42 protein-coding genes and 1 pseudogene (1 of these 43 running past the window's edge) are annotated in these 57,671 nt (G+C 69.5%); 10 read left to right on the top strand and 33 right to left on the bottom strand.

All coding sequences use genetic code 11. The features are described 5' to 3' along the window. The 5 genes from pheA to HV824_RS06560 all read right to left on the bottom strand — a co-directional run. On the bottom strand, positions 1-339 hold the 5' end (the start) of the coding sequence (gene pheA, locus HV824_RS06580; RefSeq protein ID WP_176422904.1) for a prephenate dehydratase. It extends 483 nt beyond the left edge of the window; the window shows 339 of its 822 coding nt (coding positions 1-339); its start codon is at positions 337-339; its stop codon lies off the left edge, out of view. After that, on the bottom strand, positions 332-1,471 hold the full coding sequence (locus tag HV824_RS06575) for a bifunctional chorismate mutase/prephenate dehydratase (RefSeq protein WP_176422903.1): 1,140 nt from the start codon (positions 1,469-1,471) through the stop codon (positions 332-334). The genes pheA and HV824_RS06575 overlap by 8 nt, the downstream gene beginning before the upstream one ends. Next, positions 1,471-1,926 (bottom strand): GNAT family N-acetyltransferase, encoded by a 456-nt coding sequence (locus tag HV824_RS06570; RefSeq protein ID WP_176418098.1) that lies wholly within the window; start codon positions 1,924-1,926, stop codon positions 1,471-1,473. Before HV824_RS06570 ends, HV824_RS06575 begins: the two co-directional genes overlap by 1 nt. 49 nt (positions 1,927-1,975) lie before the next feature. Then, on the bottom strand, positions 1,976-2,404 hold the full coding sequence (locus tag HV824_RS06565; RefSeq protein WP_176418097.1) for an EVE domain-containing protein: 429 nt from the start codon (positions 2,402-2,404) through the stop codon (positions 1,976-1,978). 75 nt (positions 2,405-2,479) lie between these two features. Continuing rightward, on the bottom strand, positions 2,480-2,677 hold the full coding sequence (locus tag HV824_RS06560) for a hypothetical protein (RefSeq protein WP_176418096.1): 198 nt from the start codon (positions 2,675-2,677) through the stop codon (positions 2,480-2,482). A 374-nt stretch (positions 2,678-3,051) separates the two neighbouring features. On the opposite strand from HV824_RS06560, the gene HV824_RS06555 reads away from it, so the two are divergent. The 9 genes from HV824_RS06555 (at position 3,052) to HV824_RS06515 (ending at position 13,263) form a co-directional block, all read left to right on the top strand. Next, complete coding sequence (locus tag HV824_RS06555; protein WP_163786869.1) at positions 3,052-3,624, top strand: polysaccharide biosynthesis/export family protein; 573 nt, start codon at positions 3,052-3,054, stop codon at positions 3,622-3,624. A 65-nt stretch (positions 3,625-3,689) separates the two neighbouring features. Beyond that, on the top strand, positions 3,690-4,835 hold the full coding sequence (locus HV824_RS06550; RefSeq protein ID WP_176418095.1) for a hypothetical protein: 1,146 nt from the start codon (positions 3,690-3,692) through the stop codon (positions 4,833-4,835). Positions 4,836-4,849: 14 nt separating this feature from the next. Beyond that, positions 4,850-6,277, top strand: coding sequence for a Wzz/FepE/Etk N-terminal domain-containing protein (locus HV824_RS06545; protein WP_176418116.1), 1,428 nt, complete (start codon positions 4,850-4,852; stop codon positions 6,275-6,277). 29 nt (positions 6,278-6,306) lie between these two features. Next, the gene (locus HV824_RS06540) at positions 6,307-7,044 is read left to right on the top strand and encodes a CpsD/CapB family tyrosine-protein kinase (RefSeq protein WP_013939805.1); all 738 of its coding nucleotides are present in this window, start codon (positions 6,307-6,309) and stop codon (positions 7,042-7,044) included. A gap of 93 nt (positions 7,045-7,137) precedes the next feature. After that, the gene (gene exoE / locus HV824_RS06535; RefSeq protein ID WP_176418094.1) at positions 7,138-8,505 is read left to right on the top strand and encodes a polyisoprenyl-phosphate hexose-1-phosphate transferase ExoE; all 1,368 of its coding nucleotides are present in this window, start codon (positions 7,138-7,140) and stop codon (positions 8,503-8,505) included. Positions 8,506-8,598: 93 nt separating this feature from the next. After that, positions 8,599-9,684 carry a gluconeogenesis factor YvcK family protein gene (gene yvcK, locus HV824_RS06530; RefSeq protein ID WP_176418093.1) on the top strand — a complete coding sequence of 362 codons (1,086 nt, stop codon included), beginning with the start codon at positions 8,599-8,601 and terminating at the stop codon, positions 9,682-9,684. A 39-nt stretch (positions 9,685-9,723) separates the two neighbouring features. Continuing rightward, positions 9,724-10,842, top strand: a complete 1,119-nt coding sequence (locus HV824_RS06525; protein ID WP_176422902.1) for a GNAT family N-acetyltransferase — start codon at positions 9,724-9,726, stop codon at positions 10,840-10,842. Further along, entirely contained in the window at positions 10,839-12,008 is a 1,170-nt protein-coding gene (locus HV824_RS06520; protein ID WP_176418091.1) for a DegT/DnrJ/EryC1/StrS family aminotransferase, read from the top strand. Before HV824_RS06525 ends, HV824_RS06520 begins: the two co-directional genes overlap by 4 nt. A 52-nt stretch (positions 12,009-12,060) precedes the next feature. Beyond that, on the top strand, positions 12,061-13,263 hold the full coding sequence (locus HV824_RS06515) for a GNAT family N-acetyltransferase (protein ID WP_176418090.1): 1,203 nt from the start codon (positions 12,061-12,063) through the stop codon (positions 13,261-13,263). 50 nt (positions 13,264-13,313) lie between these two features. Here the strand turns inward: HV824_RS06515 and HV824_RS06510 are convergent, their stop codons facing one another. From HV824_RS06510 to HV824_RS06475, 8 genes are all read right to left on the bottom strand, one after another. Then, complete coding sequence (locus HV824_RS06510) at positions 13,314-14,282, bottom strand: tetratricopeptide repeat protein (protein WP_176418089.1); 969 nt, start codon at positions 14,280-14,282, stop codon at positions 13,314-13,316. Between the two features lie 12 nt (positions 14,283-14,294). Further along, on the bottom strand, positions 14,295-14,819 hold the full coding sequence (locus HV824_RS06505) for a cytochrome c-type biogenesis protein (RefSeq protein WP_163785852.1): 525 nt from the start codon (positions 14,817-14,819) through the stop codon (positions 14,295-14,297). A gap of 99 nt (positions 14,820-14,918) precedes the next feature. Next, the gene (locus HV824_RS06500) at positions 14,919-15,830 is read right to left on the bottom strand and encodes a macrolide 2'-phosphotransferase (protein ID WP_176418088.1); all 912 of its coding nucleotides are present in this window, start codon (positions 15,828-15,830) and stop codon (positions 14,919-14,921) included. 264 nt (positions 15,831-16,094) lie between these two features. Next, positions 16,095-17,615, bottom strand: a complete 1,521-nt coding sequence (locus tag HV824_RS06495) for a hypothetical protein (protein WP_176418087.1) — start codon at positions 17,613-17,615, stop codon at positions 16,095-16,097. 9 nt (positions 17,616-17,624) lie between these two features. After that, a complete protein-coding gene (locus tag HV824_RS06490) occupies positions 17,625-18,014 on the bottom strand; it encodes a hypothetical protein (protein ID WP_176418086.1) in 390 nt (129 codons plus the stop codon). Beyond that, the gene (locus HV824_RS06485; RefSeq protein WP_176418085.1) at positions 17,998-18,552 is read right to left on the bottom strand and encodes a GNAT family N-acetyltransferase; all 555 of its coding nucleotides are present in this window, start codon (positions 18,550-18,552) and stop codon (positions 17,998-18,000) included. The genes HV824_RS06490 and HV824_RS06485 overlap by 17 nt, the downstream gene beginning before the upstream one ends. Positions 18,553-18,571: 19 nt before the next feature. Continuing rightward, entirely contained in the window at positions 18,572-19,327 is a 756-nt protein-coding gene (locus tag HV824_RS06480) for a 2OG-Fe(II) oxygenase (protein ID WP_176422901.1), read from the bottom strand. 61 nt (positions 19,328-19,388) lie between these two features. Beyond that, positions 19,389-19,829: a MarR family winged helix-turn-helix transcriptional regulator gene (locus tag HV824_RS06475; RefSeq protein WP_176418083.1), complete on the bottom strand. Its 441-nt coding sequence runs from the start codon at positions 19,827-19,829 to the stop codon at positions 19,389-19,391. A 68-nt stretch (positions 19,830-19,897) separates the two neighbouring features. Here HV824_RS06475 and HV824_RS06470 point away from each other — a divergent pair, with 68 nt between their 5' ends. Then, the gene (locus tag HV824_RS06470) at positions 19,898-20,635 is read left to right on the top strand and encodes a DUF1428 domain-containing protein (RefSeq protein WP_176422900.1); all 738 of its coding nucleotides are present in this window, start codon (positions 19,898-19,900) and stop codon (positions 20,633-20,635) included. 388 nt (positions 20,636-21,023) lie between these two features. Here HV824_RS06470 and HV824_RS06465 read toward each other — a convergent pair whose 3' ends face one another. The 20 genes and pseudogenes from HV824_RS06465 to HV824_RS06375 all read right to left on the bottom strand — a co-directional run bounded on the left by HV824_RS06465 (position 21,024) and on the right by HV824_RS06375 (position 57,470). Beyond that, entirely contained in the window at positions 21,024-23,552 is a 2,529-nt protein-coding gene (locus HV824_RS06465) for a DNA/RNA non-specific endonuclease (RefSeq protein ID WP_217917156.1), read from the bottom strand. Between the two features lie 515 nt (positions 23,553-24,067). Next, positions 24,068-25,465 carry a S8 family serine peptidase gene (locus tag HV824_RS38155; protein WP_176422898.1) on the bottom strand — a complete coding sequence of 466 codons (1,398 nt, stop codon included), beginning with the start codon at positions 25,463-25,465 and terminating at the stop codon, positions 24,068-24,070. 84 nt (positions 25,466-25,549) lie between these two features. Further along, positions 25,550-27,808, bottom strand: coding sequence for an Ig-like domain-containing protein (locus HV824_RS06455; protein ID WP_255207814.1), 2,259 nt, complete (start codon positions 27,806-27,808; stop codon positions 25,550-25,552). 478 nt (positions 27,809-28,286) lie between these two features. After that, positions 28,287-28,439: pseudogene (locus HV824_RS37230) on the bottom strand (IS256 family transposase); the annotation flags it as partial. A 103-nt stretch (positions 28,440-28,542) separates the two neighbouring features. Next, complete coding sequence (locus HV824_RS06450) at positions 28,543-29,211, bottom strand: hypothetical protein (RefSeq protein ID WP_176422896.1); 669 nt, start codon at positions 29,209-29,211, stop codon at positions 28,543-28,545. Further along, positions 29,202-30,251 carry a hypothetical protein gene (locus tag HV824_RS06445; protein WP_176418076.1) on the bottom strand — a complete coding sequence of 350 codons (1,050 nt, stop codon included), beginning with the start codon at positions 30,249-30,251 and terminating at the stop codon, positions 29,202-29,204. Before HV824_RS06445 ends, HV824_RS06450 begins: the two co-directional genes overlap by 10 nt. After that, positions 30,245-31,849, bottom strand: a complete 1,605-nt coding sequence (locus tag HV824_RS06440; RefSeq protein ID WP_368670942.1) for a pilus assembly protein TadG-related protein — start codon at positions 31,847-31,849, stop codon at positions 30,245-30,247. Before HV824_RS06440 ends, HV824_RS06445 begins: the two co-directional genes overlap by 7 nt. A 38-nt stretch (positions 31,850-31,887) precedes the next feature. Further along, complete coding sequence (locus HV824_RS06435) at positions 31,888-32,661, bottom strand: TadE/TadG family type IV pilus assembly protein (RefSeq protein WP_176418074.1); 774 nt, start codon at positions 32,659-32,661, stop codon at positions 31,888-31,890. A 46-nt stretch (positions 32,662-32,707) separates the two neighbouring features. After that, entirely contained in the window at positions 32,708-33,403 is a 696-nt protein-coding gene (locus tag HV824_RS06430; RefSeq protein WP_176422895.1) for a hypothetical protein, read from the bottom strand. Between the two features lie 542 nt (positions 33,404-33,945). Continuing rightward, on the bottom strand, positions 33,946-35,178 hold the full coding sequence (locus HV824_RS06425) for an acyltransferase (protein WP_176422894.1): 1,233 nt from the start codon (positions 35,176-35,178) through the stop codon (positions 33,946-33,948). Positions 35,179-35,216: 38 nt separating this feature from the next. Continuing rightward, positions 35,217-40,475, bottom strand: a complete 5,259-nt coding sequence (locus HV824_RS06420; RefSeq protein ID WP_176422893.1) for a type I polyketide synthase — start codon at positions 40,473-40,475, stop codon at positions 35,217-35,219. Between the two features lie 26 nt (positions 40,476-40,501). Next, positions 40,502-42,589, bottom strand: coding sequence for an AMP-binding protein (locus tag HV824_RS06415; RefSeq protein ID WP_176422892.1), 2,088 nt, complete (start codon positions 42,587-42,589; stop codon positions 40,502-40,504). Between the two features lie 18 nt (positions 42,590-42,607). After that, positions 42,608-44,278, bottom strand: a complete 1,671-nt coding sequence (locus tag HV824_RS06410) for an NAD(P)/FAD-dependent oxidoreductase (protein ID WP_176422891.1) — start codon at positions 44,276-44,278, stop codon at positions 42,608-42,610. A gap of 77 nt (positions 44,279-44,355) precedes the next feature. Further along, positions 44,356-45,759, bottom strand: a complete 1,404-nt coding sequence (locus tag HV824_RS06405; protein ID WP_176418068.1) for a cytochrome P450 — start codon at positions 45,757-45,759, stop codon at positions 44,356-44,358. Between the two features lie 58 nt (positions 45,760-45,817). Beyond that, complete coding sequence (locus HV824_RS06400) at positions 45,818-46,510, bottom strand: DUF4386 family protein (protein WP_176422890.1); 693 nt, start codon at positions 46,508-46,510, stop codon at positions 45,818-45,820. 14 nt (positions 46,511-46,524) lie between these two features. After that, the gene (locus HV824_RS06395; protein WP_176418066.1) at positions 46,525-47,055 is read right to left on the bottom strand and encodes an SRPBCC family protein; all 531 of its coding nucleotides are present in this window, start codon (positions 47,053-47,055) and stop codon (positions 46,525-46,527) included. Next, positions 47,052-47,654, bottom strand: a complete 603-nt coding sequence (locus tag HV824_RS06390) for an isoprenylcysteine carboxyl methyltransferase family protein (RefSeq protein ID WP_176418065.1) — start codon at positions 47,652-47,654, stop codon at positions 47,052-47,054. Before HV824_RS06390 ends, HV824_RS06395 begins: the two co-directional genes overlap by 4 nt. After that, the gene (locus HV824_RS06385) at positions 47,648-48,772 is read right to left on the bottom strand and encodes a type III polyketide synthase (RefSeq protein WP_176422889.1); all 1,125 of its coding nucleotides are present in this window, start codon (positions 48,770-48,772) and stop codon (positions 47,648-47,650) included. The genes HV824_RS06390 and HV824_RS06385 overlap by 7 nt, the downstream gene beginning before the upstream one ends. A gap of 8 nt (positions 48,773-48,780) precedes the next feature. Continuing rightward, positions 48,781-52,809, bottom strand: coding sequence for a type I polyketide synthase (locus HV824_RS06380; RefSeq protein ID WP_176422888.1), 4,029 nt, complete (start codon positions 52,807-52,809; stop codon positions 48,781-48,783). Between the two features lie 23 nt (positions 52,810-52,832). Then, a complete protein-coding gene (locus tag HV824_RS06375) occupies positions 52,833-57,470 on the bottom strand; it encodes a type I polyketide synthase (protein ID WP_176422887.1) in 4,638 nt (1,545 codons plus the stop codon). Positions 57,471-57,671 lie beyond the last annotated feature (201 nt).

Here is a 57,671-nt window from a genome sequence, read left to right as displayed (position 1 = left end):
CGCCAGGGCCTGCGGGTGGGAGAGCGCCTGCTGGACGTCATCCAGGGCCAGGCCCGGCGGGGCCAGCAGGCAGTGGCGGATGCGCAGCGACAGCTCGCCCGTCACCGGCACGTCATGCTCCAGCAGCAGGTCCACCGTCTCCGCCACGGGCCCGCCCAGCGAGCTCTCCACCGGCACCACGCCGCCGTGCACGCGGCCTTCGGCCACGGCTTCGAAGACGGCGCGGAAGGTGAGGCAGGGGACGGCCTCCACGCCTGCGCCATGCAGCGCGCGCAGGGCCTCTTCTCCGTAGGCGCCAGGCTCGCCCTGGAAGGCGATGCGCCGCGACGACTCAGGCATGAGGCGCCTCCGCGCGCGCATACGTCCCCAGCACGCGCAGCGACGAGGTGAGCGGCCGGATGTCGTCCAGCGCCGCAGTCACCGCCGCGGAGGCGGCGTGGCCCTCCACGTCCAGGTAGAAGCGGTACTGCCACGGCTGCCCCGGAATGGGGCGCGACTCCAGCTTGCTCAGGTTCACCCCGCGCAGGGTGAGCCGCTGGAGCATCTCTCCCAGCGTGCCGGGCTTGTGCTCCAGCACCACCAGCAGGGACGTCTTGCACGGCACCCCGGGCGCCAGGGGCGTGGCCTCGCGGCCCACCTCCACGAAGCGCGTGTAGTCGAAGGCCGGCTGCAGCTCGCCCGCGAGCACCTCCAGGCCGAAGCGCTGCGCCGCCGTCTCGCTGGCGATGGCCGCCACCGACGCGTCGTTGCGCTCGCGGACCTTCTGCGCCGCGCCGCCGGTGTCCACGTCCGGCACCGCGCGGGCCCAGGGCACCTTCTCCCGGAGGAACGCCTCGCACTGCGCCAGCGCCTGCGGATGGGACAGCACCTCCCGCAGCCCTTCCAGCTTCGCGCCCGGCAGGCCCAGCAGGCGGTGGTCCACCTGGCTGACCAGCTCCGCGGTGATGACCACGCCGCCCTCGGCGAGCAAGTCGTACGTCTCGTTCATGCTGCCCGCGGTGGTGTTTTCAATGGGCAGCAGCACCAGGTCCTGCTCGCCGCGGCGGAGCGCCTCCACGGCCTCCCGCGCGTGGTCGAAGCCGGACAGCAGCACGCCGCCCGTGCGGTGGCCGTAGCGGCGGCGCGCGGCCAGGTGGCTGTAGGAGCCCTCCACGCCGGGGTAGGCCACGCGCAGGGGCGTGGTGTCCAGGCGGGTGACGAGCTCGTGCTGCCGGGCCACGGACATGTCGATGAAGAGCCGCCAGATGCGCTCCACCTCGTGCGGGTCCAGGCCGTGCTCCGCGGCGCGGGTGCGGATGCGGCGCAGCAGCAAATCCTCGCGGCGCTGGTCCCGGAAGGGCGCGGCGGCGGCCAGCTTCGCCCGGGCCACGTCGTCCGCCAGCGCCATGCGGCGGCGGAGGGCATCGAGGATTTCCTCGTCGATGCGCTCGATGGAGGTCCGGATGAGGTCGAGGTCGGGGAGGGTGGTCATCACGAGGCTCCGAGGTTGCGCCACATGAGGTGGTGCGGGCCGATGCCGGGCAGGTCGAAGGGCTCGCCTCGCTGCGCGAAGCCCTGCGCGCGGTAGAACCCGGAGGCCGTCAGCCGCGCGTTGCACCACACCTGGGAGCCGCCCTGCTGTGCCGCATGCTCCACGCAGGCCTTCAGGAGGGCGGCGCCATGGCCGTGCCCACGCAGGGTGGCGTCCACCGCCATGCCTCGCAGGCGCCAGGCCGTGGTGGCACGCAGCGCGTCCGGCGGCGGCTCCCGATACAAGGATGCCACGCCCACCAGGCGCCCCGCCGTATAGACGCCCAGGTGGAGCGTGTCCGCGTCATCATCCCCGGGATAGACGGCCATGTCCGGAGGCTGGTTGGGGCGGAGGATGGCGTGGCGGAGGCCGCGCGTCTCCCGAGCCGGAATCTTGCGGATGTCAGTGGCGCTCACGGCGCCGGAGTATGCCCTCGGCGGGTGGCGCCCCACCAGTGTCACCGTACTACTTCGGTAGGACTGTCTTCCCCATCTTCAACACCTGCTTGAAGTGCGTGGCGGTGACGGACGCCACGCTCAGCCGGCCGCGGGTGACGAGCGGAAAATCCTTCAGTGCGGCGGTGGCCTTGATGGTGCCCAGGTCCACCGGCTGGGTGAAGGCAATGACGGGCCCCATGAAGGTGGCGGCCCAGTCCTCATCGGGCACGGTGGAGTCCGGCCCCGGCGGCGTGAGGACCTGGGCCACGCCCACCACGGCCTTGTCCTCGTTGGAGTGGTAGTAGAGGCAGAGGTCCCCGGGCTTCATCGCCCGGATGTTGTTGCGCGCCTCGAAGTTGCGCACGCCGGTCCACTCCGTCTTCCCGTCCTTCTCCAACTGGGCGTAGGCGTAGACGGAGGGCTCGCTCTTGATGAGCCAGTACTGTGGCTTGGCCATGGCGGCGCACCATAATGAAAGAGGCCCGGCGCCGCCACGCGGGGGCACCCGGCCTCTTTTGTTGCCTCCGGACGACTACGCCTGCTTCGCGACGCTGGTGGCCGCCGCCGCCGGCGCCTTGTTCGTGAGCAGCGCGCTGCTCGCGTACAACGCCAGGCCCACCACCGCGACCACCGCGGCCTCCATCTGCGTCGCGAAGGCCACACCCATCACCGTCATGGCTCCCGTGCCCATCGCGAACGACGCCGCCACCGCCCCAGCCGCCTTCCTCATCCGACCCTCCCCCGTTCTCGCGCACGCATCATGCGCCGTGGACTTCACTGCCTCGCGCGAACCTCAATCCAAGACGCGTGCCAGCCTCCAGCCCCGGGGAAATGGGAAGCGCGAGGGGGCGCGGAGGGAAAAGTCGTTCCCCGTTCAGCGCAATGCCTGAAGAAAGCACCGGGTGCGACGCGGGTACGATGCCGGAAAAATTTCCTGAACCCCATGGGGTCGCCCAGGAGGGCACTTCGTAACCCACTGCTATCCAAGGGCTTTCCCTCCCTCCAGTACGTGGCACACGCGCTGCTAAGGCAACGCAGCCGGAAGCAGCGCTCGGCCGCGGTGGGGCCGGGAGCGCGACACACGCTTTTGAGGGAGAGCTGACGATGGGCAAGACGAGCGCGGGGTTCTGGACGGTGTTGGGCGTGATGCTCCTGGGGGGCTGCGCGCACCAGCCGCAGGTGAAGGTGGACAACACGGAGCAGCCCTACCGGATTGGCCGTGAGGACGTGCTGGACATCGCGGTGTGGCGTGACGCGGAGCTGTCCCGGACGCTGCCGGTCCGTCCGGATGGCTACATCTCCATGCCCATGGTGGGCGAGGTCCACGCCGCGGGCAAGACGCCCACGGAGCTGGCTGACTCGCTGAAGGCGGCCTATCAGCCGTACGTGCAGGAGCCGCGCGTGACGGTGATTGTCCGCGAGGTGAACAGCAGCCGCGTGTTCGTCACCGGCGAGGTGGCTCACCCGGGCGCCTATCCGCTGCGCGGCCGCGTGTCGCTGCTGCAGGCCATCGCGCTGGCGGGTGGCTTCACGGACTTCGCCAACTCGGACGGCATCGTGGTCATCCGCACCGACAGCAAGGGCGGCCAGATTCCGGTGCGCTACAGCGACCTCATCTCTCCGGATGGCGGACACGAGGTCATGCTCCGTCCGGGTGACACCGTCGTCGTTCCGTGAATTGTGATGCCGCGGTGGGTGTCGTGGACGTGGGCGGTGGTTGGCGTACGGGACGGAGGGCGACGGTGAAGGGCAACTGGAAGAAGTGGCTACTGGCGGGCCTCATGTTCGGTGCGCCCGCCACGCAGGCCGCGACGGTGTGGGAACCCCGGCTTCGGCTGACGGCCGAGGAGCGGTTCGACGACGACCTGCGCCTGGGCGGTGACGGCACCGGCCAGCTGATGACGAAGGTGACGCCGCGGCTGGGGCTGGAGGCGAAGGACGCGCGGCTCACGCTGGACAGCTTCTACGCGGCCGACCTGCTGATGCGGCATGGGTCGGGCAGGACGACGCTGGACCACCGGGGCGGCCTGGAGGCCCGGCACCAGATGACGCGCCGGCTGCGGCTGGACACGGCGATCCGGGTGTTTCGTGTCACGGACCCCAGCTCGCTGCCGCGTGACGGCCTGGCGCGCTCCACGCTGCCCACGTTCTTCACGCAGGCGACGCTGGGCGTGACGAACCGCGTGGCGGAGCGGCTGGACATGCGCGCGGGCTACCGCTTCGAGGCGGTGCGCATCATCGACGTGGGGCAGCGCGCCGGGTACGCGCACACGCCCTCCATCGAAGGCTGGTACCGCGCCACGCGCCGGCTCAGCCTGGGCCTGGAGTACCGGTACCAGGGCTTCCTCTATGAGGGGACGCTGAGCCAGTCGCACGGCGCGGCGCTGGGGTTGCGGTATCGGCTGACGCGGCCTACCACCTTCACCGTCCGGGCGGGCCCCGTGCGGTACCTGGCGCCGGTGGCCCAGCAGGGGGGGTGGGTTCCGCGAGTGAACGTGGAGCTGCAGCGCGCGGGGGAGCTGTTCGACGTGGGCGTGTCGATGGGACACGACCTGGTGGGCGCGAACGGCTTCACCAACGCGCTGTGGGCGGACTACGCGTCGGTGATGCTGGCGCGCCGGTTCACCCAGAAGTTCTCGCTTTTTGGCGCGGCCAGCTTCTTCCGCAACGGGCAGGCCCCGTCGCTGGACTGGGCCGTGTTCAGGGGAGCGCCGCGGGTGTCGCAGGGCTACGCGGTGAGTGGTGGTGTGGAGTACCGCATTGACCGGCGCCTGTCGGCGCAGGGTGCGGTGGATCGAATCGCTCAGGTCGGGCTGGCGGATTCGGCGAGCGCGGTGGACCTGACGCGCAATGTGTTCGCCGTCCGTTTGGTGGTGACGCCTTGGTAGCTACAGCGCGTGGGATGGAGGAGGAGCGGAACATGGAGCGAGGGATGACGGCAGACCAGCTTCTGGGAGCCCTGTGGCGACGCAAGGCCCTGGTCGGTGCCATCGCAGCAGTGGTCTTCTTGGTGGGCGCAGCCATCGTGATGACCCGGCCGAGCATGTACGAGGCTTCAGTGGTGGTCCGCGTGGAGCCGCAGCGGCCAGGTGAGGAGATGGTGCAGCGCACGGTGAGCGAAATCATCGAGCAGCGGCTGCTCACCGTTCGACAGGAGCTGCTGGCGCGTCCGGTGCTCCAGAAGGCCATCGAGGAGATGAACCTCTATCCGGACATCGTTTCGGAGAAGGGCATGGAGTCCGCCGTCGCGCAGATGCGCAAGGACCTCACGGTGCGGGTGGAGGGTGAGACGGCCTTCGAGCTCACCTACGCCAACCGCGACCCGCAGGTGGCGGCGCAGGTGGCCAACCGCCTGCCGACCATCTTCTCCGATGAGACGCTGAAGATTCGTCAGGCGCAGGCGGCGCGCGCCACCGACCTCTTCAACGAGGAGATGGTGGCGCTGGGCAAGGCGGTCAGCGCCTGGGAGGGAAAAATCTCCCAGTTCAAGGTGGACCACCTGGGCGAGCTGCCCGAGCAGATGGAGATGAACATGCGCGGCCTGGAGCGCGTGTCGCACCAGCTCCAGACGAAGTCGGAGGAGCTGCGGGTCGCCGAGGCGCGTCGCTCCGACCTGGCCCGCGCTCGCAACGCGGTGGACAGCGAGGCCGGCCGGCTCGAGGCCGCGGAGAACGGGCTCACCCGTTCGCTGGTCAACGCCCGCACCACCTGGACGGAGGACCACCCGGAGGTGAAGCGCCTGAAGACGGAGCTGGACAGCATGTCCGCGCGCCGCAAGGACGCTGAAGGCCGCCTGTGGGCCGAGCGCGCCGAGCGCACCCGCGTGGCCTCGCTGATTGGCAACATCCAGCAGGAGATTCAGGACCTCCAGAAGCAGGCCGAGGCGTACCAGGGCCGGCTGAACAACACCCCGCGCTGGGCGCACGAGCTGGCGGTGATGAACCGCGACTACGAAATCGCGCGCACCAAGTACCAGAGCGTGGTGAGCCGCAAGGTGGAGGCGGAGATCGCGCAGGAGCTGGAGGCCAAGAGCGCCAAGAGCCTGTTCAACGTCATCTCCCCGGCGGGCGTGCCGGCGACCCCGGCCCGGCCGGACCGCATGGCGGGCATGCTCATCGTCTTCCTCCTGGCCCTGGGCCTGGGTGTGCTGACGGGTTCAGTCCTGGAGATGCGCGACGACAGCCTGCGCGATGGCACCGAGGTCCGCCAGCGCCTGACGCTGCCTGTGCTCGCGGTGGTCCCGGAAATGCAAGGCAAGACGGAGCGGCGGATTCTGATGCCGGCTTCGGGGGCTCGAAACAGCGTGTCCAACCCCACGACGTTGAACTGAGTCTCGCCGGAAAAGGACGGAGGACGGACATGGATCAGACGATGGAACGGGCGGGCAACTTCCTCCCCCGAGTGGATGACAACCCGACGGGCGGCAACGCGGTGGACCGCCGGGTGGTGACGTTGACGGCGCCGGCGTCGGCCGCGGCGGAGCAGTACCGCAGCCTTTATTACAGGCTGGAGCGGATGCGGGACCTGCGGCCGATGAAGGTCGTCGCGCTCACCTCGGCGATGCCGGGGGAGGGCAAGACGGTGACGAGCGTCAACCTGGCGCTCGCCGCGGCCCGGGCGAACCCGGAGCGCCGCATCCTGCTGGTGGACGCGGACCTGCGCCGGGGCGGCGTGGCGGCCACGCTGGGCATGCGCAACAAGACGGGCCTGGCGGAGCTGCTGGCGGGGGACTGCGAGGTGCGGGACGTGGTGCGGCGGTTCAACTCCACGCGCCTGGCCCTCATCCCCGCGGGCGTCACCCCCGAGGACACCGCGCAGGTGCTGGCGAGCGGCCGGATGAAGCAGTTCCTCAAGGCGGTGCGCGAGGGCTTCGACGAGGTCTACATCGACCTGCCGCCCACGCTGCCCTTCGCGGACGCGGCGATCCTGGGCCACCAGGCGGACGGCGTGCTGATGGTCATCCGCGCCAACGTGACGTCGGGCAAGGCGGTGCACCAGGCGGTGGAGAGCCTGGGGGGCGCGCCCATCGTCGGGTGCGTGCTGAACGGCGCGGAGGTCCACTCGGCGCCGTACCTGAAGAACTACGAGAAGAAGTAGCGGCGGGTGGCTTCGGCTCCGGCGCCCGCCCCCTGGTGACAGGGGGCGGGGCCGGAGGTGGGAGAGGGTCGGGCGGGTAGGTTGGAGGGGCACGTGCTCCGCGTTTTTCACCACTATTTCTCTGCAAAGAAGCTGACGTTCTTCCTCGCCGAAAGTTCGGCAATCGCGTTGGCCTGCGTGATGGGCGCGGCGGCCTGCGCGGCACTCTTCGCGCCTGACGGGATGCACACGCCGCTGTCGCAGCTGTGGCCCACGCTGCTGTGGGTGGGCGCGGCGTTCGTCATCACCTTCCAGTTCACGCTGTACCTGTTGGACTTGTATGACCTCCGTGTGGCCGCGGAGGACCGGGTGAGGGGATACCGGTTCCTCAAGGCCGCGGGTGTCACGGCGATGGTGGCGGGCGGCGTCATGCTCGTCACCCCGCTGGTCGTGCCGATGCAGCTCCCGCCGGGCACGCTGCTGGGTGGGGCGATGGGCGCCCTGGCCGGGACGTTGATGGTGCGGGTGTCCATCCGCGCCCTGGTGGGAGCCCCGCACGCGGTGCTCATCGTCGGCGAGGGGCCCAAGGCGCGCGCGGTGGCCAGCGCGATTGAAGCGGGCGGGGAGGGCACCTACCGCATCGTGGGCCTGACGGACCCTCGCACCTCCGGTGAGACGCTGGAGCAGACGGCGGCCCGGCTGAACGCGGCGTATGTCGTGCAGGCCGCGGACGACATGCGCGGGGCCAACTGGGTGGACGGCCTGCTGCGCTGCCGGCTCCAGGGCCGGCGGGTGTATGAGGCCACGGGGTTCTGCGAGCGGGTGCTGCGCCGGATTCCCGTGCAGTTCCTGCGGGCGAGCGACTTCGCCTTCGCGGACGAGCTCACCGTGTCCCCGCTGCGCCGTACGCTGAAGCGGGGCTTCGACATCGCGGTGGCATCCCTCCTGCTAATGCTGTCCGCGCCCTTCCTGTTGCTGGTCGCGGTGGCCATCAAGCTGGATTCGAAGGGACCCATCTTCTACCGGCAGGAAAGGACCGGGCTGTTCGGGAGCACGTATCACCTGTGGAAGTTCCGCAGCATGCGCACGGACGCGGAGAAGCATGGCGCGGTGTGGGCGAAGGCGAACGATGACCGTGTCACCCGGGTGGGCCGCTTCATCCGCCGCGCGCGCATCGACGAGATTCCCCAGGTCTTCAACATCCTGACGGGAGACATGAGCTTCGTGGGGCCCCGCCCCGAGAGGCCAGTGTTCGTCGAGCAGTTGAAGCAGCAGATTCCATTCTACGGCCTGCGGGAGGCCGTGAAGCCAGGCCTGACGGGGTGGGCTCAGATTCGCTACCCCTACGGCGCGTCGGTGGAGGATGCGCGGAACAAGCTGGAGTTCGACCTGTACTACGTGAAGAACGGTTCGTTGTTCCTGGATGTGGGCATCATCTTCCACACCGTGAGGCATGTGCTTCTCGGTCGTGGGGCGCGGTAGGGCATTTCGCTTTCCCGGCCTCCGCTGAGGGAGGCCGGGAGGTGGGCCCGCCTGGGGAGGCGGGCTGGGGCGTCGTGGATGGGGGTAAGCGTCATGGTGGGAATGGACATGGAAGCGCCGCTGCCCGCGGAGTGGGCGGAGGCCCGCCGCAGGCTGGAGCTGGAGCTGGAGGGCCAGGGCAACGAGGTTCTTCAGGGGCAGGTGGACCGGCCGACGCGCATCGTCGCCATCGGCGGAGGCACGGGGTTGCCCATGGTGCTGCGCGGCCTGGCCCGGCGCGCGACGCCGAAGGCCCGGGAGCCCGGCATCGACATCACCGCGGTGGTGGCCATGAGCGACGACGGCGGCAGCTCTGGCCGTCTGCGGCGCCAACACGGCGCGCTGCCTCCGGGCGACATCCGCAACTGCCTGGTGGCGCTGGCGGGTGGAAAGAACGCGCTCAAGGACGTCTTCCAGTTCCGCTTCGGCGGGGCGCGCGGCCTGGCGGGCCACGCGGTGGGCAACCTGCTCATCGCCGCGCTCGCGGAGCTGAAGGGGGACTTCATGGAGGCGGTGCGCATGTCCGGGGAGCTGCTGGGCGCCCGGGGCCACGTGCTGCCGTCCACGCTGGCGTCCGTGCAGCTGGTGGCGCAGATGCATGACGACACGGAGGTGGTGGGGGAGCGCAACATCTGCCGCGCGCATGGACGGGTGCGCCGCGTCACGCTGAGCCCTCGCTCGCCGCCGCCCACCGAGGGCCTGCTGGAGACCATCTACACGGCGGACCTCATCGCCATCGGCCCGGGCTCGCTGTACTCGAGCGTGCTGCCCAACCTGCTGGTGGACGGCGTGGCCCAGGCGCTCAAGGAGACGCGCGCGCTGAAGGTCATGGTGGCCAACCTGATGACGCAGCCAGGGGAGACGGACGGCATGTCCTGCCTGGACCACGTGCAGGCCGTCACGGACCACGTGGGGCCGGTGCTGGACGCGGTGCTCGTCAACGGCACGCTGCCCACGGAAGAGGCGTCCCGGCGCTATGCGCGTCGCGGCTCGTTCGTCGTGTCGGCCAACCCGCGCGACTTGATTGGCGCGGGCGTGGTGCCGGTGCAGGCGGACCTCCTCAAGGCAGGGTCCAGGATTCGACACGACAGCCGCAAGGTCGCCGCCTGCCTGCTGAAGATGGCCCGCAGCGGGTTGTAGCCGCGAACCTCCATCCCCACCTTGGGCGCCCGACACCTCATGGAAGCAAGAGACCTTTCTGCCTCGCCGCGCGTCACCGAAGTGACGGGACGCGCGGCCTTCATGGCCCTGGAGTCCGAGTGGAACGCGCTCGTGGAGGCCACCTCCAACGAGCTGTTCTACCGGCATGAGTTCATCCGCGTCTGGATGGACAACTTCGTTCCCGGTGTGAACCCGCGCGTGCTGACGCTGCGGGACGCGGACGGGAGCCTCGGCGCGGTGCTCCCGCTGTGGGAGGAGCGCACGACGCTGCTGGGCATCCCGGTGCGGCAGCTGTCCGCGGCGGCCAACGCCCACTCCTGCCGGTTCGACCTGGTGGCGAAGGAACCGGAGGTCGCCGCGGCGGCCTTCGTGTCCCACCTGCGCTCGGCTGGTGGCTGGGATGTGCTGCGGCTCACGGATGTCCCCGACGGTGCGGCTGCCTGGCGGCTGCACGCGGTGGCGCGCGAGTCTGGGATGGCCGTGGGAGCGTGGGAGTCCCTGCGCTCGCCCTACGTGCCGCTGCCCAAGACGCGCGACGCCTTCCAGCAGCGCCTGCAGTCCAAGTTCAAGGCCAACTGCCGCCGTCGCCGCCGCAAGCTGGAGGAGAAGGGCCGCCTCACCTTCGAGCGGGTAGACAGCGGGCTCGGCCTGGAGGGCGCGCTGGAGGAAGGCTTCCTGCTGGAGCAGAGCGGCTGGAAGGGCGCGCGCGGCACGGCCATGGCGCAGGACGCGCGCACGCGCGGCTTCTACACGGAGCTGGCGCGAGACGCGGCCTACCGCCAGCGGCTGGCGCTGTACTTCCTGCGGCTGGACGGCCGGCCGGTGGCCTTCCACTACGGCCTGGAATACGGCGGGCGCTACTTCCTGCTGAAGCCCGGCTACGACGAGCGCCTGCGTGAGTGCAGCCCGGGCCAGCTCCTGGTGGACGAGGTCATCGGGGCCTGCATCGACCGGGGCCTGCACGAGTTCGACTTCCTGGGGCCGGACATGGTGTGGAAGCGCGACTGGACGAACGAGGTCCGGCGCCACACCTGGCTCTACGTGTTCAATGACTCCCCCTTCGGCCGGGCGCTGTGTGCGGCCAAGTTCCGGTGGGGGCCCGCGGTGAAAGAGGTGGTGTCGCGATGGAGACGATGAAGCACTCTGGCCGGCTGTTCGTGCCGTCACTGCCCACGCTGTGGCCGCACATGCTGCTGTCGCGGCCGAAGCCCGGCGCGCTGCCGCCGTTCTCCTCGCCCAACGTCCGCTACTTCTACTTCGCCCGCAACGCCATCTGGCTGACGGTGAAGATGCTGGGGCTGGACTCGGGCGAGGTGCTGATGCCGTCCTACCACCACGGCGTGGAGGTGGAGGCCCTGGTGGACGCCGGCGCCACGCCGCGCTTCTACCGCGTGGGCAGCCGCTGGGACGTGGACCTGGACGACGTGGCCCGGCGCATCGGCCCGAAGACGCGGGCCCTGTACCTGACGCACTACGCGGGCTTCCCGGGCCCCGTCGCGCAGATGCGCGAGCTGGCGGACCAGCACGGCCTCATCCTCATCGAGGACTGCGCGCTGTCGCTGCTGTCCTCCGACGGCGCGGTGCCGCTGGGCACGACGGGAGACGTGGGCATCTTCTGCCTCTACAAGACGCTGCCGGTCCCCAATGGGGGCGCGCTGGTCGTCAACGGCCCGCGCCAGTACAGCCTGCCGGAGCCGCCCGCGCCGCCGTCCGCGTCCACCTTCAGCCACACGGTGTCCGCGCTGCTGCAGAACCTGGAGCTGCGCGGTGGCCTGGCCGGCCGGGCCCTGCGCAGCGCCGTGCGCACGCTGGGCCATGGCACGGTGAAGGCGGCCAGCATCAAGCGCGTGGCCACGGGCACGCAGCACTTCGACCGCAAGCACGTGGACCTGGGCATGAGCCCGCTGACGAAGCGGATTGCCCAGGCCCAGGACCTGGAAGCCATCGTCGAGCAGCGGCGCCGTAACTACTTCTTCCTGCTGGGCCGGCTGCGCGACATCTCTCCGCCGCTGTTCAACCAGCTGCCGCCGGGCGCCTGCCCGCTGTTCTACCCGCTGGTGGTGCAGGACAAGGCGGAGGTGCTGGCGCGGCTGCGCGCGCAGGGCATCGACGCCATCGACTTCTGGAAGCGCTTCCACCCGGCCTGTGACGCCGCGGCCTTCCCGGAGGTGGCGCAGCTGCGGCGCTCCATCGTGGAGATTCCGTGCCACCAGGACCTGACGCCGGAGGTGATGGCGGACGTGGCGCACGCGGCGCGCGAGGCCGTGAAGTCGGACCACCGGACGAAGAAGCGCGCGGGTTGAGGTTCATTCAGGGGACAGGGGAGGGGCGTCTGCCCCTCCGGGAGGACGGGCGTTGATTCGGGAGGATGAGCTGTCACAGGGACCGTGGGCCGCGCACCGGCTGGAGGTAGGCGCCGTGGGCAGCCTCTCCACGCTGGCGGGGATGCGGGAGGAGTGGGCCGCGCTGATGGACGCGAGCGACGCGGGGCCCTTCAATGCCTGGGAGTGGGTGTACCCGTGGTGCCGGCGCATCGCCACGGGCCGGCGCCCGCTGGTGCTGACCGCGCGCGACGCGGCGGGCACGCTGGTGGGCCTGATGCCGCTGGGCGTCGAGTACCTGGGCGTCACCGGCGTGCCGGTGCGGCGGCTGAGCTTCCTGGGCGAGACGCACGTCGGCAGTGACTACCTGGATGTCGTGGCGCGGCGGGGCCGTGAGCGCGAGGTGGCGGGCGCCTTCGCGCGGATGCTGCACGCGCTGCGTGACGAGTGGGACGTGTTGGACTTGTCGGACCTGCGCGAGGACTCGCCCACCGTGGACGTGCTCCGGGACACCTTCTTCGGGCAGGACGTCCGCGTGGCGCCGCGCTACGTGTGTCCGTACGACACGCTGACGCCGGGTGAGCCCTTCGACGCGTTCCTCAAGCGCACGGGACGCCGCGACAACTTCCTGCGGCGGCGCAAGTGGCTGGAGAAGCAGGAGGGCTACCGCATCGAGCGCACGGACGCCCCGGGCGAGCTGGCGGCGCCGCTGACGGACTTCTTCCGCCTGCACTCGGCGCGGTGGGCGGCGGATGGGGGCTCGCAGGGCATCAAGGGCTCGGGCGTGGAGGCGTTCCACCGCGACGCCACCCAGTTCCTGGCGGAGCGGGGCCGGCTGCGCCTCTACACGATGAAGGTGGGTGGCCAGGCCGTGGCGTCGGTGTACGGCATCCTCCACCGCGACAGCTTCGTGTACTTCCAGTCCGGTTATGACCCGGCGTGGCGCAACCGCAGCGTGGGCCTGGTGCTGGTGGGAGAGACGTTCCGCGACGCGATGGAGGCCGGCCTCACGGAGTACGACTTCCTCCGGGGCACCGAGACGTACAAGTCCGACTGGGTGTCCAAGCAGCGGCGCACGCTGTCCGTGCGCGTCCATGCCGGGACGTGGGAGGGGCGCTGGTTCTCCCAGTCCGAGTCCCTGGCGCGCCTGCTGCGCAACGGCGCCAAGGCGGCGATGCCGGACACGTTGGTGGAGAAGGTGCGGCGCCTGCGCCGCCGGCGGGCCGCGGTGCACTGAGTGTTGAAAAACGCCAGCGGCGCCGCGGGTGCTGTCCAGGAGGCCGCGCGTCAGGGCATGCCGCCCGCGACCTCCGCGCGAAGCTGGGCAATCGCGGGGCCGAGCTGCGGCGGCTGCATGTTTCGCGGGACTTCCACGGAGAAGCGCTCGAAGTAGGCCAGCGCGGTGGCCTTGTCGCCGCGGCGCAGGGCGAGGCTGCCCAGGAAGATGAGCGCCTCCTGCGCGTCCGGCCAGGTGTCCACCAGCTCCGTCAGCTCCGCCTCGGCGCCGGCCATGTCGCCCTGGGTGGCGCGCAGCACGCCGCGGTGCACCTTCAGCTCGACGTTGAAGGGGTCCGCGGCCAGGCCCTTGGCGGTGACCTTCACGGCCTCGTCGAACTGCTGACGGCGGATGAGCTCGTGGCTTAGCAGCGCCGCCGCATCCACGTCTCCGGCGTTGGCGTTCAGTCGCGCGCGAGCCTCCTGCATCTCCGGGCCTTCCTGCATCTGCTCGCCCATGCCCGCGCCCTGCGGCTGCGCGGCGGCGCCGCCCGGGGGCATGCGGCCGGTGGCCTCCATTCCGTCGGTGCGCGTCTGCTGCTCGGAGACGAGCAGGTAGCCCAGCCCGCCGAAGAACACTACGATGCCCGCGCCCCACAGCGCGCCCACCAGCTGCGGATTGCGAGACGCCCACCCGGTGGGGGCAGGCGCCTGGGGACGGGCGCGGACGCCCTCGCCGGAGGCCTTGCGCTTGAGGTGCTCGTCCTTCGCGCGCAGCGCCGCGGCGGCCTCGCGCTCCAGGCGGGACTTCTCGGCGGCGTACTGTTCGGCGCCCTGGTTGTGCTTCTCCGCGTCCAGCGCGCGGAGCTGGTCGATGAGGGACTGCGCGCGCTGGGTCAGGTCATCGAGCACGCCGTCGCGGGGCTCGGCCGACGCCAGGGCGCCCTTGCGGCGCTGCAAGAGGAGCCAGCCGGCCGCCAACACGAAGGTGGCGGCGAGCACGATGATTCCGGGCAACCAATTCGTCGTCTGCGGCTGCATGGCCTGGCGCTCCTAGCGCTCGAGCTCCCGGCGCACGGCCTGGAGGTACGGGTCTTCTTCATCCACCGGAGGCGCTCCGGCGGGCGCGGCCGGGGCCGCCGTTTCTTCCGAAGTCGGGGTCGCGGGCGCGGTCTGCTCCGGGGCACCCGCGCCGCGCTGGAGCTGCCGCCAGATGACGAAGGCGCCCACGGCGACGAGCGCCACCGGGCCCAGCCACACGAACCAGTTGAAGCCCTCCGCGCGGGGGGAGAGCAGCACCCACTCACCGTAGCGGGCGACGAAGTACTCGACGATTTCGGCGTCGCTCTTCCCCTCGGAGACGAGCTCGCGAATCATGTCGAGCTGGGCGCGCGCCATGGAGGACGGGCTGTCCGCCACGGACAAGCCCTGGCACACGGCGCACCGGAGCTGCTTGCCCAGCGTCTGGGCACGCGCCTCCAGCTCCGGCGCGAGCGGGTCGCTTCCCGCCTGCTGGGGCGCGAACTGGCCGGTGACGAGCGTGAAGGCGAGGGACAGGGACAGGAGGGCAGCGGTCATCAAAGCTCCATCGAGCCGTCCCTACCTAGCGCCCCAGGCCGTGATTGGACAGTGAAACCTGAGCGGCGGGAGCTTGTCCCGCCGCCCGGCTCGCTGTGCCTACATGGAGGCGTCCGGGGTGAGCTGCGCCTGGGCGGTCGCCCGGTGCTCCGGCTGGCCGGTGATCAGCGCGTAGAGGGCGTAGGTCACGGGCGACGCGGCGAGCAGCTCCACGCAGTGGTCGCCCAGGCGGTCCCAGACCTGCCCGCCTGCTTTGACATAGGCGTCCACGGTGGCCTCGAACACGGCGTCCACGCCGAGCATCTTCTGGAAGACGAAGTCGCGCGCCGGGTCTCCGACCTTGGCGGTCGTCCAATCGAGGACGCCGGTGGGGGTGTCGTCCGGGTCCAGCAGGACGTGGGCGGGGTACAGCTCCCCGTGCGTCAGCGCGACGAAGCGGGGCCAGTAGGTATCGTCGCCCAGCCACCGCTCCCAGCGCTGGGTGAGGGACGGCGCCACGTCGAAGGCCTGGGTGACGCGGGCGATGTCGGAGGCCCAGTTGGCGCGGACCTGCTCGGGCGTTTCGACGACGAGGCCGGCCTGGCGGGCAGCGCCAATGTCGATGGCGTGCAGCCGCTGCAGGAGCTGACCGAAGTGGCGGGCATAGACGCGGGACTCGCGGTCGAAGTGCCACACCGGCTGGCCCGACGCGGGGTCCAGCGTCAGCCCCGGTTTGCCCGGCAGCGCGGGGTAGGCGATGAGCTCCCGGTCGGCGACCTGCCACCGCGGCACCGCCACGCCGAGCCGGGGACCGACGAAGTCGAGAATCTTCTTCTCGTCCGCGAGCTTCGCGGAGACGTCTTCACGCCGAGGGACGCGGAGGACCCACAGGGTGTCTTCGAGGTCGCGCGCCATCACGACGCGATAGTCGAGTCCGGCCTCGTTGACCGACAGCGTGTCGGGTTCGAGCTTCAGTCCGTGGCGGGCGGCGAGCTCGACAAGCTGGGGGGCATCGGAGGGGATGGGGGGCATCCGGGACGTCCTTTCAGGCTCGCACGGTGATGACGGGCGTGCGGGCATCGGCTTCAGGGGAGGACCACGGTCCGTCGGGGCGGAATGCGCGCTGGCCGGGCGTGGGTGTGGCGCCACGACTTGCTGGCGACACGCTTCCTGACACGCACGGGCGGGCCGCCGCGTTGACGCGCCTGCGGGAGGTGCCACGATGTCCGCAAGGCCAGGTTCTGATATTGACCTCGTGGGGATGCGTGCAAGGGATTGAAGGCCGCGGCGTTCCGCTCAACCGGTGGCGTTTGTCCACAGGACCTTGGAGAGCAGATAGGGCCGCTGCGGCTGGGTGTCGTCGTTGCGGGAGGGAATCTGGGTGAGGTCGTCGCCCCGGGTCGGCTCGAAGTACGTGCACATGTAGCCCACCACGGTTTGTTGCTCGTAGGCAGCTGGCGCGATGAACTCGTGGTTCACCTTCGGCTCGAAGCGCTGGGGATGCGGCGCGTGGTTCTGCGTATTCGGAGCAGGCTCGGTGAAGTGGGGGGCCTGCTTGAGCGGGAAGGGGCCCAGGCCGAAGGATGTCTCGTAGAGCAACCACCCCTGGCTCTCCCGCACGCAGACCACCCAGTGATGAGGAGAGTCGGTTCGTTCCAGTGCCTGGTTTCCCTGGGCGGGAGCACGCGGGGGCACGAGGAACTTGTTGGTCGGCACATAGTCGACGCCGTCGTAATTGAAGCGAGCCTTCATTGACGTGGCCGTGGAGACGGCGGGGGCGACCTTGACCTCCGCGCTCTCGATGCCATGCACGGCCAGACAGTTGATGAAGAGCTGCGCGAAGGCGGTGCAGCTCGCGTTGACCTTGCGGCCCGCATGCTCCGTGCCCAGGTCCAGCCGGCGCAGGCGCGCGGCGCGGAAGAAGTCGTCCTCGGGGAGGGGCTCCACCGTGAGCCAGTATCCCAGTCCGGCGGGGTGGGGATCCGGCGTGCCCACGAAGTTCTTCCAGATGGCCTGGATGACCTCCGCGGGGCCCTGCGCACCTTCCGCCCAGGTGCAGCCGAAGTACAACGCGTCCAGAAACGCGCCGCCCTTGTAGGCGAGGATGTTGAACCGACCGGCCTTGGGCGTGGCATCCACGATGAAGAGCGTGTGCTTCGTCTTCTTCGCCAGGGGGGTGTACTCGCGGCCGCTCTCCGCCACCTCCCATGTGAGCTCGAGCCCGGAGCGCAGGGTCACCGTGCTGGGGAGGCCGTGAAGCGGGAGGTCCACCTGGCCCATTCCCGACTCGTCGAATTCAACCTGGGCGTGATGCGTGTAGAGGCCTTGCCCCGTGCCGGGCTTCTCCGCCGCGCGCACCCAGCGGCTGCCCGGCCGCGACATCTTCCCCGATGACGTGCCGGGGGTGGCCTTCAGGACGACGCGCACCATGGGCGGAGCAGGGGGCGTGGAGGCGCCCGACCGCACATACGCGACCGGCCAACTCGTCTCGACGAGCCGCTGCATCTTGCCAAGAATGGACGTGTCCTCCGGGCGCCAGTGCGGGTCTCCATTCGCGGGAAAGGCCTGGGGGGGCAGCAGGTTGTTGGGCGGGGAGGCGTTTCCAGGAAGGCAGTAGACGGGGTCGTCCGGCCGCGGAAAGACATAGTGTTCCACGGGGATGTGATTCAGGAACCAGAGGCGCTCCACCGCGAAGACGAGGTCCGACGGGGGCTGTTCGCACGCGTGAATCTGAGTCGATGCGTTTCCGGGCGCCGTGCGTGCGTGCAGGTCCTGGAGGGACTTCGCGTCCTGGATGACTGAGGTCTGGTAGTCCATCGGGCTGCGTCACCGGGTTTCGCGCGACGGGTGAGGGGTAACGAGGGCCGCGGCGGCCCGCCAGTCCGCGTCCGTGGCGCCCTGGAACAGGCGCGTCATCTTCTCCTCGGGAGGCACGGCGGGGTCCGCCAGCAGCCGTTGGAAGGGCGGATGTGCGTCGAACGCCTCAGAGATGACGATGCAGAGGAGGCCGAAGGCGTGCAGGTCCCGGTCGTCGCGCAGCCCGAAGCCCCGGGCCCTGCGCAGCGCCGATGCGACCCGGCGCCGCACCTGTTCGCGCGCCTGTCCCACGACGTGGCCGGGATGCTCAACGTAGAGCCGGTCGACTATCGCCGCGACGCGGTTGTCGTCACTGGCCGCCGCCAGAGCGCGCAGTTGCGCTTCACGGATTCGGAGCATCTGGCCTCCTGTCGCTTTCGGGCGCGCGCTCGAAGAACACGAGGACATCGTCGAGCGAGAACTTCGGGTTCCTGTTCGGCGCGCGCAGGACCTGCTCGAAGCCGAGCTTCTCCAGCACGCGAAGGGACGCGGTGTTGCTCTCCAGGACGCATGTGCGGACCCGGTCGAGCTTCAGCGTTTCGAAGGCGAAGTCGAGCATCCACCGCGCGGCGCGCGTCGCGTGGCCACGTCCCCAGTAGGGCCGGCCGACCCAATAGGAGAGCTGGGCGGTCCGCGCTCTCGGGGACAGGGCCACCAGCGAGCAGCAGCCGACGAATCCGTCCTGGGGATGAAGCATGGCGAAGTGGAAGGCTTCGCCCTTCGCTCGCGCACCCATCGCGGTATCAATCCACGCCTCCGCATGGCCGGGCGGGAAGGGGGATGGAAGGTGGGTGGTCGCGCTGACCGCCGGGTCCGACGCAAGCGCATGGAACGCCGCCGCGTGCTGGCGCATCACGGGCTCCATCAGGATGTCGTCGCTCGGGGGCGCGGCGGGCATCGGGAGAACTATTGCAGAGTCAGGGCTGTGGCGCCCAGATGGCGCTGTGGGGCTCCGGCGCGTTGGGGGCTTCCTCCGCGGTGTAGAAGTAGGCCGCGACCGCGGCGCGACCCCGTCCCTCGGGGCACTCCAGCGCGGTGGGGTGTCCGTGCCAGTGATTGTCGCCATGGGCCATCACGACCAGGCGATCCAGGAGCGGCGCGATTCGCGTCTCACACCGGGAGAGGTCCGCGCTCCACAGCTCGAGGTCGCCTCCCCAGGCGGGCTCCCACCCGGGGTTCAGGTAGTAGAGGACGGTGAGCCGGCGTGAGAGCGCGCGGAAGCGATCTCGGTTGAAGTCGGCGTGCAGCGCCAGATGCCCCCCACGCAACGTGAGGTGCAGCCCAGCGCCCCGGAAGTGTGGATCCGGGATGAGCCCTTGCACCCCGGTGAGTGACTCCAGGAAGTCGATGAACGCCATGCCGGAGAACTCCGAGAGCAGGTGCCGGAGCGCTCCGGGGACGTCTTCAAAGGCCTTGCGCTGAAGCTGTCCCAGCCGAGCCGCCTGCTCGGGGTGGTCGCGTCGCTTCCAGCCGGCCTCGGTCGCGCCCGGGAAGACGCCGGCCAGCTCGGACGCCAGCGGCTCCCCCAGGAAGCCATCGATGACAGCGTGGGGGTGAGGCCGCGCCGCGCCGTAGCTGACGCGATGGGCCAACGCGAGCGAGCGGAGCGCCGTGCGGTTGAAGAAGAAGCTCGGTCCCCGCAGCGGGCCTTCTTCGTGGGTCGCGATGCTCACGGGCCCCCTATAGCAGAACGGGCGGCGCACGCCGCTGGCGCTCCGAAGGCGAGACGAGGACTCAGGACAGCGCCCGCAGTCCAGCTCGAAGGGCGTCGACATCGGTCCGCGCCAGCAGCCGCTCTGTCTCCTCGTTCATGCGCTCCCAGTGGGGCAGCGCGGCTTGAAGGAGCTGGAGCCCTGCGTCCGTCAGCGTCAGCAGCCGCCCGCGGCGGTCGGCCGGGTCGACGGTGGTCTTCACCAGCCCGCGCCTTTCGAGCGGCTTCAGGTTGGCCGTCAGCGTGGTCCGGTCCATCGCCAGGAGCTCCGCGACCGGACCGATGGACGGTGGCTGGGGGCGATTGAGCGACATCAGCAGTGAGAACTGTCCGTGCGTGAGGGCCACCGGACGCAGGGCTTCATCGAAGCGCCGAGCAAGGGCGCGCGCGGCCTGCTGGACCACCAGGCACAGGCAGTGGTCGCGGACGTGAAGCGTCGTGGCGAATGGGACGGCTCGGGACATTGACAGAGGTGATTATGTTGATATCAACCCTTCTTGTCAAAGCAGGGATGCCCGACTGGAGCGTTGCCATGGCCTATATCGATGGATTCGTGGTCGCAGTACCCGCGGCGAACAAGGAAGCGTATCGGCAGGCGGCCGTCGCCGCGGCGCCGCTGTACAAGGAGTTTGGTGCGACGCGCTTCGTTGAGTGCTGGGGGGACGATGTCCCCGAGGGCAAGGTCACCGACCTCCGGCGCGCGGTGAAGGCCGAGCCTGATGAGGTCATCGTCTTCTCCTGGATTGAGTACCCCAACAAGGCGGTGCGGGACGAAGCGAACGCGAAGGCGTTCAGTGATCCGCGGATGAAGGAGATGGGCGCGCACATGCCCTTTGATGGGAAGCGGATGATCTTCGGCGGCTTCGTCCCCGACCTCCACGAGGGCGGAGCGGGGAGGCTGGGCTACGTCGATGGCTCTCTCGTGCCGGTCCCGGTTGGGAACAAGGAGGCCTACCATGCCATCGCGTCCCGTCTCGCGGCGGTGCTGCTGGAGCATGGCGCCCTGCGCGTCGTCGACGCGTGGGGAGATGACCTCCCCGACGGGAAGGTCACTGACTTCAAGGGCGCGGTGAAGGCCACCGCGGAGGAGCAGGTCGTCTTCGCCTGGGTTGAGTGGCCGTCGAAGGAGGCTCGCGACGCGGGGTGGGGGAAGGCCATGGCTGATCCGCGCATGCACCCGGACAACGTGCCCTACGACGAGGGGCGCCGGACCCATGGCGGCTTCGTGCCCATCCTGGATGAGCCGGCGGCGGCGGGCACAGGCGCATAGCCCGCCTCCTCATGCACCTCCGCCTGGTTTCGTGAAGCCCGGAATGGGCGGAGGCCGCATCAGCGCCATGTCATGAAAGCCCCCGGGCACCCGATGCCGCGATGAAGGTGGTCTGCCCCGTGGTGTCGCGGGCCAGCGCTCAATGGCGCCCAGCGTGTTGCGCCTTTGGCTCTCCGGCCCTGGGTGTCACCGTGGAAGAAGTGCCTCGGCTTGCAACCGGAGCCTGGTCCGTGGACATGACCGGGACGCTCACGCCGCAGACGCTCGCGGAGGTGGACCGGCTCGGCGGTGCCTTGGTTCGCGACGGGTGGTTCGAGCGGGCGCTGGTAGTCGGTGCGTCCCTGGCCACGTGCCTTCGCGTGAAAGGCGCGCGGTCCGGATCCAGGCTTCAGTGCACCGACGCCCCCAGCCCTGGAGGTGCGCCGGGGAACCGCTGTGGGAGGATGCGTCGGCCCGCGGCGCGTCGTTGGTCGCCGCTGAAGACGAGGTCCTGTGGGCCGGTCAGGAGTCGGTAGGATTCGGCGGGCCTGTCGGCGCGCAGGGCGAAGGGCGTCCATGCCAGTTCGTCCGCGTCCTTCAGCGCGCCGAAGTCCAAGCCCGTCCAGTCTTCGATGGCCGACAGCGTGACCTGGTAGCGCTTGAGCTGCAGCAGCTTCTTTCCGAGCTTGTCGCGCAACATTTCGGTCTGCTTCATGAAGAACGCGACCACGGAGAGGTCCGCGCCGCCCGCGGTGGCGTCGCGAAGGACCACGACCTTCCAGAAGCCCGCTGGAATCTGCGCATCACGGAGCGGCGGGTCATCGTCGCTCAGCACGGGGCCCGTGAAAACGCACAGCCGGTAGGCGAAGTCGGCGGCCCGCTCGAGCACCCAGTCCTCCAGCACGAGCCACTCATCCTGGTTGAAGTTGGCATGCTGGGGGGCGGCGTTGGTGAAGTAGAAGGTGGCTTCATTGGCCCGGCGCGCTTCAGTCACCGGGCCCCAGATGGGGTCCTGCCGGCGGACGAGGTGGCCCCGATCCCATTCGTTGCCTGCGTAGTAGGCGGGCCCCAATTGCACCTTCGCTGGGATTCGTGGGTCCAACCTCCACGGCAGCCCTTGTCGCCCCAGCCGTACCATCTGCGCAGCGTCGATGTTGCATGCGGTGTAGAGGGCTATACGGCGACGCTCATGCAATGTCAGGGAGAAGTGGACGTAGTCCACTACCTGGCCACCCGAGAACGCCTCGTCGGACGTGCGCCCCGTCAACTGGGGCAGCGGGACTTCGAACCCGTCGCCAAGGAAGTCCGACGAGTAGGGGATGAGCAGCCTGGGCGCGACGCTGACGACCGCCACCTCCGGTGCCTCAATCGAGCGGGGTGAGGAGGAGGCCTCCTCCTCCGCGGCTTCAAACGCATCGTGCGGCACCGTGGACGCGATGCCTACCGCGTCGAAGGCACGCGCGAGGGCCTGAAGCTTCGCTTCGAGCGCCGGGTCCTTGCGGAAGAGGCTGCGCGCGGCGGCTGCCATTCCGCGGCGGCTGTCGCTGAAGGTGGAGGTGTAGGAGAGGTACTGCGTGAGCGTCAGGTAGAAGAGGGCTGCGACCTCCCGCGGTCTCAGGAGCGGTTGCCCCTCGGCGCCAGCGGCAGTCAACAGGAGGTAGGCCACGCGGTTGTGGATGCCGCTGTTGGCGTGTACGCCGCCCCAGTCGTGCGCTGGGTCAGAAGGAAGCACCAGGTAGTCATCCATGTGTTCTGGTTGGCCGCAGCGCCTGGGTGACCGCAGGTCTCTGAGGGGCAGTCCGGTTTCATCCAACGCCTCACCCATCTCCCAGTTCCATTGGTCGACGTCTGGCTCGTGGAAGTTCGAAATGATGATGCCGAAGATGTCCGAGTAGGACTCGTTGAGCGCTCCGGTCTCGCCCGAGTACCGAAGGCGCGCGGTGTGGTCCGTGAGTCCATGGAGGATTTCATGGGCAACCACGTCGAGCGCGGAGGCGTACGAGACGAGCTTGCCTCGCTGCAGGCGCTGGCCGTACACCATCTGGGTGCCAATCCACGCGGCGTTGCGCCATTCGCGTCCTACGCCGTCGCCCCCGTAACAGCAGTTGATGGAGGAGATGATGCGGCCTCCCCGGTTGTCGAGGCCGTTGCGCTTGAGGATGCTCCGCAGGAATCGAGCGACCTCCGTGGCGTTGGCATGTGCGCTGACTCCCGCTGCGGGCCAGGGCTTGGGCGGCAGGGTGACGTAGTCGCCCGGGAATGCGTCGCCGCCGAGTGCGAGGTCCCGGAAGCGTGCGTCGTGCGTGTGGATGTTGAGGTCCTCGTCCACGAGCAGGCTTCGCTCCCGATCACGCTTGCACCGGAACTCGCGCGATTGGCCGAGCTCATCCGCCGCTGTCGCGGCGCAGTCCGTGTCCGGGAGGTCCGTTGGCGCGTGACGGCGGCGCCGTCTGGATTCGGAGGCACCGGGCTCCGTGAACTCCATTCGCTGCGTGCGCGGCAGCTCGGCGACCAGCGCGCCCGTATGCGCGTCCACCACGTAGTCGAAGAGGGCAGGGGCACGCTGGCCTCGCGGTTGCCGCCTCAGCACATTCTCGACTGTGTAGACGAGGTGCCAGCGTTCCTGTCCTGGGTCGAAGTAGTACTGGAGACGGGGCACGGCGTTGAGCGAGCCATTCGTGTACCCTGCCCGACTGGCGACCACTCCCAGGGCCTGCGCTGGGGAGAGCTCCGCCACCGGCTCCACGTCGGACGGCTGCCCGAGCGAGGAGTGGATGGCGAGCAGCTCGTTGTTCTCATCCAGCTCGATTGTCACCAGCGAGCCGTAGACAGGGATGTTCCCGAAGAGCTGTCGGAACTTCACCGTGGTGGTCTCGGTGAGGGGGAGCGCTTCGGCGCCGAGGGTCCGGAATTCGTTCTCGTGGTCGTGGACTGTCATCGGTGAGAAGCTCGGGAGCTGTGCGCTGGCGAAGGCCTTGTCGAGGTATCGCCGCGCGGCGGTCTCTGCGTCGAGCGAAGCGAGGCTGGGCGCTTCTCGTGTTGGATAGGGGGCCAGACCCCTGAGTGGTCGGAGCGCCGCAGCCACTTCAGGGCGGTCGTGCCGGTGAAATGTGAATGGCTTCAACCCATTGTTTTCCATGACTTCCTCTTGAGCCCGATGCCTGTCCCTGGATTCATCCCTCGTAGAACGTGAGCCGAGATGACAGAGGGGGGAGCGGCAGGCGGCCGTGGGCGTGCCCCGTCGCGCGGGGACCCGTCCTGTCTTCGGCGGGTCGGTTCAGCCCATGCCTCGGAGGCGCAGCGGACGTTGGCGCTGCTCGTCGAGCATTCACTGCCGTTTTCGGTGCGCGGCGGTGGGCACTGCCTCGCCGTCCTGAAACAACGCATCCATGGCGCGGAGGTGAGTGGCCGCGACCGGCGGCGGCTGGGAGGCCGCCGCCGCTCCCGGATGCATCACGGATTGAGGATGTGGACCTCGACGGCCAGCGGCCCATTCCGGTTGATGGCGACCAGGTCTGGCCCGTTCCCGAGCAGCTCGATGCCAAACAGGCTCGGGTCATCCCACCGGACCATCTCGAACGTCCAATCCCCGTTCGTGGGATGCAGCGCGGTGCCCGCCTGCAACACGAAGCTGGAGAAGCCGCTCGCGCCGGACACGGCATGGACTTCGGTTGAGTTGCTGCCCCCGGAGCGGAGGATGCCCACCAGGTCGACGGTCGCGTCGCCGTTGACCTCCGCCAGCTCGTACTCCCAGCTCTCCGCGCTGGGGAGCGCGGTGGTCGTGTTCAGCAGGAACGTCTGGAGGCCCGTGGCCCCGGAGAGGATGTGGACCTCCACGTGGCCTCCCGCGCCCTGGGAGTTGAGGGCGACCACGTCCAGCGTGCCGTCCTTGTTCCAGTCCGTCACCTTGAAGTCCCAGTCGCCCGTCGTCGTGTGCAGGGCGGTGGACGTGTGCGCCAGGAACGTCTGGAAGCCCGTGGCGCCGGAGAGGATGTGGACCTCCGTCGCGGTGGCGCCTGCCCGCTGGATGGCGAACACGTCCTGGCTGCCGTCGTTGTTCCAGTCACCCACCTCGAAGGCCCAGTCCGCGTTCGTGGTGTGCAACGCCGTCACCCAATGTCCAAGGAACGTCTGGTAGCTCGTGGACCCGGAGAGGATGTGGACCTCCGTGAAGCCCGTCAGGCTCTGCGGCTGGATGAAGAAGAGGTCCGGCCGCTTGTCGCCGTTCCAGTCCGCCGCCTCGAAGTGGCCGTCGTTGCCCACCGGTGGCTGGGCGCTCGCGACGTTGAGCAGGAAGCTGTTGATGCCACCCGTGAAGAGCAGGCGATCCGGTGACCCTGCCGGAAGTCCCGTCAGCCGGCCCGTCGTGGCCTCACCCACGAGAAAGTCACGGACCTGTTGCTGAGTCGATCCAGGATGGCGTTGAAGGTAGAGGGCCGCGGCGCCGGTGACGTGGGGCGCGGCCATCGACGTCCCACTCATGTTGCCAACCCCATTCACCGGGGTGGCCAGGGTGGAGCGGATGCCGACGCCCGGCGCGAAGAGGTCCACGCAGCTCCCGTGATTGGAGAAGCCCGCGACCGCGTCCATGTCGTTGCTGGCGCCCACGGTGATCGCCGCGGGCAGCCGCGCGGGTGACTGGGTGCAGGCAGCCACGCCGTCGTTTCCGGCGGAGACGATGGTCACCACGCCGGAGTCAATGAGCCCTTCGACCGCGTCATCCAGGGATTGGCTGGCACTCCCCCCCAGGCTCATGTTGGCAACGGCGGGAAACAGGTGGTTGTCGGCCACCCAATCCACGCCTGCGATGACGTCCGACGATGCGCCCGTCGTGCAGGGAAACACCTGCACCGGGGGAGGGCACTCTCATCCACGGCGGCCTGAATGCGCGCCTCCCGCACGACCTGGAAGGCACGCATCAAGGGCTCCGTGGATTCAGTACACGACCACCGAGGCGTAGACACTGGTGCCGTTCGTGTAGGCCACCAGGGCACCGCCGTTCGATGGGAGTGCCGCGACCGCTGGCACGGCGCCCGGCCCCACCGTCCTGGCATCCGCGGCCAGAATCATGGTGGCCCCCACGAGCATCCGGTCCAACTGGATGTCGCCCGTCCCTCGCTGGGAGGCGATGTAGCCGTTGCCGAGCGCGTCCGCGTCAATCGTCCGGAAGGGACCGGGACCGACGTCCGTGGGGAGGCCCGGCACCTGGGTGCTCGTCCCCGGTGCGGACATGGGGATGACGTCCACGTTGTCGTCCCCGAAGGAGCCCGTGACGTAGATGAAGCCGTTGGAGCCCGTCCAGTCCGAGAAGAACGCCTGCCCCGGCGGGGAGCTCAGCGGGCCGAAGCTGGTCCCCTGAGCGCTGCTGCGGCTGATGCGGAAGGAGGGGTCGTCGCTCACCGAGAAGACATCTCCGCTGACCTTGTCCACGAGGACGTCGAAGTAGGCATTGCGCTGGTCCACGTCCGTCACGCTGAAGTCGTTCGCGCCTCGCGCGAAGTTCCGGAGGACGCGGACCCCTGCGTTGCTCCCTCGCGAGACGGAGATGTAGAGGGCGTCGCCCCTGGAATCCAGACTGACGGTGGGGTTGGCCGCCGCGCTGAGGGTTCGCGGCGCCTCCCAGCTCGCTCCCGCGTCGAGGGTCCGGGTGAATATCACCGTGCCGGCGCTGGTGGCCGCGACGTACGCGACCCCCGTGGGGCCGCCTTCAATCACGACCTCCGCCGCGTTGGTGATTCCCAGGGGAGTGGGCCCCACCCAGGTGTGGCCACGGTCCACGCTCACACTGACATGGACATCGCCACCGCACTTCATGACGACGTAGAAGCGCCCCAGTGCATCCACCGCCGCCTTGCGCCCCGTGTTCGATTCGGCCGTGGTGCAGTTCAGCGTCCCGCTGACGAGCGTGGGGGGCACATTCGAGAAGGCATCCAGTTGGCACGCGGCGTCGCAGCCATCCCCGGGGGTCGTGCCGCCATCGTCGCACTGCTCTCCCGTGACGCTGTCGACCAGTCCGTCACCGCACACCTCCACGCCCTGGCAGTCCGCTCGGCACCCGTCTCCCGCGACGCGGTTGCCGTCGTCACACACCTCACCCGAATCGGTGTGGCCATCGCCGCAGACAGGCGGTCCCCTGACGGTGATGCTGACCGTGGCGGTATTGGAGGTCAGCGCGCCGTCGCTGGCCGTGAAGGTGAACGAGTCCTCCCCCTGGAAGTCCGCGGCCGGCGTGTAGAGCAACTGGGCGCCCGTCCCGGACAGGGTTCCGTGAACGGGAGGCGCCGTCACGGTGTACGTGAGCGCGTCTCCATCCACGTCCGTGGCCGCCAACGTGATGGGCGGGGACGTGTTGTAGTCCGCCGTCACCGTGGCGGAGGCAGCCACGGGCGCGTCATTGACCGGAGTCACCGTGACCGAGACGGTGGCCGCTGCCTGCTTCTTTCCGTCGGAGACCGTGACCTGGAAGCTGTCCTCTCCGGCGAAGTTCGCGTTCGGGGTGTACGTCACCGAGGCCCCCGCGAGCGAGAGCGTGCCATGGCCAGGCGTGGTGTAGAAGAAGTCAAGCGCGTCGCCATCCGGGTCCGCCGCGGGGATGGTGATGGTCACCGAGGTGTCCTCCGGGGTGGTCGTGTGGACGTCCTCGACCGTGGGCGCTGAGTTGTTGTCGCAGACGCTCGGCTGTCCCGTGCAGGTGTATCCCGGCTCCACCTGGCAGACGCTGTTGCAGCCGTCTCCAGAGAGTTGATTGCCGTCGTCACAGATTTCGAATCCGCCCAGCACCCCATCACCACAGATGGGCCGCAGCGACGTCTCCACCGCGTCCACCAGGTAGAGCGCGAGCACCGCGCCCCTCAGGCGCACGTAGCGATAGGGCTGGTTCCCTGGGTACGTCGCCACCGCCACATGCGTCCCCAGGCCCAACTCCACCAGGTGCAGCGAGCTGGAGCCAATGAACGTCCCATCCGCCTTCAGGAAGTCCACCTGGGCCACCAACGCCAATGACAGGCCCTGATAGTAGACGCGCAGGTCGCCGGTGCCTTCCTCGCCCTGGCCCAGGTCCAGCACCAGCGCCGTGTTGAGCAAGCCGAGCAGTGTCGCGGCCCGCCCGTCCGGAGCGCCCAGCGCCGCGCTCGCGTTGAGCACCGTCGCCGTGGTGCCCGACGCCACCGCGTCCGCATACGGGTCCCACGTCAATGAGGCTTTCGGACGCTCACGCGTCAGCGCCCCATTGTCCTCTAGCGATACTCCATCCTCCGGAGGACGGACTTTCTCCTCCAGAGACTCCACACCACACGCTCCCAGCGATAAGGCAAGCGTGACCGCCAGTCTCCGCGACCACAGCACCCCAGGACGGCTTCGCATCTATTGTCTTCCCCCGAAGAGTAGGATGAAGTCCGGAATGGACCGTCCCCCCCATGGAATGAACGACACCACTTCTTGCTCCCGACGATTCGGCGCGCAACACATGGATGGCCAACGTCCTCAGGCCACTAGCCGACAAGCACCCGAGTACCATGGATACGAAATCCACGACATGCGTCCGCCTGCCGCCGCGAATCACGACACGTTCGCGGGAGACTCATTTTCTATCAGTAAAGTCCCGAAACGTGTCGTTGGCTGGAGGGGCGGGGAGGGAGGCTCCTTGGTGGCATCGTAGAGGGGCGTCTGGGGTTGATTTTAGCAGCGGCAGAATGTTGAGGTGGCGGCGGTCATCCCAGACATCGGTGACTTCCAAGGCGATGGTAATGAGGCGCCGCGCACTGGCGCGCGCCGGAATGGCGCCGACCGCGCGGGTGCGGCGCTTTGCCTCGGTGTCCATCCTCTCCCTCATCGTAGGCAATCAGGGCCGAGACGTTCTGCAATGCGCGTGACTCGATTCGGTGGGTGACGCTCACGCGTCACTGGCGCTGGAGCGCCTTCTTCCAGGCTCACTCCGCGACGCCCAGCTCATGGATGAGCAAGACGGTGCGCTCCGTCACGCCCGGCGCCACTGTCAGCGCGATGCGCTCCGCGCCCTTGATGAACGCGTCGTCCGGGCCCGGCGCGTAACCCTGCGCGGAGAGCTTCTCGCGGTAGAACGCGCGAACCTCGGCCGGAGTCGCCGTGGTCGCGTAGCTCATGGACTTCATCCACTCGAGCTGGGTGCTGGTGACAGGACCGCTGCCCGGGTAGATCGGCGCGAACGCTGGCGCCGCCTTCTGCTGCCGCCTGGCCAGCTCCGCCGAGCTGACGATGAGCGTCGTCGCATTCTTTCCCGACGGCTGCAGGATGACGGTGTACGAGATGAGGCGCTCCGGATCCAGCCCGGTCACCTGATCACCGAGCTTCAACTTCATCTCCGCCGTCTCCTCCGCGAGGTACAGGCCCCTGCGTGCGAAGAGCGCGCGGAAGTGCGCCTTCAGCGTCGCGACGTCCTTGCTGGAGACGAGCGTCGAGGTCTCGATGATGACGCCGTCGACGACCATTTTCTCCGCCTGCGTGGGCTGCGAAACGGCCCCCGGGACGTCCTTCACGAAGGGATTCGCGGAGGCGACCGACCCCACCGAGAGCGTCATCACCCACGCGGTCACGACAAGAAGGGTTCGGCTCAGTCGCATGTGTATTTCCCGAGGTAGACAAACCGCGTCGCCGAGGTCGAACGGAGCCTGTTCGCGGCGTCGAAGGCCTCGCGATACGTTCCGCGTCTCCTGCCCAGCGACGGGTCGTCCACGAAGTTGTGGTCCATGGGCTGCGTCTGCCAGATGCGCTCGTGGGACTCTCCGAAGGTGCCGGACTCCTCGCCCCGGAAGCTCAGGTAGAAGCCCGTCACCCGCCCACGGGGCGTGCTGCCGACGATATCGTTCGCCCATCGCTCGGGCAGACCCGTCCACCCCATGGAGCGGTCCCACCCCTCGTGCGCGAGGCTGTAGAAAGCCCGGTTCTGACAGCGCTGGCCAGGGACGTCGTCCTGGAGGAGGGCGCACTCACGCTCTTCATCCTCTCCCGAGGTGAGCCCGTGGTCCCCAAGGAGGATGTTCAGCGAGCCGCGGCAGGTGTCGCCCGCCGCGGGCCGGCCCAGGCCGCACAGGCTGAAGGAACTCCGCGTGAGGTGCTCGGCGGAGAAGACGCCGTCGTCCGCGGCCTTGAGGAATCGCGCCGGGAGGTTGATGGTCCTCACCGACCCCTGGGTGATGCACGAGAGCGCGCCCGGCTCGCCATAGGCAGGCGTGTTCGCTGTCGCGGACACGCGGAAGCCATTGCGTGGGTCCTCGCTGCGGATGCACGCCGTGTTGAGTGTGCCCGCCTGGGAGTAGAGCTGGGTGGGCCCCCTGTCGCCCGGTGTGCTGCTGCGGCCATCCCAATCCGCGTACCGCTCGTTGGTGGCGTAGGTCACGCGCGTCGCGGCAATCCGGCCCGAGTCGTACCAGGCCCAGTCGTCGACGGTGTCCACGCCCGGGCGCTCGACGCGGTACGCGGTGGCATCCCATGCTGCCGCGGCCACCGCTTCATGGGCCTTCAGCGAAAGATGCGCGAGCTCGGCGAAGTGCAGGCCGAACATCAGGACGGTGACCAGCACGATGATGCCGAGCACGGCCTCCAGCATGGCCTGTCCCCGCGCGCCCTTCGCGGCACCCTGGCGTCCCTTGCGCGTCACCATCCGGTGTACCCGTTCCTGACCAGGCTTTCGAACGCGCCTTGCACCTCGGTGGCCCCGGTGCCCGACAGGAACTCACCCGCTTGTGTATCGAAAAGGGTGCGATCGGGAGACCCTGCCCGGGGCCGGTCGATGGAGAGCCGCGTCAAGCCGGCCCGCCAGTATGGCGCGAACAGGTTGGGCGGCTCCGTCGAGTGTTGGAACCGGTGGTAGTAGACGATGCCGGAGCCCACCGCGACCTGACGTGGCGCTCCGCCGAAGGTGTGTCCGCCCCCCAGGCTGAGGGTCCTGCTGTCTTCGGCGGTGGTGCGGAAGTTGAACGAGAGGTTCCAGACATCCCGCTCGGGCACCGGGTCGCGCGACAGCGCCGTCACCAGCTTGGGCTGCCCCTGGAGGTTCGCCGCATCCAGGACCTGTGCGCCGTTGAAGTCGACGAAGGGCGGAAACGTCTCGACCGCGTGCCGGGTCGTGTGGCCAATGCCTTCGTGCTGGGTCGCGGTGACCCGCACCGCGCCAGCGCCAATTCCTCGCCCCGCCAGGCCAATGGCTCCCGCGATGGGGAAGGCGGGGAGGGGCGACATGCACATCGTCCACCTGCGGAGTCGCGCCACGGCCCCCGGTATCCGGCCCACGTCGGCGGCGGGGAGGAAGGCGACGCGTGTACGCCCACCCTGTCCATCATGGGCGCGTGGCTCATACGGCCGGCCCGAGGGAAGCGGCGCGTAGTCGCTGTCGTAATAGCCTTTGCCACTGCGGGAGCCGCTGTAGAAGACGTGACCGGCCGCGAACAGCAGGAGGGAGCGGTGGCCGACGCTGTCCGACGAGAACATCCGATCCCACGCGCCCCCCTCGCCCCGATTGCGCAGGAACGGGTGCCCGCGGGTGCCCATCACGAGGTGTCCGACCTCGTGCGGTTCACTGCCTTGACGAGCCGAAGCATGGTCGAGCACCGCATCGTTCAGCTCCCGCCGGGTGACGGCCGTCCCGGCTGGCTGGACGCGGACCTCGTCGGGCGCGACGAGGTTCGCCCGGGACAGGTACTCTTGCGCGAGTCCGTCGGGGCCGTCACCCGCGCGAGCCCGGGCACGCGCCAGCACCTCGACCTGCGCGGCGTGGATGCGCTGCGCCGCGTTCCATCGCGGCAGCGTCTCCGCGGTGAAGAGCTCCGTGTCGCGCCGCAGCTTGCCGCGCGTCTGATTCGCATGCACGGTCGACAGCGTGGCGAGCACGAGCGTCTGTGCGAGCGCACGCGTGCACAGCCCGCACATGGGTTTGCGGACCGGATAGCACTGAAAGAAGGTGTTGACGCTATACGGCACGGCCATCAGGCGAAACAGCTCCGCCGCGTTGTCCGCGTGTTTCCAGTACAGCGTGGACCAGGAGATGAGGCTCAGCGTCCCGAGCGTCGAGACGGCGTGCGCCACCTGGACCCGGTTCATCACCGCCACGGAGTTGAAGGCGCGCGCGGTCGTCACCGCGGAGCTGTATGCGGCAGTGTCCGCCAGTGTCTGCAGCTCCATGCGCTCCTTCACCTTGGCGCCCATGGACAGCGTCATGCACACCATCACCACGAGCAGCACCAGCGTCAGTGCGAACAGCACGAGCGTCTGTCCTCGCGCTACCGGCCTGGTCCGGAGGTTCATGGCGTGAACCCCGGCGCCGAGCACTCAGCCCCGGCGAATTCAGACAAGCGAGGAGGCGTCATCATTCGCATGGTGGAGGAGACCTCAATGGGGAACATGTAGTGGCCGCGCGCGAGCCTGCGCCGCAGCTCGGACGCCATCCGGGCATCGAGGCTCGGGCGGCCCTCGGCTTCCCATTCCGCGCTCCGGGTGAGCATGAGCGGGTCCTGGCCCGTGAAGCTGTCGAGCCCCAGCCGTGCCGCGGCGATGCGTGAGAACACCCAGTCCGCGAAGGGGATGCGCAGCGGCGCCCAGAAGATCATCCGGACCTCGAGTCGCAGCGGCTCCGCTCGCCCCGGGCGGGGCAGGGGCTGATCGAACGCGACCACGTCCGCGGCCGTGGGCACCGGCTGCTCCCGCACGAGCCAGACGAGCGCCTCGGTTTCAGCACCGGCGCTGTTCCAACCTGGGCCCCTGTAGCCGAGGTAGTGGTTGTCGCGGAAGCGGCCAAAGGCCTCGCCGAGCTGTTCGCCGGGGGTGACACCCGGGAGCGTCCGGTCGCCGAGGAAAGAATGCACCGCGGGAAGCACGGACAGGAGCGCGGCGTGGGTCATCGGCGTGCAGGCTCCGTGATTCAAGGAGCCGACCCGGGTCGCCTGGAACACGCCGTACTGCGCGAAGAGGCGGGCCTGGGAGAGCAGGAAGAGCTGCAGGCTGCCCAGAATCACGAACAGGACAAGGGGGAGCGTCAAGGCGGTTTCCACAAACGCCTGACCGGATTCGCGCCGCATGGTTCTTCTTTCCTGAAGGCGTTTGGTGTTTCCAGACTCCGCTTGTCTATTCCTGCCCGGCACCGTCGCAGCCGACCCCATGGCAGCCCGCTGGTATGAGACGTCTGGCCTTCTGGAGTTGCTCGCGCTGCTCGGGGCAGAGGACGTGCTCGCCATGACGATCTTCGCAGAACATCTTCGCCGCCCGCGCCATCTCCGCGTTCAGTTCCTCGTTTTCCGCCGCGGTGCATCGTCGCATCTGGCCCTTCTCACTCATGCATAGCTTTTCGTCGCGACGCTGCCGGGCCACCTTGAGCGCGTCGTTGACGTTCCGGCACCGCGAATAGCAGAGGTCCGAGGCGCGGCTGCAGTGCTCACGGCACTTCAAGCGCCCCTCGCACCCAGCGGTGCATCCTGCGAGCCGCTTCGCGCAGCGCTTCGCGCAGTCATGGTCTCCTGGCCGCTCCCGGGCCGCGAGCGCTGCTTTCCGGGACGCGCTGCCTGCTACCGAAGTGGCATAGGCGGCGGGGTGGACCTCTCCAGACGTGTCCGTGGCGTCGAAGAGCGAGGCGAAGCCGCGCACCTTGCTGGGGTGGCAGAGCCCGTCGAGGCCGCAGGTATGGTTTTTCTGGCTGCAGCGCTTGTTCGAATCACAAGCGAACCGGATCTCCTCGTCCATGTTTAATCCCTGACAGCCCCCGCTCAGGGCCACGGCGACCAGCAACAGCATGGCGGCCGGGGGTGAACGCTTGCGGGAAGGCATGAGCGCGCTTCCTCCTGGGGCGTGAGGCAGGGGCGTCAGGTGTCGAGGTAGGGATCGTCAATGATAGGCGGTTCCGTGGGGTTGGCAAGCCATGCCTGACGCCTGGGAGTATGTAATTGATTTGTGCAGGATAGGGAGCGATCGCTGGTGTCTTGTTTAGGACAAGCCGCCTCGCGAGCCTTGCGCACTGCGATACCTGGCTCAGGTGGGGTGCGGACTTGGAGTTGGGCGTCGGCAGAGCTGACGACGGGCCGAGGGGGCGGGTGCCCGCGCCTGGGTGAAGGGGGGTGCGTGTTGGCGGGTTGGGCCATGGGAGGATCTTTCATGGCCCAGGTGACGGTGGATGTGCCCGAGGCGTTTGCGGAGGTTGTTCGCGGTGAGCGTCAAGGCTGTCGTCTCGTGAGAGGGCTCAGCCGATGCACTTCATCTCCTGCGCAGCCGGGGTGAGGTTCGGGGAGGGGCCTCGACGGAGGGGGCCCACCGGCGTCCGGTTGCGAGTGTCGCTCGCGTTGACAGGTTCCGAGAGACCGACCGCGTACCCCTCACTCACGCGACAACCGGACGTGGGAGAGCGCCGGGCGCATGCGCATGAAGGGCAGCTCCACATAGGTGTACAGCAGGAGTGACAGCGCCATCGTGAGCGTCCAGCAGAGGGCCATGGCGCCCAGCAATTGGGCCATGGAGGGCACTTCCTTCAAGCCGATGAGCGTGTAGAAGCCAAAGATGATGATGGGGTGGATCAGGTAGGTCGAATACGACAGCCTGGCGATGGGGTGCCACGCTTTCGCCGCTAGCAGCCGACCCCACCACGCGCCGACACCACGCGCGGCGAAGCTGGCGAGCAGGAAGGCCGCCGTGCCGATGGCGAAGACGGTGTGGTAGGCGCTCAGATACATGAGACTGAACGTGGTGGACCATTCGGTGCCGGGCTTGAAGATGGGCGGCGCGATGACCCATCCCCAGCTCATGATGCCTACCCATAGCAGGAGGACCGCGCTCCAAGGGGTGTCCACCACCCACCGGCGGTAGGGGCTGCGCATCAGCTCCGTGACGGCCACGCCGATGAGAAGGGCCCCAAAGCGGGTGTAGGGCTTCACGTAGAACACGTCGTTGTAGGACTCGAAGGGCTGCGGGTCGATTCGTTCGTGGATGACGATGGGAAGCTCCACCCCATGGCTCCAGACAAGCCAGGCGCGCAGGGCGACGCCCAGTCCGGCGAGCGTCACCATGACGGCCAGGTTGCGCCGCGCCGACGTGCCGCACATCAGCAGCAGCCACGGGAAGAGGAGGTAGAACTGCTCTTCAATCGCCAGGGACCATGCCCACTTCATGCACTGCTGCGCCGTGGGGATGAAGTTGTTGACGTAGAGCAGGTTGGCCCATGCGAAGCGCCAGTTCTCGCCTGAGAGCAGGCAGAAGAGCAGGAGCACCACGACATACGCGGGCATCAGCCGGAGCAGGCGGCGGGAGTAGAACTGGAGCAGGTTGATTCCTCCGCGCGTCTCCAGTTCGCGCACCAGCATCCCGCTGATCAAGAAGCCGCTGATGACGAAGAAGAGGTCGACGCCCAGGTCACCACGAATGAAGAAGGTGAACAGGGGATGCGTTGCGTGTTCGTTCACCACCGCCATGAGCGCGTCACGAGGAATGAACATCCCGACACACCAGATGCAGTGCAGGATGAACACCCAGAGGATGGCGATGGCCCGCAGGCCATCCACCTGTTTGACGCGCGCCTCCCCCGGGTCCACCAGTGTCGCGAGGGCACGTCTCATCCTTCCTGCTTCGATGCGCTCATCCATGCTGGTCTCACTCACTGCACGTCTCGGAGGAGGTCGTCGACCGCTTGGTCGAACTCGTCTTCGGTCAGGCCCGCGATTTCCCGCACCAGCAACTCGTCGTCACCGGTGTCAGGGGCGGCGGCCTGGGCGCTGCTGGCCGGGCGCGCTTCGGTGTCCTCGCCCCAGATGGACTTCAGCAGGTGGGTCGCCAGCTCCGCGATGGTCGGACTGTCGAATACCACCACCGACGGGAGCTCGTGCGAGAGCTCCCGCTGGAGGCCGTCCTTCAGGTGCAGCGCCGCCAGCGAGTCGAGCCCCAACTCGAAGAGGGCCCGGTCGGGGTGAATCTCGTTGGAGGAGCGGTTGCCAGGCAGCAGTTGTGCCGCCAGCCGCAGGATGAGCGCCGTGACGGCTTCACGCCGCTCGCTCGCGGGGAGCGCGTCGAGCATGCCGCGCGCCACCGCTCCCCGCGCTTCCGCCCCGGCGCCCCCCAGCGCGGCCAGCCAGCCGAACCGGGATGTGTGGAGCATGGTGGCCAGCTTCGCCCAGGCGAACCGGCCGATGACGACTTGTGGTGCCGTGCCGGAAAGGAGCGATGGCAGGCACTCGATGCCACGCTCGGGGGCGATGAGCGACACGCCCTGGCGCTCCATGCCCTGACGTCCGCCGACCTGGGCCATCAGTCCGGTTCCCGCCCACGGGCCCCAGTTGATGCTGGTGGCGGGAAGCCCCGAGGCGCGTCGCGCGAGGGCAAGCGCGTCCAGCCACGCGTTCGCCGCCGCGTAGTTGCTCTGGCCCGCCGAGCCCAGCACCGCGCTGGCCGAGGAGAACATCCAGAAGAAGTCGAGCGTGTGGGCCCGCGTCGCCTGGTCCAGCCACAAGGCCCCTTGCACCTTGGCGGTGAACGCTCGGGAGAAGGACTCCCAGGTGTGTTGGCGCAGCAGCCCATCCGCGAGCTCCGCCGCTGCGTGAATGACGCCGCGCAGGGGAGGGCCCGGGAGCTGCTCCACCAACGCCCGCACCTGCTCGCGGTCGGTGATGTCCGCCTGGACCACGTGGACCTGGAGCCCCAGGGTCCGCATGGCGTCGATTCTCGCCTGCTTCGCGGCCTCGGGCGCCCGGCGTCCCACCAGGGTGACGTGTCCGGCCTTGGACCGGGCCATCCACTCGGCGACGTGCAGGCCGAGGTCTCCGAGACCTCCCGTGATGAGGTAGTGTGCGTCCGCGCGCAGCCCCCCCCGCGTCGCGTCCGCCACCTCCGGAAGGGGGGCCGGCTGCATGCGCAGGACCCAGCGCTCGCCCTCGCGCAGGCAACGCTGGTCCTCACCTGCCTCGGTGTTCAGCGCGGAGAGGAGTTCGTCGACCTGCGCATCCAGCGGGCCCCCGTCGAGGTCGAGCAGTCCGCCGTACCGCTCCGGCAGCTCCTGTGCCAGGGAACGGCCGAAGCCCCAGAGCGGCGCCTGGCTCAAGCCCGGGACACCCGATGAGGGCTCCACCTGCTGGGCATGACGGGTGACGAAGAGAATGCGGGCCTGCTGCTTCATGCGGCCCATCGCCTGGGCGAGCGCCAGGGGACCGGCGCACGTCAAGGCCTGGGCCTCGTCGACACTCCGCGCTGTCTCCGGCGTGCTGACGCCCAGGGCCCAGAGGTAGACGACGTGAGAGCACGCCGCGATGGCGTCCGTCAGGACGCTTCCGGGGGTCTTGGGCGCGACGATGAACGTGCTGTCGTCGACGCGGCGCGAGTGCTCGCCCACGAGCACCTTCACCCAGGGGGTTCCGCGAGCCGAGAGGGTGGCGCAGAGCCTGTCACCCAGCCCTCCTGTGTCTGAGAAGACGGCCACCCGGCGCACGCCGTCGAGCGGCCGTGCCTCGCGCGCGCTCGGCGTCTCCGCGCGCACCCATGTGGGGACGTAGGTCTCCAGCGCGGGAGCGGGTTCATCGTCTCGGCCTGACTCGGGCACCTGCCGCAGAGACTTCACGCGGAACCCTTCGACTTCCGCGATGCAGTCACCCGCCACGTCGCGCACCAGGAGGTCGCAGACCCTCACACCCTGGGTCGGCGCCTCGGTGCTCCACTGGCCGAGCACCTCCGTTGCTCCGCGCGGTGTCCCCCGGAAGCGGAGCCGTTTGACGCCGACGGGCACATACGTTCCCCCGGCCGCGTCGGGAGGTTCAACGACCGCCAGCCCGTGGAAGGCGGCGTCCAGCAGGGCGGGCGGGATGTCCTGGCGTGTCTCGCTGCCCTCCGCCGCCGTCACCGGCCGGAGCCACGAGTGGAATCGCCGTGTGTCATGGCGCAGACGTTCGACGAGCGCGAACGCGGGGCCGTAGTCGAGCCCCCGCGAGGTCAGCATGGCGTAGAAGCCCTTCATCCCCTCCGGACCGACCTGGGTGGCGCCCTCGTCCGCGACGCCCCTTTCGCGCAGGTCCGGCCACCCGGCCCCTCCCACGTCCCGGAGGGGCGCGCCATGGTGGCCCTTCGCATGGACGCGGCTCCGCCCGTTTTCATCCTGGCTCGTGATGGTGAACGCGTCGCCCTTCACGACGACCTGGACGGACGTCTTCTCCGAACCCAGTGGGAGCATCTGGACGATGTCCACGTCGCGGAGCTCCACGTCCGTTGAGTCCGAGGCGAGCGTGCACGCGGCACGGGCCATTTCGAAGTAGCCAGCGCCCGGGAAGACGATGCGTCCTTGCACCTGGTGGTCGCGCAGCTCAGGATGGCTTCGGGTCGAGAGCTCCGAGGCGAAGTGCACCTCCTGCGCGTCGCGGCGCGTACACCTCTGGACCAGCGGGTGGAGCCAGGCGGTATTGGGGCCGCGCGCCTCGCGCCGACTCACGCCACCGGGCCACAGCGCTTCGTGTTGCCACGCGTAGCTGGGAAGGGGAACACACTGGCCGCGCTCGCCCGACAGGGTGCCCCAGCTCAAGGATGCGCCCGCCATGTAGACGTGGGTGAGTGCTCGCCGGAGGGCCGCCGCGGGTTCACCGTCCTCCGGGATGGAGGCAACCTGGATGGACTGAAGCGTCGCATCCGGTGACGGGAGCTCCGCCCCCAGCTCCAGCAGCAGGCCGTGGCCTTCGCGGATGAGCCTCGCGACATGGCCCCGGAGTGATTCGCCGCTGGCTCCGGCCACCGTCAGCTCGTGACCTTGGAGCCAACCTCCGCTTACCGTGGAATAGAGCGGCAGGCCCGCGGCCTGGATTGGCAGGGAGGCGCTCCAGGACGCTCGCGCCGGGGACTCCCTCCGAGCGGCGGACTCCAGCGCGGTGGCCACGGCGTCGGGGGAGAGCCGTCCCGCCACGAAGGCCGCGGCGAGCAGCGCTTCTCCGTGTCCCAGCACGGCCTCCGGAACCACGCCCCAGGCGCGCCAGAGCTCCGCGAGCGCCACCGTGAACACGAAGCGGCCGGGAACCGAGACATCCAGCCCCGCGGGCGTCTCCGCCGGCAGCGACTCACCCGCGAGCCAGTCATCGAGCTTCACGCCCAGCCGCGCCTGGAAGCGGTTGCTCCACTGGCGGCACGTCTGCGCGAAGCGAGGCTCACTCGCGAGGAGCTTCGCGGCGAAGGCCCGCCAGTGGCCCGGAAGCGCCGTGAAGGCCCAGGCGATCCGCGGGGGCTCCGTGGGCGCGCTCCAGGGGCCGGGCCGCAGGGACTGCTGTCGTAGCGCGGCCGCGATTTCATCGCGCGAGCGGCCAGCGACAGCCGCTCGGAAGCGGTGGTGGCTCCGTCGCGCTCCGGCGGTGTGCGCGAAGTCCTCCAGTGACAGGCCGGGCGTGCGCTCCAGCCAGTCCGCGTAGCGCGCGAGCTGCGCGCGCAAGGCCGCCTCCGAGCGCGCGGAGACGGGGACCAGGTGGAGGTGCGCGCCGTCCGGGGCCTCCTGTCTCGCCTCGCGCGCGGGTGGGCCTTCGAGGATGACGTGCGCGTTGGTGCCGCTGAAGCCAAAGGCGCTCACCGCGGCACGCGCGGGCGCGTCCGTGCCGAACCAGGGGCTGTGCGCGGTGAGGACGCGCAGGGGCGCGTGGGTCCAGTCGAACAGGGGATTGGGCGTCTTCAGGTGCAGGTGAGGCGGCACCTCCCGGTTGCGGACGACCAGCGCGGCCTTGATGAGCCCGGCGATTCCCGCCGCGGGCTCCAGGTGGCCCATGTTGGTCTTGAGGGAGCCGATGGCGATCGGTGCGTCCGCCGTCCGGCCCTGGCCATACACGGCGGAGAGCGCCGCCAGCTCGATGGGGTCACCGAGCTTCGTTCCCGTCCCGTGTGCCTCCACGTAGCCCACCTCCTGGGGCTCCAGGCCGGCATCGCGCAAGGCCTCCTTGATGACCATCTGCTGCGCTCGTCCATTGGGCGCGGTGAGCCCATTGCTCCTCCCGTCATGGTTGATGGCGGAGCCTCGGATGACAGCGGCAATCGGGTCACCGTCCCGCAGCGCCTCCGACAGCCGCTTGAGGACGACCATGCCGCAGCCCTCGCTGCGCACGAAGCCGTTGGCCGCGGCATCGAAGGTCTTGCACCGGCCGTCGGGGGCCTGGGACATGAGCAGGGAGAAATAGATGTTGTTCTGGGGCGCGAGAATGAGGCTGACGCCCCCCGCCACGGCCAGGTCGCACTCCCGGGTGCGCAGGCTCCGAATGGCCTGGTGGACGCTGACCAGGGAGGAGGAACAGGCGGTGTCCAGGGTCATCGACGGACCCATCCAGCCGAACACGTAGGAGATGCGGCCCGCCGCGACGCTGGCGGTCGTCCCCGTGCCCGCGTAGGGGTCAATACGCCGCGGGTCTCCCGAGTGCATGTTCTGCAGCATGAAGTCCTGCGCGGACAGCCCCAGGAAGACCCCCGTCCGGCTGCCCTCCAGCTGTTCGAGCCGCTGCCCCGCGCTTTCGAGCGCCTCCCACGTCACCTCCAGCGTGAAGCGGTGCTGCGGGTCCATCTGCACCGCCTCCCGCTCGGAGATGTCGAAGAAGCCTCGGTCGAAGTCCTCCACGCGCTTCAAGAAGCCGCCATGCCGCGTGTACATCTTCCCGGCGACCTGGGGCTTCGCGTCGTAGAACGCGTCGAAGTCCCAGCGCTCCCTCGGAATCTCGCCGATGGCGTCGCGCCCGCTTCGCAACAACTCCCACAGCCCGGACGGATCATGGACGTCGCCGGGGAGCCGGCACGCCATGCCGATGATGGCGATGGGCTCGCGCTGCGAGCGGACCACGGCGTCAAGCTGCTCCTGGAGTTGACGCAGTGCCGCCGTGGCCCGCGACAGGAGCGCGGCGCTGTCTCCGGTCTTCTGCTGCATGACTTCCTCCCGCGCGAGCCCGCGCGTCAGTGTTTGATGCGTTGCTCGGCCCGCTGAAGCTCCTGCTCGAGCTCCGACAGGGCGTCAGTGGGGGCTGCTGGAGACGCGACGTCCTCCGCGGCCGGTTGCAGTGACTGGGCCAACTCACGGAGCGTGGGATGGTCGAAGAACGTCGTCGCTGGCACCTTGCGCCCCAGCAGCCGCTCCAGCGCCCCCGAGAAGGCCAGCGCATCCACCGAGCTCAGCCCCAGGTGCGTGAAGGGCGCCTGCGCCGTCACGTGCGCATCCGGGAGCCGCAGCTGCCTGGCCAGCCACGCGCGGCCCCAGGCTTCGATGGCACGCCAGTGGAGCCCATCCAGCTCCGGCGCCACGGTGGGCGCGGTCTCGTCGTCGCCGCGTGCGTTCTCCCAGGTGGCCAGCACGGACAGGTCCCCGCGGAGCCAGGCTTCCTTGCTCTGGAGCCGTTGCAGCTTGCCGCTGGTGGTGCGTGGCAGGCCACGCCTGGCGACCAGCACGAAGCGCGACAGCGAGAGTCCGTGCGACTCGCTGATGGCCCGGGCAACGGGGCCGGCGAGCGCCGCGACATCCTCGCCGCTCGCGTCGTCCGGCGCCTCCGCGAGCAGGACGATGCTGTCCTCCGTCTCGCCCTCCGTGCCGAGGGCCACGGTGCTGTCGTCACGCAGCCGCGGCATGGCCGCCACCGCCGTGGACTCGAGGTCCTGGGGGTAGTGGTTCTCGCCGCGGATGATGATGAGCTCCTTGGCCCGGCCGGTGATGAACAGCTCCCCGTGGTCCAGGAAGCCCAGGTCACCCGTGTCCAGGAACCTCGTGCCGTCGCCGCCCGTGAGCAGGTTGTGGAACGTGGCTCGCGTGGCCTCGGCGTTCTCGTAGTAGCCAGGGGACACGGAGGGACCGGCCACCCAGACATGGCCCAACTTTCCGGGTGGGCAGGGCAGGCGCGTGCCTGGGTCGACGATCTCCAGGCGCATCTCGTGCTGTCCCTCCCCGTGGGCCGTCTTGCCGCAGCTCACGAGCAGGCGGCAGTGGGGCGACGTCTCCTCGACGGGCGTCACGGTGCCCCGCTCCAGCGCGTCCCGGTGCAGCGCGAGCACCCGGGAGCGCTGGCCCGTCGTCACGCGCAGCGTGGACTCCGCCAGGCCGAAGCCGCAGTCGAACACGTCATACGAGAAGCCCACGCCCTGATAGGCGTCCGCGAAGGCACGGAGCGTCTCGTACCGGATGGGCTCCGAGCCGGAGACCGCGCAACGGAGCGCGCTCAGGTCCAGGTCCTTGCGGTGCTCCGGCGCGACATGGGTGACACAGCGCTGGTAGCCGAAGTTGGGGCTGCCCGTGTGCGTCGCCCGGTGCTCGGTCAGGGCGCGCAGCCAGGTCAGCGGGTCCTTGATGAAGGACTCCGGCGCGAGCAGCACGGCCCGCGCGCCACTCGTCAACACCGCGAAGAGCGTGAACACCATGCCGAAGTCATGGAACATCGGCAGCCAGCTCACGACCACGCTGGCCTCGGTCAGGCCGAGCGACTGTTGGATGTCCGTGGCGTTGAACAGCGCGTTGCGGTGGCTGATCATCACCCCCTTCGGCGCCGCGGTGCTCCCCGACGTGTACTGCAGATAGGCGGTGTCATGGCGCCGCGCCGGAGGCAGCTCGCCCTGGGGCGCGGCGGCCGTGTGCGTGTCGCTGGCCACCCACTGCACGGAGGCCCAGTCCGGAAGGCCGGACATGGGCCGCAGCAGGGGGAGCAGCTCGCTGCTCGTGAGCACCACCTGGGCCCTGGCGTTGGCGCGGGTGGTGGCCACGCGCCGCACGTCACTCTTCCCGCGCGGCGGACAGAGCGGAACGGGGATGCCACCCGCCAGGAGCACGCCGAAGAAGCCGGCGATGAACTCCAGGCCAGAGGGGTACAGCAGCAGCGCGGTGTCTCCGGGGTCCATGCCGGGCCGCAGCGCCGCGGCGATGGCCGCCGCGCGCTGGTGCAGGGCACCGTAGGTCAACGACGCCACCTGTTCGCCGCGTCCGTCGAGGAAGGAGAAGACTTCCCGGTCCGGCTGCGTCCGGGCCCGGTGCGACAGCAGGTCTTGCAAGGTTTCGAAGCTCATGGGTGCTTCCTCCTGGTGTCAGGACCGCAGGGCCGCGGACACGACGTTGTTCATCATCATCCGGAGCATTCCGCCGGCCGGGAGCCCCGCGTACCGCTGCTTGATGGACTCGGGCGCGGACAGCTTTCCCCACGCGAAGGCGCTGAGCGCGTCCGCCACGCTCCGTCCGTCGAAGTGGTGCCGGGAGGGGTCGGTGAGGCCGAGCGCGGGCGAGACAATCTGCGCGCTCTGCAGCCCGTGGACGATGCGTGCCGTCGCGTCCTTGGAGCTCATTTCACCGCGCTCCACGGCCTCGATGCTGGCCACGGATTCGTCCCACAGCTTCTTGTAGGCGGCCTCGTCGGGGCAGAGCAGGCCCGGGTAGGGCACCTCGTCCATGCCATGGAAGGCGCGCTCGTCGCGCGTCTCCTTGAACTCGAACTTGGCCTTGAGCAGCCGCAGGAAGTCCAGCGCCGCCTCGCCAATCACCCAGACGCGGAAGAAGGCATTCCAGAGCTCGAAGTCGCGGAACGCGATGAACGCGCTGTTGACCAGCTGGTCATTGTGGTTCAGCAGGCCCTGCTGCAGCCGGTCGAAGGTCTCGAAGCGCGAGACGTCGAAGTCGTCTTCCTTCAGCGCGTCGAGCAGGCGCAGCGACAGCGAGTGGACCGACATCATCGTGCCGGCGAGCCCCCGCGAGAAGAGCGGGTCGATGAAGCCGGACGCATGGCCCAGCAGGCAGTAGCGATGCCCGATGGTCCGCTTCGACGAATACTGGAGCCGGGGCACGGAGACCCATTCGCGCACGGAGCGGGCACCGACGAACTGCCGCTCGACGATGGGATTCTCCTTGAGCCAGGCGTTGAACTCCTGCTCCGGCGTCACGCCCTCCGGCACGGGCCACCGCCGTGGGTCCAGTTGGAGGCCCACGCTGCACAGCGGGTTGGTGGACCACTTGTGGTTGTTGAAGGGAATCACCCAGAGCCAGCCGCCGTCGAAGATGTGGTGCAGGGTGCACTGGAACCACGGGACGGGGGACGGCTTGCGCTCGCTGCCCACGAGGACGTCGTCGAAGGGCTTCACGCCAATCATGTGCGTGAAGATGGACCTCGAGTGCGTCTTGCAGCGGGTGGGCGTGTCGCGCAGCGCCTGCTGGCGAGCCACGGGCGAGTTGGGGCCCGCGGCGTCCACCAGGTAGCGGCAGGTGATGCGCTCGTCGCGGTCGCTCACCAGGGTGACCTTGTCCTGGCCCAGGTCGATGTCCTTGATGCGGAGCTGCTGCTTCAAGTCGGAGCCGTAGCGCACGGCGATGTGCGCGACGTAGGCGTCGATGTCCTGCCGGTACCAGTGGGCCTCGGGGCCGTGCAGGATGGGGGAGATGACGAGCTGATTGGAGTAGTCGAGGTCGAAGGGGCGCGACTTGTCGTGGTGGATGAAGGCGAACCCGCGCTTGATGCCAATCCCGCTCGCGATGTGCTTGCGTGCCCCCATGAAGGTGGAGAGCTGCTGGAACTCCGGGATGTCGAACTGCATCCCCAGCAGCTCCAGCATCCCGGAGGTATGGCCCACGGTCGATTCGCCAATGGCGAACTTGGGATGCGAGGCCGCGTCAATCATGACGACCCGGGCGCCACGCCTCGCCAGGATGGTGGCGAGCAAGGAGCCCGAGATACCACTGCCGAGAATGGCGACGTCGTAATCAGTATCCATACCGTTTTTCATGGACGTATTCCTGTTGGATGTGGGCCGGGCCTCCCGCGGCAGCCGGGGGCCCAGCCGTGAGGGGTTCACGCGGCGCGGCGCTCGTGGACCTTGAACAGCAGCGGCCCTGGACGGAGCGTCAGGCTGAAGTCCCGCTTGGGTTCGGGGACACCGACGTATTCGATTCGGAAGCGGCGGGTGAGCAGCGCGAGGACGACCTGCGCCTCGATGACGCCGAAGAAGCGGCCGATGCACATGCGGGGTCCACCGCCAAACGCGACGAAGGCATAGGCCGCGGAGTCATCCAGGTAGCGCTGCGGCCGGAACTCCTCTGGTGCGTCCCAGTACTGGGGGTGCCGGTTGATGAGGTAGGGAACGAGCACGATGCGGCTGCCCGCGGGGATGTGGTAGCCGTCCAACTCGTCATCCAGCGCCACGTCCCGGGGAATCATCCAGCCGGGGGGATACAGCCGCATGCCCTCGTAGAAGACGGCCTCCGCGAAGTTCAGCTTCTCCAGGTCGTCGCGGGTGGGGTGGTCGCTTGTCAGGCTCTGGTCCACCTCCGCCATGAGGCGCTCGTAGGCCTCGGGGTTCTGGGCCAGGAGGAGCCAGGTCCAGGCCATGGACGTCGCCGTCGTCTCGTGCCCCGCGTAGAACGCCGCCAGGACTTCGTCGCGGAGGAGCTCGTCGGACATGCCCGTCTTGTTGTCCTCGTCCTTGGCGTGGATGAGCAGGTCGAGCAGGTCGTGGAACGGACAGCCACCGGCGCCGCGACGCTGGCGAATCATCCCGTTGATGACGCCGTCCACCCGGGTCATGGCCTGGATGAAGCGCCGGGCCCGCCCGCTGCCCAGGCCCAGCGGAAGCTCGACGCTCGCCGGGCTCGCGTAGTCCATGGTGAACATGATGTCCCGGTGGAGCTCGTCACCGTGCTCGCCAATACCGCCCAGGAGCGTGGTGGTGATGATGTCGAGCGCGACACTGCGCATGTCGGCCGACACGTCGATGGTCGACCCGTCGCGCGCCGCCTTCTCCCAGCGCCTGGCGATGACCTCCACGGACCTGGCGATGGCGGGCGTGAACTGGAGCAGGCTCTCCCGGGAGTAGGCCGGGTCCATGAGCCGGCGCTGGCGCTTCCACAGCTCCGAGTTGCTCGTCGTCAATCCATAGCCAGACACCAGCCGGCTGCGCTCCCACGTCTTGCCCTTGATGTAGTTGTTCCGGTTCTCGACGAAGACGTAGTGGAAGTGCTCTTTCTTCATCGACAGGTGCCAGGTGTCGACGCCGAAATCGAGCCGGACCAGATCGCCGTAGCGAGTCCACAGGTCGCGGACGACCTTCTCCATGCCTCCGCGAGCCATTGAGTACATCATCCGGGGCAGCGTCTGATACCCGGGCCCCGGCGCGTGACGGCGGCGCAGCCCTCCCGTGGGGCTGTCGTTGTATTCACGGAGGATGGTGTGGAGATAGCCTTCGCTCTTGGACGCCATGATGACTTGTCGCTTTCGTTGAAATGGGTCGAATCCGTCTCGCGGTGGACGCCGTGCCTCAGGCGCCGGCGCGCCGGAGGGTGATGCCGGACCAGATGAACCAGATGGGGGCCACGAGGATGCCGGCGATCACCGCGCCCAGCTCCTGGAGCACCATGATGCGTCCCGCGATGCCAACCACGACCATCGCGTAACCCGCGGTGGCGACGAAGGACAGGGCGGTCAGCGGCTTGGACAGGATGCCTGCCTTGAGGCTCGCCAGGGCAATGGTCAGCGTCCAGAGCCCCAAGGCGCCGAACCGCATATAGGTGCCAGGGTCCAGGCGCGACACGCTGTAGGTGAATTCGATCATCTGCCGCGTGGCCGCATCCCCCGTCGCCCACTGCTGGGCCAGGTGGGGCAGGGTGGCCAGGAGCCGCGAGCCGTCCACGCCAGTAATGACATACGCGCTGGCGCCCAGGATGGCGCCCCAGTTGACCCAGCCCGCGTTCTCGTCACGGCGCACGAAGGTGCTCAGCGCGACGACGAAGCCGACACCCGTGAAGCCGCTCAGGATGTAGGCGGCCTGCCGGACGATGAAGGGCGTGAGGTTGGATGCCAGGCCTTGCCAGTACTCGGGCGTCGTCGTGGTGGCCGTCGCCTTGGCCGCGCCGGGGTCCACCACCATGGAGCCGGCGATGACGATGTAGAGCAGGCCCGTCAGGACGCCGCAGATGCCGCCAAATCGATAGGCAGTGGAAGTCTTGTCCATGGGTTGCTCCGTCATCAGGGTGATTCCGGGAAGCCGAAGAGCTGGTTGGCGGTGGGGGCTTCAATCAGGCGCTTCAGGCGCCGGAAGTCGACGGCGATCTCCCTGCGGAAGACCACGATGCCCGCGCGCAGCAGCGCCGAATACGCCGCATTCAGGAGCCGCTGGCCCAGCGTCGCGGAGGCCCCGGCCTCCGCCGCGCCCTTGGTGCCAATCCGCGCTTCGACGTCAATCCGCGTGCCGCCGTCTGCGGACTCGAGCACGTACTTGCCCCAGAAGGTGAAGGGGCCCGCGGTGCCACGGAACTCGCCCAGGTGCGGCGGCTCCAGGCGCAGAATCTCCACCGTCGCGTCGGAGCGGCGCCCCATGAGCTGACGGGAGACCTGGTAGCGCGTCCCCGCGCCCACGGGGCCGTCATTCACCTGGCGGAACTCGATGACCTCCGGGCGCCACTTGCTCTCGTGTCGCTCCGGATCCGCCAGCACGGTGAAGACGTCTTCCCGCCGCCGGAGGATGTGAATGGAATGGGTGATTTTGTCATGACTCATGAATGTCTTCCTCTCCCCACGCGAAGAGTGGGAGGCAGGGGCAGGTAGCGGGGGCGGTCCATCAAGAGACGGGCGTAGTCGGTGTCTTGCTTCAAGGCCTGCTCTTCCAGGTCCGTCCGGTGAACCAGGAGCGCCGTGTAGACACAGCCAAAGACAGCGGACGTGAGGTAGGCGCCGTGGACGAGCGGCAGGGCGAACATCTCCACCATGACGGCGAAGACGCTCGGGTGGCGGCAACAGCGGTAGATGCCTCGGTCGACCACGCCCAGCTCGGGCAGGGTGAGGAGGCCCAGCGTCCACTGCAAGCCGAGCGCCTGCATCGACGCGTAGCGCAGGGCCTGGGCGAGCAGCACCGCGGTGGCCATGGCGATGCCGAGCGGCGCCTGGAAGGGGCGGTCCAGCGCCCAGACTTCCAGCAGCATGGCCGCGAACCACGCCATGTGGAGCACGAGCATGCGGCGTGAGAGCGCACGGGGCGTGTGGTCCTTCGCGCCGCGCTCCCGCAGCGCGGCCGTGTTGCGGTCGCTGAAGCGTTGCTCCAGGCCGCGCTGGAGGAAGACGAGGACGACCAGCAGCGTGAAGCCGGCCTGCGTCACCATTGAAGCAGCACCAGTTCCTCGGAGAAGCCGGGCCCCATGGCGGTGAGCAGCCCCAGGTCGCCGGCGCTGGCGCTGTTCGCGTCATGGTGCTGGCCCAGCATGTAGAGCACCGTCGCCGACGACAGGTTGCCCACGTCGTTCAGCACGCTCCAACTGGAGGCGAGCGCGGCGTCCGGGAGCCGGGTGGTTGCCTGGAGCTCCTGGAGGACCTTGGGGCCACCGGGGTGGATGAACCAGTGGGCGATGCGTGACGCGTCCAGCGCGTGCTCGGCGAGCAACCCGCCCAGGCCCTCCGCGAAGGTACGTGACGCCAGCGCTGGCACGTCGACGCCCAGCACGTTGCGAGGGCCCGCGTCCTCCATGTTCATGCCCATGAGGCCGACGGTGCCGGGGACGAACACGGAGCGGGTGTCGAAGACCCGGGGGCCTGGCCTCGTCGCCAGCGGGTGCTCGTCACCCACCAAGAGGAGCGCGGCCGCGCCGTCGCCGAACAGGGACGCCGCCACGATTTGCGAGAGGATGATGGGGTACACCTCTGATTCGCGCTGGAGCTGCTCGAGCAGGTGTTCGAGGTCACGCTGGAGCGGACCCGCCCAGATGCTCGAGCCCATCTCCACGCCCAGGAGGATGGCGGCCTCGCGTGGATGTCCCCGCAGGTAGTCCGTCACCCGGGAGATGCCCGCGGCGCCCGCCTGGCACCCGAGCCCGAGGAGGGGCGCGCGCTTGAGGTCCCCGCGAAACCCGAACCGGTTCATCATCTCCGCGTCCACCGAGGGGATGGACATCACGGAGGTGACGGACGTGAGCTGGGTGATGTCCGACGCGGCGACGCCGGACTTCTCGAAGAGGCTCGCGAGCGCGCTCGCGCAGAGCGCGTTTCGCTCCTCCACCATCCGCCGGTGTCCCCGGCCGATGTCCGGGGGCTCATAGAAGGAGTCGAGCGGGATGGCGAAGTGCCGCCCCCGCACCTTCGCGTTCTTGAAGATGTCCGCGACGAGCCAGAGCCCCTCGAAGGGACGCTCCAGCGACGCGATGAAGTGTTCGAGCGTCTGCGCGAGGAGCGCCTGCTCGTAGTAGGTGCTGGGCAGCGCGCTGGCCGTGGCGATGATGCGAGGCATGGGGGCTCCTACTCGCGCGTGCGCGGCGTCATGCGTGCGCGCAGCTGGTCGACGAGTTCCTGGGCATGCTGCTGGAGGAAGAAGTGGCCTCCCGGGAGCACATGGACGTGTGCTCCCGCGGAGGTCAGCTCCGACCAGCGGGAGAGGTGCTCGACAGGAACACGGGGGTCCGACGCTCCCGCGAACACGTCGATGGGGCAGGGCAGGGGTGGACGGCGGGCGTGGACGTGCGTCCCCAGCACGCTGAAGTCCGCGCGGAGCACGGGCAGGAAGCCACTCATGAGGTCGCGCTCGGCGAGCACCTGCTCGGGCGTCCCACCCATGCGGCGCAGCTCTTCGATGAGGCGCTCGTCGCTCAGCCGGAAGAGGGGGCGCTCCACCACGGCATGGGGCGCTCCCCGCGCGCCGACGAAGAGGTGGCGCGGTGGAGGCCGTCCGTCCGCGATGAGCCGAGCGCTGACTTCATACGCGAGCACCGCGCCGAAGCTGTGGCCGTAGAAGGCATACGGGACATCGAGCAGCGGGGACAGCGCCTCCACGAGCGCGGAGACCAGCGGCGCCATCCGCTGGAAGGCCGGCTCATCGCGGCGCGTCTCACGGCCGGGGAGTTGGATGGGGAGGACCTCGATGTCCTCCTCGCCAAGGAGCCCGGGCCACGAGCGGTAGGCCGATGCGCCTCCTCCCGCGAAGGGCAGGCAGAACAGCCGCGCGCTCGGCGCCGTCCGCCGGGGACGCCGCAGCGGGAACCAGCCGTCCTGCATCAGCACGCCACCCAGAGAAGCTGGCTCCACCGGGCCAGGGGCGGGCGTTGGGAGGGGCTCGACGCTCGTGGGCGGAGCGGTGAGGGGCCGCGAGGGCTCCAGCTCCGCGAGCACCCGCTCCGCCAACTCGTTCACGCTCAACCCCGGGAGCTGGACGGAGGCGGGCAGCGCGACCTGGAGCTGGGAGCGCAACCAGTTGCGGACCATCAACGTCAACATCGACGTGAAGCCCACCTCCTGGAGCTTCTGGTCCCGGGGCAGCCGGCTCGCGGAGATGCCGAGTGTTCGCGCTACCTCTTCGTGGACCTGCTGCGTCAGTTGCTCGCGCCGCGCTTCGGGCGTCAGGGCGGCGTCTTGCAACGCGAAGGGCGCGTCCGGGGCCGCGGTCGTCCGCGGCGGGGCCGGTTCGCTCACGAGCGCGGCGCCTCCTCCACGAAGCTGCGCGGAGAAGGACTCCATGAGCCGGGCGAACTCGTCACGCACGACGGACCGCACGTCGCCTTCGGGGCCCCGCGGTTCGGGAGGCGCCACCTGCTTGCGCCAGGGGCCCACGCCGGCCTGGAACCAGTGACGCTCTGGCTGCCAGGGGTGGTTGGGGTAGTCCACGCAGCGGCTGTCCGAGCCATGCACCGAGGCCCAATCCGGCGTCAGCCCCTCCGTGTGCAGCTCCGCCAGGGACGCGAGCAGGGCCGCCCGCGAGGGCTGGTCCCGGCGGAGGGTGGCGACGCAGCGAGGCGTGTTGGCAAGCGACGCGAAGGTGGGCGTGAGCACCGGGTGTCCGCTGACCTCCACGAACAAGGCCCGCGGCCCCTCCGAGATGGCGGCCACCGTTGGAGCGAACCGCACCATCTGTCGGAGGTTGCGAGCCCAGTAGTCCGCATCCAGCCGCGTCCCCTCCACCCGCTCCCCTTCGACCGTGGAGTAGAAGTCGAGCGTGCCTTCCGAGGGGCGCACGTCCGCGAGCAGCTCCCGGAAGTCTGGAAGGAGCTCGTCCACCTGGGGGCAGTGGGAAGCGAAGTCCACGCCCACGCGCCGGCAGAAGGTGCCGTCCTCGGAGATGCGGGCCGCCAGCGCGTCGAGCGCGGCGTTCTCTCCCGACAGCAGCACGGTGTCCGGCCCGTTGATGGCCGCCACGCCCACGCGGTCCTCGAAGCCGCGCAGCGCCTGCCGTGCCGCCTCCAGCCCCAGGCCAGCCACCAGCATGCCGCCCTTGCCCCGGAGCCGTGGCAGCAACCGCGCCCGCGCGCTGACCACCCGCGCCGCGTCCCGGAGGTCCAGGCACCCGGCGACGTGCGCGGCGGCAATCTCGCCCATGCTGTGGCCCACCACGCCAGTCGGGATGACGCCCCAGGCGCGGAGCTGCTCGGCCAGGGAGACCTGCAGCGCGAAGAGGATGGGCTGCACGCGTTCGGCCGCGGACAGCCACGCCTCCGTGTCCGTGTCGGAGGCCAGCCGCTCCAGGACGGACCAGCCCAGGAACGGCTGGAGGCAGGCGTCCACTTCCTTCAGCTTGCGCTGGAAGGCGCCGTCTTCGCCCAGCAGGTCTCTCGCCATGCCCAGCCACTGCGAGCCCTGTCCGGAGAAGACGAAGATGCAGCGCGGGGCGCGGTCGCCCGCCTCGGGACCGATGAAGATTCCCGGTGCGCGCTCGTGGGCGACGCAGGCGTCGAGCAGCGTGCGCAGCTCCTCCGGTGTGCTGGCCAGGAGCCCCGCGCGCCACCTCAGGTGCTCGCGGTGCAGCGCGGAGGTATGGCACAGGTCGCGCAGTGCGGCCGGGGTCGCGGTCTGGAGGTAGGGCCGCAGGGCCTCGATGCGTCGCTCGAGGCCTTCCTTCGAACCCGCGGAGACCAGCAGCAGGTGCGCGCCGGCATCAACGGATTCGGGAACGACCCTGACGGGGGCTGGCCCGAGCACGATGTGGACGTTGGTTCCCGAGACGCCGAACGAGTTCACCCCCGCCGCGGGCCTGCCTTCCGGCCACGGCATGCAGGTGGTGGGGACGCGCAGGTTGAACGCCTCCCAGTCGACGTTCGGACCAGGCTTCTGGAAGTGCAGATGCGGGGGAATCTCGCGGTGGTGGAGCGAGAGGATGGTCTTGAGCAGCCCGGCGATTCCCGCCGCCGCTTCGGTGTGACCCAGGTTCGTCTTCACCGAGCCCACGTAGAGCGCTTCCGCAGAGGCGCGCTCCGGCCGGAGGACCTCGCCCAGGGCCTGGAGCTCTATCGGGTCGCCCAGGGGCGTGCCCGTGCCATGGGCCTCCACGTAGCCCACCTCTCGTGGCGGCGTTCCCGCGCCTTCGAGGGTGCGGGCAATCAACGCGGCCTGCGCCGCGCCGTTGGGCGCCGTCAGCCCGTTGCTGCGGCCGTCCTGGTTGGTGGCCGAGCCGCGAATCACCGCGAAGACGCGGTCCGACGGCGTCACGCTCGACAGGCGCTTGAGCACGACGATGCCGCAGCCCTCGCTGCGCACATAGCCATCCGCGGCGGCGTCAAACGTCCGGCAGCGTCCCGTTGGAGAGAGCGCGCCCGTCTGGGCCAGGCAGACGCTCGTCTCGGTGGAGGCGATGACGTTGACGCCTCCCGCCAGCGCGACGTCGCACTCGCCCTGCCGCAGGCTCTGACACGCGAGGTGGACGGACATCAGCGACGATGAGCAGGCGGTGTCGACGATGAGGGACGGACCGCGCAGCCCCAGTTGGTAGGAAATCCGGCCGCTGGCCACGTTCACCGCGGCGCCCGTCAGCGAGTACGCGTCCAGTGACGCGTTCGCCTTCAGCATCGCGACGGGGTAGTCGTTGTTGCCCGCAATCCCCACGAAGACGCCGGTGGCGCTCTTCTGGAGTCGTCCCGGGGGAATGCCCGCGTGTTCGAGCGCCTCCCAGCTCACCTGGAGCAGCAGCCGCTGCTGCGGGTCCATGCTGGCGGCTTCTCGCGGAGGAATGCCGAAGAAGGCGGCGTCGAAGCGGTCCACGTCGTCCAGGAAGGCGCCGTGACGGCAATAGCTCTTGCCCGGCACGCCCGGGTTCGGGTCGTAGACCTCGTCGAACGGCCACCGCTCGGGCGGGAGCTCCCCCACCGCGTCCCGCCCGCCGCGCAAGAACGCCCAGTAGTCATTGGCGTCCCGGATGCCGCCGGGAAAGCGGCAGGCCATGCCGACGACGGCGATGGGCTCGCGTTGCTGGGCGAGCACCTGGTTGAGCCGGGCCTTCGTCGCCTCCAGCGCCATCAGCGCTCGCTCCAGCGTGCTGGCCTCTGCGTTGCTACTCACATCACGCATGTCGTGGGTTCTCCGCGTCGAGCTCATTCGCTGCCCAGCTCCAGACCTTCGCCAATCAAGGCGTCAATCTGCTCCGGGGTCATTTGCCGCACGCGCTCCAGGGCGTCCTGGCCGCGCGGTGTCCGGCGGGTCTCCGCGGCGGTGACCACCGGCGGCGCCGCCAGCCCGGTCGTCTCCATCAGGACGTCGACCAGGCTCTCCACGGTGGGGTGGTTGAAGAACATGGGGAGCGCGAGCGTCTGTCCCAGGGCACGGGCCAGCGCGTTGCGCAGCTCGACGACCATCAGCGAGTCCATGCCGAACTCGCGCATGGGCTTGGACTCCGGCAGCGGCTCCGCTTCGTCCCACGCCATCACCCGCCGCACCTGGCTGGCGACCAGCGTTTTGAGCAGCTCTCGCCGGCGGGCTCCAGTGGCCTGCCGCAGTCGAAGGCGGAGCGCGTGGGCCTCCGCCTCCACTTCGGACGCCGTGTGCCCGCCCACGAGCTCCCACAGGAGCCCGCGCGCCATCCGGGGCCCGAGGCTCCGTGCCACCTGCTCCCAGTTCGCGGAGAGGACCACGGCGCGTGCGTCGGGGATGGCGCCCAGAAGGCCGGCGAGCGCGGAGCACGCACGCTCCACCGGGAGCTGCTCGAGGCCCTGCCGCGCGAGCCGTCGGCGGTTGTCGTCCCCCAACCCGGCGGCCATGCCCGCCTCCGCCCAGGGGCCCCAGTTGATGCTGAGCGCGGGCAGGCCGAGGTCCTTGCGGTGCTCGGCCAGCGCGTCGAGCCCCGCATTCGCGGCGGCATAGTTGGCCTGGCCCTGGGGGCCGAGCAGCGCGGCCACGGACGAGAAGAGCACGAAGAAGTCCAGCGGCTGTTCTCGCGTCAGCGCATGCAGGTTCCAGGCGCCCACCAGCTTCGGCTCGAACACCTTCTGGAAGCGCTCCCAGGACTGCTCCAGGAGGATGCCGTCATCCAGCACGCCTGCTGCGTGAAGGACGCCGCCGAGCGCCGGGGCGTCGCGGAGGCTGTCGAGGCCGCGCGACAGCTCCCGCGCATCGGCGACGTCGCATCGCAGGTAGCGGACCTGGACGCTCTCGTCTCGCAGCGAGTCCATCCAGGCACGCGCCGCGCCATCCGGTTCGCTCCGGCCCATGAGCACCAGGCTCCGCGCGCCCAGGGAGACCAGCGTCTGCGCGGCGCGCCGGCCGAGCGCGCCGAGCCCGCCCGTCAGCAGGTAGCTCCGGTCCTCGCGCACGGCGGGGGGCCGCGCGTGGTCCTGGAGCGTTGCGCGTCGCAGCCGTCCCGCGAAGAGCCGGCCCCCCCGGATGACGACCTCGGGCTCATTCACGCCGAGCGCCTTCACCAGCGTGTCCCCGTCCGTCCCGGCGCTGGCGGGGTCCAGGTCGATGACCCGCGTCGAGGCCTCGTGCAGCTCACTTCGCAGCACGCGCATCAGTCCCCAGAGCGGCGCCTGCGCGGCTTGCGCCACCGGCCCTTCACAGCGCTGCGCGCCACGGGTGAGGAGCACCAGCCGGGGGAGCGCGGGAACCGCGCCCGACATCAGGCGCTGGATGAGCGCGAGCAGGGGTCGGTACACGCGTGCCTGTGCGTCCGCCGACGCCGAGGTCAGCTCCAGCCCTCCCAGGAAGAGCAGCTCGGAGAAGGCGCTCCGACGCAGCCTCTCGATGAGCGCGTCGAGCTCGGGGCCTTGCTCCGACGCGAGTGAGGCCACCTGGACGGGCCGCCCGTGGGCGCGGAGCGTGGCGGCCAGGGGCTCGGCGTGCTCGAGGCTGGGGGCGATGAGCAGCAGCGGGCGTTCGTCCGCAGTGGGCCGCGTGGACACGTCCAGCTCACTCCAGCCCAGGGTGTAGGCGTGCTCATGGGCGGACGGCGAAGCTCCGGGCGTGGGCTGGCGCGGTGGGGCGGTGGGCCAGAAGCGGCGGGGCCGGAAGGGATAACGCGGCGCGGGAACGAAGCGCGCCTGGGTGCCCGTCATCACTCCCCGCCAGTCCACCGGGACGCCGCGGAGCCCCAGCTCGCCTGCGCTCTGCAGCAGTTGCCGACTGTCACCCCCCTTGGCATTGAGCGAGCGAAGCCAGAGGGTGTCATGGGCAGGGGACGCAGCGCCCTCGGGCACTTCGATGCACTGCTGGGCCATTCCGAGGAGCGTGGCGCCCGGGCCAAGCTCGATGACGGTGTCGCACTTGAGGCGCTGGAGGGTGCGGATGCTCTCCAGGAAGCGCACCGGCTCGCGCGAGTGGCGTCGCAGGTAGCGGGCATCGAGCATGCCGCCGCGTGGAAGCACCTCCCCGGTGAGGTTGCAGACCAGGTCGAGCCGTGACGGCTGGAAGGTGACGGCCCCCGCCTCGTGTTCGAAGGCGTCCAGCATGGGCTCCAGCAGCGAGGAGTGGAACGCATGGGAGACGCGCAGCACCTGGCTGCGGACGCCCTCTTGCTCGAAGCGGGCCAGCACCGCCTCCACGCCACTCGCCGGACCGCTGACCACGGTGCTCTCGGGCCCGTTGATGGCGGCGAGGTCCACGCCGCCGCCGAGCTGCTCCAGCACGCTCGCGACGCGCGCCGCGCTGGCGAACACCGCGCCCATGGCGCCTCCGGCGGGCAGTGCCTGCATGAGCCGACCGCGCACGGCGATGAGCCCGAGCGCCTGCTCGAAGTCGAGGCACCCGGCCGCCCACGCCGCGGCGTACTCGCCCACGCTGTGGCCCATGACGAAGCGGGGCTCCACGCCCCAGGCGCGCCAGAGCTTCGTCAGCGCGTATTGCAGGGAGAAGAGAGCGGGCTGCGTGTTCGCCGTTGCGTGGATGTCCCCCGCGTCGGCGTAGAGCACGTCGAGCAGCGGGAGCGCGAAGGACTCGCGCAGGAGCCGGTCGCATTCATCCAGTGCGTCCCGGAACACGGGCTCGCTCTCGTAGAGCTCGCGCCCCATGCCGCGGTATTGGGAGCCCTGCCCGGTGAAGAGGAAGGCCACGTTCGCGCGGCGCGGTTGCGCGAGGACCTGCTCGCGGACGCTGGGGCTGCTGGTGCCGCGGGCGAAGGCCGCGAGGTGCTCGGCCGCCTTTCGAGGACTGTCCTCCACGAGCGCGAGCCGGTGCGGCAGGGCGGACCGGCCGACGTTGGCGGTCAGGGCCAGGTCGGGCCACTCGGACTCGGGCACGGAGGCCAGGTGGTCCGAATAGCGCAGGGCCAGCGCTCGCAGGGCCTCGTCGCTGCGCGCCGACAGGAGGAGGGGCTGCACCGGCCGCGAGGGCTTCGTCCGCCGCTCTTCGTCCGGCGGGGCTTCCTGGACGATGACGTGCGCGATGGTGCCGCTCATGCCGAAGGAGCTCACGCCCGCCATGCGAGGGGAGCCGTCCGTGTCCCAGGGCTCCAGCTCCCGGACGACGCGCAGGGGCAGGTCCTCCCAGGCGAAGGCCGGATTCCCGCGCTGGAAGTGCAGGTGCGCGGGCAACTGGCGGTGCCTCATGGCCAGGATGACCTTGATGAGGCCCGCGACGCCCGCCGCCGACTCCAGGTGGCCGATGTTGGTCTTCACCGAGCCGACCCGGAGCGCGTCTGGCCTGGCGCGTCCCTGGCCGTATACCGCGTTGAGCGCTTCCAACTCGACGGGGTCGCCCAGTGGCGTTCCCGTTCCGTGCGCTTCGACGTACTGCACCTCCGCGGGCCGCACGTCCGCGGACGCCAGGGCCTGCCGCAGCACCTGTTGCTGCGCGATACCGTTAGGCGCCGTGAGGCCCGCGCTCGCGCCGTCATGCGCCACCGCCGAGCCACGCACCACCGCCAGGATGCGGTTCCCATCCCGGCGCGCCGCCGACAGGCGCTTGAGGACCAGCACTCCTACGCCTTCACCGCGGCCGATTCCCTGCGCCGCGGCATCGAAGGTCCGGCAGCGGCCATCTGGTGAGAGCACCTTCGTCTGCGACAGGAGCACGCTCGTGACGGGTGACAGCAGGAGGTTGACGCCCGCGGCCAGCGCGACGTCGCATTCCCCGGCGCGCAGGCTCTGACACGCCACATGCGTGGAGACCAGGGAGGAGGCACACGCGGCGTCCACAGCGAACGCGGGGCCCTGGAGGCCCAGCAGGTAGGAGACGCGCCCCGCCGCGAAGTTCAGGGGACTGCCGGTCGTCGTGTACGCGTCGAGCCCGTCCAGCCCGAGCCGCGCGAGCTGCTCCTGGAAGTAGTCGCTCGCGGTGATGCCCACGAAGACACCGGTCCGCCCGCCGTGCAGGCGCTCCGGTGCGAGCGCCGCGTCCTCCAGGGCGTGCCAGCACGTCTCCAGGAGGAGGCGGTGCTGGGGATCCATGGCCAGCGCCTCGCGGGGAGACACGCCGAAGAAGTCGGCATCGAAGTGCTCCACGTCGGAGAGGAAGCCGCCCTCGCGGTTGTAGATCTTCCCTGGGGCCCCGGGCTCCGGGTCGTAGAAGGCGTCCACGTCCCAGCGGCCTTCCGGCACGGGGCTGACGCAGTCGCGCTGCTCCTGGAGTGCTTGCCAGAACGCTTCAACGGAGCTGGCGCCGGGCATCCGGCAGGCCATGCCGACGACGGCGATGGGTTCCGGGCGGCTCACCTTCAGCCGCTCGACCTCCGCGCGCAGCTTCTGGATGACCGCGGCCGCCTGCTTCAAGCGCGCGACGTGTGGATCGGGCTTCTCTTCCATGGATTCGGAGTCCCCCGCTCGGGGTTGCAGGAAAGCGTCAGTCGATGAGGTGGGTGAGGTCGGCGAGCTGCTCGTCGAGGAACCGCTCGAGTTCCGCCTGGCCCATGTCCTCGATGGAGGCCGGGCTCCCGCTCCCACCGGAGAGCTTCGGGCGGGCGGCGAGGACGTTCCGCAGGGAAGGGCCGCTCCCGGGCATGGGGG

Origin of the sequence: Myxococcus sp. AM009 (genome assembly GCF_013372605.1) — a bacterium.
GTDB classification, from domain to species: Bacteria; Myxococcota; Myxococcia; order Myxococcales; family Myxococcaceae; genus Myxococcus; species Myxococcus vastator.
Note: the sequence above shows the minus strand (reverse complement) of the source record. Positions and strands in the feature narration are given on the sequence as shown.

Coding starts and splice junctions, on each gene's coding strand:
- HV824_RS06520 (WP_176418091.1), top strand. CDS start 10,839: ATGAAGCACTCTGGCCGGCTGTTCGTGCCGTCACTGCCCACGCTGTGG.
- HV824_RS06505 (WP_163785852.1), bottom strand. CDS start 14,819: ATGACCGCTGCCCTCCTGTCCCTGTCCCTCGCCTTCACGCTCGTCACC.
- HV824_RS06545 (WP_176418116.1), top strand. CDS start 4,850: ATGGAGGAGGAGCGGAACATGGAGCGAGGGATGACGGCAGACCAGCTT.
- HV824_RS06575 (WP_176422903.1), bottom strand. CDS start 1,471: ATGACCACCCTCCCCGACCTCGACCTCATCCGGACCTCCATCGAGCGC.
- HV824_RS06430 (WP_176422895.1), bottom strand. CDS start 33,403: ATGCCTTCCCGCAAGCGTTCACCCCCGGCCGCCATGCTGTTGCTGGTC.
- HV824_RS06400 (WP_176422890.1), bottom strand. CDS start 46,510: ATGGACAAGACTTCCACTGCCTATCGATTTGGCGGCATCTGCGGCGTC.
- HV824_RS06425 (WP_176422894.1), bottom strand. CDS start 35,178: ATGAGACGTGCCCTCGCGACACTGGTGGACCCGGGGGAGGCGCGCGTC.
- HV824_RS06405 (WP_176418068.1), bottom strand. CDS start 45,759: ATGGCGTCCAAGAGCGAAGGCTATCTCCACACCATCCTCCGTGAATAC.
- HV824_RS06495 (WP_176418087.1), bottom strand. CDS start 17,615: ATGGACTACCAGACCTCAGTCATCCAGGACGCGAAGTCCCTCCAGGAC.
- HV824_RS06375 (WP_176422887.1), bottom strand. CDS start 57,470: ATGGAAGAGAAGCCCGATCCACACGTCGCGCGCTTGAAGCAGGCGGCC.
- HV824_RS06465 (WP_217917156.1), bottom strand. CDS start 23,552: ATGACAGTCCACGACCACGAGAACGAATTCCGGACCCTCGGCGCCGAA.
- HV824_RS06415 (WP_176422892.1), bottom strand. CDS start 42,589: ATGAGCTTCGAAACCTTGCAAGACCTGCTGTCGCACCGGGCCCGGACG.
- HV824_RS06490 (WP_176418086.1), bottom strand. CDS start 18,014: ATGCTCCGAATCCGTGAAGCGCAACTGCGCGCTCTGGCGGCGGCCAGT.
- HV824_RS06435 (WP_176418074.1), bottom strand. CDS start 32,661: ATGCGGCGCGAATCCGGTCAGGCGTTTGTGGAAACCGCCTTGACGCTC.
- HV824_RS06420 (WP_176422893.1), bottom strand. CDS start 40,475: ATGCAGCAGAAGACCGGAGACAGCGCCGCGCTCCTGTCGCGGGCCACG.
- HV824_RS06395 (WP_176418066.1), bottom strand. CDS start 47,055: ATGAGTCATGACAAAATCACCCATTCCATTCACATCCTCCGGCGGCGG.
- HV824_RS06450 (WP_176422896.1), bottom strand. CDS start 29,211: ATGCGACTGAGCCGAACCCTTCTTGTCGTGACCGCGTGGGTGATGACG.
- HV824_RS06555 (WP_163786869.1), top strand. CDS start 3,052: ATGGGCAAGACGAGCGCGGGGTTCTGGACGGTGTTGGGCGTGATGCTC.
- HV824_RS06510 (WP_176418089.1), bottom strand. CDS start 14,282: ATGCAGCCGCAGACGACGAATTGGTTGCCCGGAATCATCGTGCTCGCC.
- HV824_RS06410 (WP_176422891.1), bottom strand. CDS start 44,278: ATGGATACTGATTACGACGTCGCCATTCTCGGCAGTGGTATCTCGGGC.
- HV824_RS06500 (WP_176418088.1), bottom strand. CDS start 15,830: ATGCCCCCCATCCCCTCCGATGCCCCCCAGCTTGTCGAGCTCGCCGCC.
- HV824_RS06385 (WP_176422889.1), bottom strand. CDS start 48,772: ATGCCTCGCATCATCGCCACGGCCAGCGCGCTGCCCAGCACCTACTAC.
- HV824_RS06445 (WP_176418076.1), bottom strand. CDS start 30,251: ATGGTGACGCGCAAGGGACGCCAGGGTGCCGCGAAGGGCGCGCGGGGA.
- HV824_RS06390 (WP_176418065.1), bottom strand. CDS start 47,654: ATGGTGACGCAGGCCGGCTTCACGCTGCTGGTCGTCCTCGTCTTCCTC.
- HV824_RS06565 (WP_176418097.1), bottom strand. CDS start 2,404: ATGGCCAAGCCACAGTACTGGCTCATCAAGAGCGAGCCCTCCGTCTAC.
- HV824_RS06560 (WP_176418096.1), bottom strand. CDS start 2,677: ATGAGGAAGGCGGCTGGGGCGGTGGCGGCGTCGTTCGCGATGGGCACG.
- HV824_RS06540 (WP_013939805.1), top strand. CDS start 6,307: ATGGATCAGACGATGGAACGGGCGGGCAACTTCCTCCCCCGAGTGGAT.
- HV824_RS06485 (WP_176418085.1), bottom strand. CDS start 18,552: ATGCCCGCCGCGCCCCCGAGCGACGACATCCTGATGGAGCCCGTGATG.
- HV824_RS06380 (WP_176422888.1), bottom strand. CDS start 52,809: ATGCGTGATGTGAGTAGCAACGCAGAGGCCAGCACGCTGGAGCGAGCG.
- HV824_RS06475 (WP_176418083.1), bottom strand. CDS start 19,829: ATGTCCCGAGCCGTCCCATTCGCCACGACGCTTCACGTCCGCGACCAC.
- HV824_RS06470 (WP_176422900.1), top strand. CDS start 19,898: ATGGCCTATATCGATGGATTCGTGGTCGCAGTACCCGCGGCGAACAAG.
- yvcK (WP_176418093.1), top strand. CDS start 8,599: ATGGTGGGAATGGACATGGAAGCGCCGCTGCCCGCGGAGTGGGCGGAG.
- HV824_RS06525 (WP_176422902.1), top strand. CDS start 9,724: ATGGAAGCAAGAGACCTTTCTGCCTCGCCGCGCGTCACCGAAGTGACG.